At 40.0% G+C, this 57,671-nt stretch carries 54 protein-coding genes and 2 pseudogenes (2 of these 56 running past the window's edge); 16 read left to right on the forward strand and 40 right to left on the reverse strand.

The genetic code is table 11. From position 1 onward, the window contains the following. The 6 genes from PHAL_RS0109760 to PHAL_RS24540 form a co-directional block, all read left to right on the forward strand. Positions 1 to 1,281, forward strand: partial view of a hypothetical protein gene (locus PHAL_RS0109760; RefSeq protein WP_016708218.1) — the final stretch only. 1,491 nt of this gene lie to the left of the window's left edge; the window shows 1,281 of its 2,772 coding nt (coding positions 1,492–2,772); the start codon falls outside the window, past its left edge; its stop codon occupies positions 1,279 to 1,281. Then, positions 1,278 to 3,362, forward strand: a complete 2,085-nt coding sequence (locus tag PHAL_RS0109765) for a hypothetical protein (RefSeq protein WP_016708219.1) — start codon at positions 1,278 to 1,280, stop codon at positions 3,360 to 3,362. The genes PHAL_RS0109760 and PHAL_RS0109765 overlap by 4 nt, the downstream gene beginning before the upstream one ends. After that, positions 3,359 to 3,823 carry a hypothetical protein gene (locus PHAL_RS0109770; RefSeq protein ID WP_016708220.1) on the forward strand — a complete coding sequence of 155 codons (465 nt, stop codon included), beginning with the start codon at positions 3,359 to 3,361 and terminating at the stop codon, positions 3,821 to 3,823. Before PHAL_RS0109765 ends, PHAL_RS0109770 begins: the two co-directional genes overlap by 4 nt. 222 nt (positions 3,824 to 4,045) lie before the next feature. Continuing rightward, positions 4,046 to 4,423, forward strand: coding sequence for a MerR family transcriptional regulator (locus tag PHAL_RS0109775; RefSeq protein WP_016708221.1), 378 nt, complete (start codon positions 4,046 to 4,048; stop codon positions 4,421 to 4,423). A gap of 60 nt (positions 4,424 to 4,483) precedes the next feature. After that, positions 4,484 to 4,873, forward strand: a complete 390-nt coding sequence (merC, locus tag PHAL_RS0109780; RefSeq protein WP_016708222.1) for an organomercurial transporter MerC — start codon at positions 4,484 to 4,486, stop codon at positions 4,871 to 4,873. Then, the gene (locus tag PHAL_RS24540) at positions 4,861 to 5,079 is read left to right on the forward strand and encodes a GDCCVxC domain-containing (seleno)protein (protein WP_062566147.1); all 219 of its coding nucleotides are present in this window, start codon (positions 4,861 to 4,863) and stop codon (positions 5,077 to 5,079) included. The genes merC and PHAL_RS24540 overlap by 13 nt, the downstream gene beginning before the upstream one ends. Before the next feature lies 1 nt (position 5,080). On the opposite strand, the pseudogene PHAL_RS22925 reads toward PHAL_RS24540, so the two are convergent. The 7 genes and pseudogenes from PHAL_RS22925 to cadR form a co-directional block, all read right to left on the reverse strand. Next, positions 5,081 to 5,642 (reverse strand): annotated as a pseudogene (locus PHAL_RS22925) (manganese efflux pump MntP). Positions 5,643 to 5,693: 51 nt separating this feature from the next. Continuing rightward, on the reverse strand, positions 5,694 to 6,425 hold the full coding sequence (qatD, locus tag PHAL_RS0109790) for a Qat anti-phage system TatD family nuclease QatD (RefSeq protein ID WP_016708224.1): 732 nt from the start codon (positions 6,423 to 6,425) through the stop codon (positions 5,694 to 5,696). After that, positions 6,422 to 7,756 carry a Qat anti-phage system QueC-like protein QatC gene (gene qatC, locus PHAL_RS0109795; protein WP_016708225.1) on the reverse strand — a complete coding sequence of 445 codons (1,335 nt, stop codon included), beginning with the start codon at positions 7,754 to 7,756 and terminating at the stop codon, positions 6,422 to 6,424. Before qatC ends, qatD begins: the two co-directional genes overlap by 4 nt. After that, positions 7,749 to 8,636, reverse strand: a complete 888-nt coding sequence (locus PHAL_RS0109800; RefSeq protein ID WP_016708226.1) for a hypothetical protein — start codon at positions 8,634 to 8,636, stop codon at positions 7,749 to 7,751. The genes qatC and PHAL_RS0109800 overlap by 8 nt, the downstream gene beginning before the upstream one ends. A 1-nt stretch (position 8,637) precedes the next feature. After that, a complete protein-coding gene (locus tag PHAL_RS22930; protein ID WP_016708227.1) occupies positions 8,638 to 10,398 on the reverse strand; it encodes a KAP family P-loop NTPase fold protein in 1,761 nt (586 codons plus the stop codon). Next, positions 10,362 to 10,985, reverse strand: coding sequence for a recombinase family protein (locus tag PHAL_RS0109810; RefSeq protein ID WP_016708228.1), 624 nt, complete (start codon positions 10,983 to 10,985; stop codon positions 10,362 to 10,364). Before PHAL_RS0109810 ends, PHAL_RS22930 begins: the two co-directional genes overlap by 37 nt. A 131-nt stretch (positions 10,986 to 11,116) precedes the next feature. Next, complete coding sequence (gene cadR / locus PHAL_RS0109815; protein WP_016708229.1) at positions 11,117 to 11,506, reverse strand: Cd(II)/Pb(II)-responsive transcriptional regulator; 390 nt, start codon at positions 11,504 to 11,506, stop codon at positions 11,117 to 11,119. An 82-nt stretch (positions 11,507 to 11,588) separates the two neighbouring features. On the opposite strand from cadR, the gene PHAL_RS0109820 reads away from it, so the two are divergent. The 7 genes from PHAL_RS0109820 (at position 11,589) to PHAL_RS0109850 (ending at position 19,763) form a co-directional block, all read left to right on the forward strand. Next, positions 11,589 to 12,242 (forward strand): cation transporter, encoded by a 654-nt coding sequence (locus tag PHAL_RS0109820; protein WP_016708230.1) that lies wholly within the window; start codon positions 11,589 to 11,591, stop codon positions 12,240 to 12,242. A 12-nt stretch (positions 12,243 to 12,254) separates the two neighbouring features. Beyond that, entirely contained in the window at positions 12,255 to 12,983 is a 729-nt protein-coding gene (locus PHAL_RS0109825) for a transglutaminase-like domain-containing protein (RefSeq protein ID WP_016708231.1), read from the forward strand. After that, complete coding sequence (locus PHAL_RS0109830; protein WP_016708232.1) at positions 12,976 to 13,875, forward strand: cation diffusion facilitator family transporter; 900 nt, start codon at positions 12,976 to 12,978, stop codon at positions 13,873 to 13,875. The genes PHAL_RS0109825 and PHAL_RS0109830 overlap by 8 nt, the downstream gene beginning before the upstream one ends. A gap of 45 nt (positions 13,876 to 13,920) precedes the next feature. Further along, on the forward strand, positions 13,921 to 14,283 hold the full coding sequence (locus PHAL_RS0109835) for a hypothetical protein (protein ID WP_016708233.1): 363 nt from the start codon (positions 13,921 to 13,923) through the stop codon (positions 14,281 to 14,283). A gap of 69 nt (positions 14,284 to 14,352) precedes the next feature. Continuing rightward, positions 14,353 to 15,681, forward strand: a complete 1,329-nt coding sequence (locus PHAL_RS0109840; protein ID WP_029216105.1) for a TolC family protein — start codon at positions 14,353 to 14,355, stop codon at positions 15,679 to 15,681. Between the two features lie 2 nt (positions 15,682 to 15,683). Beyond that, positions 15,684 to 16,598: an efflux RND transporter periplasmic adaptor subunit gene (locus PHAL_RS0109845; protein WP_016708235.1), complete on the forward strand. Its 915-nt coding sequence runs from the start codon at positions 15,684 to 15,686 to the stop codon at positions 16,596 to 16,598. Between the two features lie 54 nt (positions 16,599 to 16,652). Beyond that, on the forward strand, positions 16,653 to 19,763 hold the full coding sequence (locus PHAL_RS0109850; RefSeq protein WP_016708236.1) for an efflux RND transporter permease subunit: 3,111 nt from the start codon (positions 16,653 to 16,655) through the stop codon (positions 19,761 to 19,763). 91 nt (positions 19,764 to 19,854) lie between these two features. On the opposite strand, the gene PHAL_RS23845 is transcribed toward PHAL_RS0109850, so the two are convergent. Next, positions 19,855 to 20,046, reverse strand: coding sequence for a cupredoxin domain-containing protein (locus tag PHAL_RS23845; protein ID WP_227006812.1), 192 nt, complete (start codon positions 20,044 to 20,046; stop codon positions 19,855 to 19,857). Positions 20,047 to 20,051: 5 nt separating this feature from the next. Then, a complete protein-coding gene (locus PHAL_RS24765; RefSeq protein WP_353956868.1) occupies positions 20,052 to 20,213 on the reverse strand; it encodes a hypothetical protein in 162 nt (53 codons plus the stop codon). A gap of 656 nt (positions 20,214 to 20,869) precedes the next feature. On the opposite strand from PHAL_RS24765, the gene PHAL_RS0109855 reads away from it, so the two are divergent. Together PHAL_RS0109855 and PHAL_RS0109860 are read left to right on the forward strand one after the other, a co-directional pair. After that, positions 20,870 to 21,391 carry a DUF305 domain-containing protein gene (locus PHAL_RS0109855; RefSeq protein WP_016708237.1) on the forward strand — a complete coding sequence of 174 codons (522 nt, stop codon included), beginning with the start codon at positions 20,870 to 20,872 and terminating at the stop codon, positions 21,389 to 21,391. Between the two features lies 1 nt (position 21,392). Continuing rightward, entirely contained in the window at positions 21,393 to 22,124 is a 732-nt protein-coding gene (locus PHAL_RS0109860) for a MauE/DoxX family redox-associated membrane protein (protein WP_016708238.1), read from the forward strand. A gap of 217 nt (positions 22,125 to 22,341) precedes the next feature. Here the strand turns inward: PHAL_RS0109860 and PHAL_RS0109865 are convergent, their stop codons facing one another. The 27 genes and pseudogenes from PHAL_RS0109865 to PHAL_RS0109995 all read right to left on the reverse strand — a co-directional run bounded on the left by PHAL_RS0109865 (position 22,342) and on the right by PHAL_RS0109995 (position 48,688). Next, a complete protein-coding gene (locus PHAL_RS0109865) occupies positions 22,342 to 22,692 on the reverse strand; it encodes a hypothetical protein (protein WP_004589646.1) in 351 nt (116 codons plus the stop codon). Between the two features lie 50 nt (positions 22,693 to 22,742). After that, the gene (locus tag PHAL_RS0109870) at positions 22,743 to 23,114 is read right to left on the reverse strand and encodes a hypothetical protein (protein WP_016708239.1); all 372 of its coding nucleotides are present in this window, start codon (positions 23,112 to 23,114) and stop codon (positions 22,743 to 22,745) included. Positions 23,115 to 23,124: 10 nt separating this feature from the next. After that, entirely contained in the window at positions 23,125 to 23,547 is a 423-nt protein-coding gene (locus PHAL_RS0109875; protein WP_016708240.1) for a hypothetical protein, read from the reverse strand. Beyond that, the gene (locus tag PHAL_RS0109880; protein ID WP_016708241.1) at positions 23,531 to 24,196 is read right to left on the reverse strand and encodes a methyltransferase family protein; all 666 of its coding nucleotides are present in this window, start codon (positions 24,194 to 24,196) and stop codon (positions 23,531 to 23,533) included. Before PHAL_RS0109880 ends, PHAL_RS0109875 begins: the two co-directional genes overlap by 17 nt. Then, positions 24,189 to 24,524, reverse strand: coding sequence for a DUF2933 domain-containing protein (locus PHAL_RS0109885; protein WP_016708242.1), 336 nt, complete (start codon positions 24,522 to 24,524; stop codon positions 24,189 to 24,191). The genes PHAL_RS0109880 and PHAL_RS0109885 overlap by 8 nt, the downstream gene beginning before the upstream one ends. A gap of 9 nt (positions 24,525 to 24,533) precedes the next feature. Continuing rightward, a pseudogene (locus tag PHAL_RS22935) lies at positions 24,534 to 24,889 on the reverse strand (cupredoxin domain-containing protein). 11 nt (positions 24,890 to 24,900) lie between these two features. Next, positions 24,901 to 27,144 carry a heavy metal translocating P-type ATPase gene (locus PHAL_RS0109895; RefSeq protein WP_016708243.1) on the reverse strand — a complete coding sequence of 748 codons (2,244 nt, stop codon included), beginning with the start codon at positions 27,142 to 27,144 and terminating at the stop codon, positions 24,901 to 24,903. Positions 27,145 to 27,245: 101 nt separating this feature from the next. Then, a complete protein-coding gene (locus PHAL_RS0109900) occupies positions 27,246 to 27,659 on the reverse strand; it encodes a MerR family transcriptional regulator (RefSeq protein ID WP_016708244.1) in 414 nt (137 codons plus the stop codon). A gap of 296 nt (positions 27,660 to 27,955) precedes the next feature. Then, positions 27,956 to 28,348 (reverse strand): hypothetical protein, encoded by a 393-nt coding sequence (locus tag PHAL_RS0109905; RefSeq protein ID WP_235381757.1) that lies wholly within the window; start codon positions 28,346 to 28,348, stop codon positions 27,956 to 27,958. A gap of 639 nt (positions 28,349 to 28,987) precedes the next feature. Beyond that, a complete protein-coding gene (locus PHAL_RS0109910) occupies positions 28,988 to 29,848 on the reverse strand; it encodes a copper resistance protein B (protein ID WP_016708246.1) in 861 nt (286 codons plus the stop codon). Next, positions 29,845 to 31,668, reverse strand: a complete 1,824-nt coding sequence (locus tag PHAL_RS0109915) for a copper resistance system multicopper oxidase (RefSeq protein ID WP_016708247.1) — start codon at positions 31,666 to 31,668, stop codon at positions 29,845 to 29,847. The genes PHAL_RS0109910 and PHAL_RS0109915 overlap by 4 nt, the downstream gene beginning before the upstream one ends. 27 nt (positions 31,669 to 31,695) lie before the next feature. Further along, positions 31,696 to 32,166, reverse strand: a complete 471-nt coding sequence (locus tag PHAL_RS0109920) for a YybH family protein (RefSeq protein ID WP_016708248.1) — start codon at positions 32,164 to 32,166, stop codon at positions 31,696 to 31,698. A 15-nt stretch (positions 32,167 to 32,181) separates the two neighbouring features. Further along, the gene (locus PHAL_RS0109925; protein ID WP_016708249.1) at positions 32,182 to 33,069 is read right to left on the reverse strand and encodes a copper resistance D family protein; all 888 of its coding nucleotides are present in this window, start codon (positions 33,067 to 33,069) and stop codon (positions 32,182 to 32,184) included. Between the two features lie 18 nt (positions 33,070 to 33,087). Further along, on the reverse strand, positions 33,088 to 33,435 hold the full coding sequence (locus PHAL_RS0109930) for a copper resistance CopC family protein (RefSeq protein WP_016708251.1): 348 nt from the start codon (positions 33,433 to 33,435) through the stop codon (positions 33,088 to 33,090). Between the two features lie 24 nt (positions 33,436 to 33,459). Then, positions 33,460 to 35,292: a 2Fe-2S iron-sulfur cluster-binding protein gene (locus tag PHAL_RS0109935; RefSeq protein WP_016708252.1), complete on the reverse strand. Its 1,833-nt coding sequence runs from the start codon at positions 35,290 to 35,292 to the stop codon at positions 33,460 to 33,462. Next, positions 35,292 to 35,999, reverse strand: coding sequence for a hypothetical protein (locus PHAL_RS0109940; RefSeq protein WP_008109638.1), 708 nt, complete (start codon positions 35,997 to 35,999; stop codon positions 35,292 to 35,294). Before PHAL_RS0109940 ends, PHAL_RS0109935 begins: the two co-directional genes overlap by 1 nt. After that, complete coding sequence (locus PHAL_RS0109945) at positions 35,992 to 39,156, reverse strand: efflux RND transporter permease subunit (protein WP_016708253.1); 3,165 nt, start codon at positions 39,154 to 39,156, stop codon at positions 35,992 to 35,994. Before PHAL_RS0109945 ends, PHAL_RS0109940 begins: the two co-directional genes overlap by 8 nt. Positions 39,157 to 39,171: 15 nt before the next feature. After that, the gene (locus PHAL_RS0109950; protein WP_016708254.1) at positions 39,172 to 40,929 is read right to left on the reverse strand and encodes an efflux RND transporter periplasmic adaptor subunit; all 1,758 of its coding nucleotides are present in this window, start codon (positions 40,927 to 40,929) and stop codon (positions 39,172 to 39,174) included. Beyond that, complete coding sequence (locus tag PHAL_RS0109955) at positions 40,929 to 42,356, reverse strand: TolC family protein (RefSeq protein ID WP_016708255.1); 1,428 nt, start codon at positions 42,354 to 42,356, stop codon at positions 40,929 to 40,931. Before PHAL_RS0109955 ends, PHAL_RS0109950 begins: the two co-directional genes overlap by 1 nt. Further along, positions 42,356 to 42,853, reverse strand: coding sequence for a DUF411 domain-containing protein (locus tag PHAL_RS0109960; RefSeq protein WP_016708256.1), 498 nt, complete (start codon positions 42,851 to 42,853; stop codon positions 42,356 to 42,358). The genes PHAL_RS0109955 and PHAL_RS0109960 overlap by 1 nt, the downstream gene beginning before the upstream one ends. A 107-nt stretch (positions 42,854 to 42,960) precedes the next feature. Next, positions 42,961 to 43,308 (reverse strand): hypothetical protein, encoded by a 348-nt coding sequence (locus PHAL_RS0109965; protein WP_016708257.1) that lies wholly within the window; start codon positions 43,306 to 43,308, stop codon positions 42,961 to 42,963. A 156-nt stretch (positions 43,309 to 43,464) separates the two neighbouring features. Then, positions 43,465 to 43,728: a hypothetical protein gene (locus tag PHAL_RS22940; RefSeq protein ID WP_016708258.1), complete on the reverse strand. Its 264-nt coding sequence runs from the start codon at positions 43,726 to 43,728 to the stop codon at positions 43,465 to 43,467. Positions 43,729 to 43,824: 96 nt separating this feature from the next. Then, positions 43,825 to 44,142 (reverse strand): hypothetical protein, encoded by a 318-nt coding sequence (locus PHAL_RS0109975; protein ID WP_016708259.1) that lies wholly within the window; start codon positions 44,140 to 44,142, stop codon positions 43,825 to 43,827. Continuing rightward, positions 44,139 to 45,176, reverse strand: a complete 1,038-nt coding sequence (locus tag PHAL_RS0109980; RefSeq protein WP_016708260.1) for a hypothetical protein — start codon at positions 45,174 to 45,176, stop codon at positions 44,139 to 44,141. The genes PHAL_RS0109975 and PHAL_RS0109980 overlap by 4 nt, the downstream gene beginning before the upstream one ends. A 208-nt stretch (positions 45,177 to 45,384) precedes the next feature. Then, positions 45,385 to 45,747, reverse strand: coding sequence for a hypothetical protein (locus tag PHAL_RS0109985; RefSeq protein WP_016708261.1), 363 nt, complete (start codon positions 45,745 to 45,747; stop codon positions 45,385 to 45,387). 194 nt (positions 45,748 to 45,941) lie between these two features. Beyond that, positions 45,942 to 47,324 carry a PhoH family protein gene (locus PHAL_RS0109990; RefSeq protein WP_016708262.1) on the reverse strand — a complete coding sequence of 461 codons (1,383 nt, stop codon included), beginning with the start codon at positions 47,322 to 47,324 and terminating at the stop codon, positions 45,942 to 45,944. Next, a complete protein-coding gene (locus PHAL_RS0109995) occupies positions 47,324 to 48,688 on the reverse strand; it encodes a PhoH family protein (RefSeq protein ID WP_029216106.1) in 1,365 nt (454 codons plus the stop codon). The genes PHAL_RS0109990 and PHAL_RS0109995 overlap by 1 nt, the downstream gene beginning before the upstream one ends. 297 nt (positions 48,689 to 48,985) lie before the next feature. On the opposite strand from PHAL_RS0109995, the gene rapA reads away from it, so the two are divergent. Further along, on the forward strand, positions 48,986 to 51,880 hold the full coding sequence (gene rapA / locus PHAL_RS0110000; protein WP_016708263.1) for an RNA polymerase-associated protein RapA: 2,895 nt from the start codon (positions 48,986 to 48,988) through the stop codon (positions 51,878 to 51,880). A 333-nt stretch (positions 51,881 to 52,213) separates the two neighbouring features. Here rapA and PHAL_RS0110005 read toward each other — a convergent pair whose 3' ends face one another. The 4 genes from PHAL_RS0110005 to aceE form a co-directional block, all read right to left on the reverse strand. After that, entirely contained in the window at positions 52,214 to 52,903 is a 690-nt protein-coding gene (locus PHAL_RS0110005) for a tRNA-uridine aminocarboxypropyltransferase (protein ID WP_016708264.1), read from the reverse strand. A gap of 281 nt (positions 52,904 to 53,184) precedes the next feature. Next, positions 53,185 to 54,612, reverse strand: coding sequence for a dihydrolipoyl dehydrogenase (lpdA, locus tag PHAL_RS0110010; RefSeq protein ID WP_016708265.1), 1,428 nt, complete (start codon positions 54,610 to 54,612; stop codon positions 53,185 to 53,187). Between the two features lie 196 nt (positions 54,613 to 54,808). After that, positions 54,809 to 56,716: a pyruvate dehydrogenase complex dihydrolipoyllysine-residue acetyltransferase gene (aceF, locus tag PHAL_RS0110015; RefSeq protein WP_016708266.1), complete on the reverse strand. Its 1,908-nt coding sequence runs from the start codon at positions 56,714 to 56,716 to the stop codon at positions 54,809 to 54,811. A gap of 11 nt (positions 56,717 to 56,727) precedes the next feature. Beyond that, a protein-coding gene (aceE, locus tag PHAL_RS0110020; protein WP_016708267.1) for a pyruvate dehydrogenase (acetyl-transferring), homodimeric type crosses the window boundary here: on the reverse strand, positions 56,728 to 57,671 show its 3' end. It continues 1,723 nt past the right edge of the window; 944 of the gene's 2,667 nt are visible here — the last part of the coding sequence; the start codon falls outside the window, past its right edge; its stop codon occupies positions 56,728 to 56,730.

A 57,671-nucleotide genomic window follows, 5' to 3' on the forward strand; every position in this document is an offset into this window, starting at 1 on the left:
CAATATCAGAGCGCTATCGACAAATTACTATCGTTTTATGGTCTAGATACTATTAAAAGCTTTCCGGTCAACACCGAATTAACTGCACAACATCAAGAGCAACTATCTCAGAATCAAGATAAACTCTACTCATATAGAGAAGTAGTAGAATTAGCATATTACATAGAAAAAGGGCTTTCTGAGACCTTACTCACAATTAAAGACAAAGTTACACTTTATGCAGCAAAAGTCATATTGAAAACTGGTTGGAATTCAACTCCTACGCTAGAGCTTGATACTGACGACTTATTTTTCTTTAACACGCCATTACATTCAAGTAAAACTCCTGCTCTTCGTTTATTTAAACGCCGAGCTAATTATCAAACTCAATGGCATAAATTTGAAATTAAAGCCGAAGATCTAGAAAAAGAAGGCGTCTTATTCGGCGACGTTGTCGAACCAGTAATATTTGATATTAAGGCTGCGACTAGACTTACGTCTATTTACCGCCCTTCTATTGAGAACCTATCAAAAAGAATTTTTGTTTTTCCCAAAGTAAATAGTATTGGAGAAGTAAAGATTCAATTATTAACAGCATCACGTTTCAAGACCTCTATAGATAGGATATTGACTGAGCTTGGGTGTGATATCGTATTTAATTCGCAAAAGATCAGAAAATCAGGGCTTAACTACATTTACCGAAAAGTTGCCAAAGAATTTAAGTGGTATCAAAAAGCTGGCAAGCACTCTTATGAAACGTTCTTGCGTCATTATTTAATGCAAGATAACAAAGATGTTGCAATGACAATCAACAGAGCGACAAAAACAATGGCAGACTATTTTGTTCGCGATGTTACCGACAAAGTAATCATTTTGCAGACTCCACCAGAAGACGGTAAAAAAGTCCCGAATGGCACATGCATTAACTCAAAAGATAAATCCGCAGTAGTGGCATTCGAATCTCAAAACAGGAAATTATTAGACCAGCGAGATACAAACGAGCATGCATGTGCCGACTTTAACGCATGCTTGTGGTGTCCGTTCTATCGCTGTGTTGCTGACGCATTGCATGTTTGGAAACTTTTGTCATACCGGGATTTTGTTGTTGCTGATATGGAAAACTCAGCCGCAACATTTGACTCTGTAACAGAGCAACTGGAAAACATAGAGCAGTTGAAAAATAGAGTTAACGAAATATTAACTGATATTGCCAAGCTTAATGCTCAAGCTGTGATTGATGGAAAAGAATTATTGAGAACAGAGGGTATTCATCCTCATTGGAAAAACACAGGTTTGCTATGACCAAAGAGATAACTAAAACAAAACTACTTGATATCGCTGTTGTAAAAACACATACAGGTCAAATCACTATAAAACCTTTGGTTCAGGTGTTAGAAGATTTTAAAGTTGATGATACTAGCGCTTTTAATTCGATTGCTTTGTGGGAAAACAGAGCATTGAATATTGCTAAACATGGCACTATTCACTTTGGCGATGACACTTGGATAAGCTATGAAGAAACGCAAAGAAATGTGAATTTTAAAGGTGTTGATGAATTAGCATATCAAATTCGAATTTATTCACTAATTAAACTCACACATGGTGATGTTGTAGGCGGTAAACCTCTAAAAATCTCTACACTTCAAAATGATGTAACGTATCTAAATTTAATTGCAGCCTTCTTAAGACAAAGAGGTTATCACTCATTTCATGAGTTGGAGTTCAAATCTGACTTAGTTATTAGGAATCTCATAAAAGACTATTTATATGAAGTCGGGAAAATAGCTATTTACAGACAATCACACTCATTTACTAAACTATTTGACGTGCAACGAAGCTTTCGTCTTTTTGGCCCTAAGGTGTGTAGTGTTTTTATTGATGTGCTTAACCAACTAAACGAGTTACACCATCCGAGACCAGTCACTTATTCGCACCCTGTCATTCCTACTAAAGTAATGAAAAAAATTCTGAAGTTTGCAGAAAAAATAGTTGAAAACTCTAAGGATAAGATAGAACGATGGCTAGAATTAAATGCACGCTTAATAGATAGTTTACATGAAGGCTCCATTGAACCACCGCCCAAAATGAATACAGGTGAGCTAATAGCAAAACATGTAAGAAACTTACCCAATGAAGAGGAATTCATTCAATTATCCGAAGAATTAGAAGATTTAAAATTAGCCACATACATTAATATCTTGGCCTATACAGGTATGAGATATAACGAAGTACTTACATGCAAGGTTGGCTGTGCCAATTACAAAGATGATATTTATTACATTACGGCAATTATGACCAAAACCGACAACAGTAAGGTTGAGATGGAATGGTTTTCAAACGCTGAAGTACATGAGTGTGTTGGTATTTACGAAAAATATGTGATCGGTATGCAAGAAAGGGCAAAAGCTGTACTTTCTTCATGCAGAGCCAATATAACAAGTAGTCAAGCACACAATTTGAAAGAAGGGTTAGAAAGAAACCGTCTTTTCGGGGTTTCACATAGTAGCTGTAGTGTTAGTTTTAGCGATACTGGGCGATTCACAAAATTTGAGGTTAAAAACAGTGAAAACATTGAGCTTTTTGACTTAACTCTAGACGATGATGATATAGCAGAGCTTGAACGCCTTGAATCTAACTACAAAGAAGTTAGAGGAGAGAATAGAGGTGTCCCATACGAAGAAGGCGATACGTTTAGATTAACCGCTCACATGTTTCGACATACGTTGGCCTACTTTGTCATTGCCAATAAATTAGGTGAGCTTGATGATATTAGATATCAATTTAAACATTTAACTAGCCTAATGACGTTTGTTTATACTCGAAGAGCATTTTTGGCCTCAACAACTTTAATTAAAACTACTGAAGAGTTTAATGAGATTTTAATTGACCGTGTTGCAGAAGAGTTAATAGATGAAGCCGAGTCACAATCACTTAAAGGTGGTGCTGGTGAGCAAATTAATAAAACATCTAAAGATCTGATAATAGGTATTACTGATAGTCAAAGTAAAGATTCGACTGTGATTAAGCAGATCCATTTCAGTTCAATTGAAGAACTGAAAAAATTTCTCGTCAAAAATATTAAAAACATACGTGGCTTACCTACGGGGTACTGCACTGCGGGAGAAGCTTGCAAGATAAAAGGAGCAGGAATCCCTAGTGGCTGTGTGTATTGTGGTAGTAAAATCATTACCAAACGCCACAAGGTCAATTGGCAAATAATAAAAAAAGAAGCAACGCAGAAACTAGAGGCATATGCGGCATTAACCAAAGAAGAGCAAGAAGATTACGAGCTATTTGCTATTCACTGGAAAAATAATATAGCAGCAGCTGACTATGTATTAGATGAAGGCAAAGCGCATACAAACCAAGGAGAACAAGCATGAGTAGCGCATACGATGATATAAAACGTGCTTTTGAAGAGATGAAATCTGATGGCAGCAAGATAACCAAAAATGCAGTAGCAACGAGAGCTAAAAGAAATATTGCAAATCTATCTAAAGAAGAAGAAAAATGGGTAAAGTTACGAGAAAATATTGAAAAAGCTCAATTAACTTGGGAAGAAAAAAATAAAGATAATTTAATAAAACAACTCAGAACAAAGGTAGCCGAACTAAAAAGCAAGCTTGCTAAAGAAAAGCAAAAAAACGAGATTGACCCTAAGGAAATCGATAAGGATTTTGAAAAGCTACTGGTGCGATTACAAGAAATGTACGCTGAAATAGATAAGCTCAAACTGATTAATGCTGATTTAAAAAATCAACTTCAGCACTCAGGGCAACATACAGAAATAAGAGTGGATACGTCTACTGGTGAAATTATTGAATTAGTTTCAACGAAACAATAGATTAGATGTAGTAGCTCATATCTCATCTTACAGTTTTGTTGATTAGGTTTAGACTTCACCTGACAGGCAGCAAGAGCGAACAAGAGACGGTCAGAGTGATCTGGATATGTGAACTTAATTCTACAAAGCGGACGCTTAGCGACCCCGTTCATGCAATAAAATTGAGTTTAGGCAATCCGCATTAATTGTATAATGATGTCTCTGCTTCTAAAGAGTATGTTTATGAGAACCATTGGAAAACTGGCAAAAGATTTAGATATCAATGTTGAAACGATCCGCTTTTATGAGCGCCAAGGTTTAATAGAGCAGCCTCCAAAACCCGAATCAGGTTATCGAAAGTATGACGAGACACACGCTAATCAACTCAAATTTATTCTGAAAGCTAAAGCATTAGGGTTTACGCTGAAAGAAATTGAATCACTGATGTCACTAAGTAGCAGTTGCGCTGATATAGAATCGATGGGATTGCAAAAACTTAATCTCATCCGTAATAAAATTGCTGATTTACAGCGGTTAGAGAAAGTAATTCAAGATATGACAGATTCTTGCAAGGCCAATCAAGACCCTCAATCCTGCCCGGTAATAAATTCACTTAAATAGCTATTGACCCCGTACTTATGTACGGAGTTTATACTACCTTAAAAATTGAGGTAGATAGTTATGATCAATAAAATTCTAGATAAAGTAGGTTCTGGTGGCGTTTGGCTAGCCGCCCTTAGTTGCACAGCATGTTTTCCTGCGCTCGGCTCATTGGCATCTGCGCTTGGGTTAGGTTTTCTTTCACATTTTGAAGGGATAGCGGTGAACACCTTATTGCCATTATTTGCTTCACTAGCGTTGTTAGTTAATTTCTATAATTGGTATCAACATCGAGAGTCATTAAGAGGCATTTTAAGTGTCATTGGCCCAATTGCAGTATTGCTGACCCTTTATCCTTTATGGCAATACGACTGGAGCACTTACTTATTTTACTTTGGGATCATTTGGATGGTCGTAATGTCTATTTTAGATATTGTTAAGCCCATTAAGGAACCAGTATGCAAGGTATAGAATTAAAATCTAAGATAACTTGCCCTGAATGTGGATTTAGCAAAGTTGAAACCATGCCTACAAACGCTTGCCAATGGTATTACGAATGCGAAAGCTGTAAAGCACTACTTAAACCGTTCAAAGGTGATTGTTGCGTTTACTGCTCTTATGGAACAGTTAAGTGTCCTCCTATTCAAGAAGGCAATGCATGTTGCTCAGGTAAGTAGCCTAGTATTCGGTGGTTCTGTGCCAACCAAGTAATATCTTAAATGCGATTGCGATTAACACTAAACCACCAAATAGTTCAGCTTTAGACTCCAGCCATACGCCACTTCTTTCGCCGATATTCACACCAATCTAGCTAAAGGCAAACGTCGTGACGCCTATTATCAAGCAAGCTACGGCTATGTCTACCTCAAGCAATGTGATTGCATAACCTGCCGCCATTGCATCAATACTGGCGGCAATAGCAAGAACAAATAGCACACGATGAGTAACATTAGCAATATCTTCTTCAATTCCTTCAGATTGGGACTCATAAATCATTTTTGCCACCGATAAATAATAGCAAAATAAAAGCTATCCAAGGTGCATAATCTTCAATCCAAGATGATCATCCTTTACCGCTGTAATAGCCTAAAAGAGGTATAAAGCCTTGGAAAAATCCAAAATAAGCAACGGCTTTAATAAAGAGTTTTTCAGCATTTGCTACTTTTTTAGAACCTAAGCCTATGGATACTGCAAACACGTCCATACTGAGTGCTATAGCTAATACAAATACTTCAAACAAATCGATTAAACCTGAATAAAATTGTTATAAGATTACGTGACGTATAATTAGTTACTTGACTGATGTTAAACACCTAAGGTTTGCTGACAGTTGCTCAATTATCGAAGCCTTATTTTTACACCAAATTTCAGCCAGATATTCAGTAACAGTGCCAACACTTGAAGGAAACAGAATATTCCCCGCCACTTTGGCGAAAGGGCCATCAGTTTCGAGTAAAATCCTATCTTGAGGTATCCACGATATTACTTTTTTAGCTCTGGCTGAAGTAAGCATGGCTGGCCCAATAGAAAAGAAACAGCCTAGCTCGACGGCTTCTAGAACTTGCTTCTTAGTACCTAAAAACCAATGAAGAATAGAAGTACCAGCATTGGGGTATAACTTAAGTTGTTCAAGTACTTCACCTGTCGCATTAAGACTATGGATAGTTAGTATTTTGTTATCAAAGTCTTCACATTTTTTCAAAATATGCGTGAAAACCTCTAATTGATCATCAAAGTAATCAGCATAACCTTTTGAGCCATCCAGCCCAATTTCTCCAATATATCTAGTTCTATCAACTAGCTTATCGAATAGAGGTAGTTCATTTTTCCTTAAATGAGCAAGTTGAGGGTGAAGCCCCAAAGCCGTTTTACAGTGTTTTATGCCACTTGTTAACTGAACAGTACCTTCAAAAGCTGAAGGCACCGTAGTTACTGATAGCACGTAATAATTACTGCTTTTTATGTCGTTCAATACCTCTTTATGATCTGGATATAAATCAACATGGCAATGAAGATCCATCATGATGATTTATCCGCTTGGAGAAATAATTCAACCTCTGCTAATCCTCGCTTAATAGTTGATTCTAGTTTTTCTCGTATATCTTTATCTTGTGGTATTGGTCCTGACTTTCGAAGCCAAGAACGATAATTGTCAGTCTGTTTCAACCGGATAATGGCAGTTTGAACCGCTTGGAGATCATCGCGAGTATCTTTTTCTTTAATAAGACCTCTCAACCGCTTTGTCTTGTATGGCGCATCTTGTGTAAAACCAGCATGAAAAACTGACGCTCTTCGAATAAGGCAAGGTACACAATGCCCACACTGTTTATGCTCTCTGTGCCAATGACTACAAGAAACACTCAGAGGAACTGCTTTTCTAATTGCGTCTTGATCAACACATTCCGCTAACATTTCACCTTTAGTTTTGAATTGATAGGGGTTTACAAATTTGACATGAAACCCAGTGTCTCTAAGCAAAGATTCAAGCCTGCTTAGAAAATTAGGATGAGTAGTTCTAGTACTATGGCTACCAATCCGTCTTCTGGTAAGCGGTGGATTTATAGAAATATAGCCATTCTCAGGGACGACAATAGTTTCAATACTGCTATCGCAATTAGCATTTCTTAAGGCTGATATACCAAGTACCGCCATAGCTAGGAAGTTGAAGCTTCTTCCCCTCATGCTAATGTCAGTTTTACCTTCTAAATGCTTGATAATATGAGGAGACATTGAATAGGACAATTCGCCGAATGGCGGGGATAATAAATGCTTAATATCTTCCTGTTTTGCGCCATCACCACGATAAGCGTGACTAACCAAAAGCGGTTTTAAGGCTGACTCTCCGTTTAAAATGTCAATTGCACCAACTGCGCTGTCAAGACCTCCTGAAAAAAGGCAGACTGAGTTGAGTCCAATTAATGATTTTGCTTTTGCTTTCGCTTGCTCACTTGTTTTAGGAGTCGGCATCGGCATAGTTGTTTTTTCAAAAGTAAACTGCCATTGATCGCCCGTTAGAAAGTTGAGCAAAGAACTTAGTTCAGGCTCAACAGTATTCCACATATCCTCATCGGTAACAGGAACATGTAAATGCATTTTTCTAGCCCATGCATTTTCTGCATTATCCCTCAATTCAAATGTATCAGCGGCGGTAACGGCGGTTGCAATTGTTATCAGATCTATTGCATCAGCATCTACATGCAATCCTAAATCACGAACTGTTTGTAGTAGTTGTTTTGACACCAAGCTGTGCTTAGTGATGTCATTTTGATGCGTGTGAAACATTTGGACAGGATGACAGTCTTCAGAAAAATCAGGCAAGTTAGCTGGGTCATGGTTAAAATAAAAATTAGTCATCAAAACTCTCCCATTCATCCACTGTCATTGCAATTGCATCAGCTTGAATTTTAGTAATATTTTCCTTGCTAATAGTACTAGGGTTGCCATTAGTTACTTTGTCTAACTGCTCTTGTGTGATCACTTTTATTAATTCCCTTAATTCTACTTCCATTTGATGATGCTTACTTGCAGGCTCAACATGAAACCAAGCTCTGCCCATGCCTTCAACCACATCCTGAAAAATAAGATCTGTTAAATAACAGCCTATGGCTTCTTGAATAACTTCGTCAGTAAAACTGTTTGGGTCAAATTCTTCTGTATCGGGGAGTGCTTCTTCTAGTGCGTAATCCAACGCAACTCTTACAGCATCCGAATCGGCATTATCAGGTGCCAAATGACTAGCAATTTTGTCAATTGCTTGGTCAGTCGATAACCCAGTTAGATCACCTAATGATAAGCTTTGATTATTAACCGTTACGGTGTCGCCACGCATGACACCAAGCAATCCAGAACCAGCCGTTATACCGCTTGCTAGTCTCCGGCTTGTGCTTTTACCTCCGCCAGAGCCTTTTCTAGAGTAACTTTTTAATGAACGCCTTAGATCTGAGGTTGAGCCACCTGTTTGTGCATATTTACCAAATGCTCTTCTGGCGCTGGCAAACCTATTTGGAGGTGGCGTTGCTGTTGGCGAACCACCGATTTCTTGTTGAACCTTGTCATTGTCAATATCGTTGGTATGGTCATTCTGATCATCAGATTGATTGTTATCAGAACCAGTTTGATCATCCCCATCAGTACCTGATGCAGGCTCTATTGTGACGGGATCTCCTTGCTCTGCCCAAGATGGAATTAGCGGACTCTTGTTATTCGGTCCTGTAGACGATGCGGACGTACCCATATTACTTAATTCCCTCTAGTTCTTTTAAGATTGGATTGAGCCACCTTTGACGAGGCAAGCTTTTTAAGAATGTAAGAAGACTTAAGCAACATTTATCATCCTGCTTGGCAAGTAACACGGCTCCATAGATGCCTGTTGGTTTTTCGGTCCAATCACCAATCAACTTAAAGTTTTCAATCAAACCATCCATGACTGACATGTACTCTTCCTTCGGAGTTGTGGTAATCGCAGTAGAGTTAACGCCACTGACCCTTACCTTTTGCTTCATTAATTCTTCTACAAGTTTTTGAGCAGCTCCCGACATTACCGCATTAACAGCACCCATTGGAATGCTTTCTCGGCTAAGGTATGCCGCTGGGGTCAAATCCATCTCAGTAAACATTGGAGGTAATTTTGACCATTTATCAATAAAAGCTAGGTCGAGTTTCCACTCTTCAGGTAACTTTATTTCATCAAATTCAACTTCTGAATTTTCGAGATCCGCTAAAACTTTTGGATATCCGTTTTCCTTATCAATTAATTCATAAAGCTTGTTAGTAGCCTGAGTGCCTAAGCACCTCTCAAAAATTACCAGCTTAGTGATAGTTTTCTCGTCAAGCTGCATTCCTCGACGGTGAGCCGTTTTCTTTCTCATCTTAACTTGATTGAGTAATCGCTTAACTATGCGAGGGTTACCGTTAATGTTTGTGGATTCAGCTAATAGTGGAGCTAACTGTTCAGCAACTACAAATTTGCTTCTGAGTCCTGAATGCTTTTCGATATCGTGATCCTGAAGAAGCTCATCAACGGTAATTTGTGGTTGTTTCCAAGAAAGCCTTAATGATTCTTCAAGGGCACATCTTATCGCTTCTAACTGAGCATCTGTCACTCCGTGGTCTTGAGCGGTGAGCATCATTAAATATGCCCTTATCTCAAGAACACCGGGCCTTGGTACATGCACAGGAATTTGAATAAGCTTGTCTAAATAATCAGTTTGATGTCGTTGAGATGCACCTTTGTGATATTCAGGTACTGCCAAACGGATCATGTCTTCATCGGCGGCAATGACAAATGCGGTATTTGGTAAAAATAGAAATAATCTGATCGCCTCAAGTGTTGAAATGGCATTAAATGGAGAGCAGCGATCTAAATTATCGACATAGACAATAAGTGGCTTATCAAACTCCTTTAACAGATCAGAATATGCTTTTCGGAATTCTTTAATTTCTTTAGGAGGTGAGAATGATTTCTTATCTTTGATCAAACCTTTGTTTTTCTTCGCAACATCCTTAGCGCCATCGACAGCACCTTTTACATCATCAACATCAAGTTCACCATCGTCACCACCACTGAATAGTCCCATGATCTTCTGTATACCACCCATAGTCGGTATACCAGCTAATGCTGCACCACCATTCATTAGCAGTCCCATCAGTCTGATCTTATCTATTCGTCCAGCAAACTCTATTGCTTTTGCACTTAGATTTTTATCGTCTGCTGCTTTTTTTACTAAAGTAGATGCAATTGTTTCTAATAGCGCTGCTTTAGCGTCATCGTATCCTTGGAAAGTCCATGCATCGAAATGCACTTGGATATATTCTTGTTCATCAGTTTCCAAAGATGCTTTGGTAAGTTCAAGAATCGTGGATTTTCCAGCGCCCCAATCACCAAAGACACCTATACTAATAGGCATTAATTCCTTTTCAGTGATAAGATCTTTAATCGACTCAGCCGTTTCATTAAAGTTTAAGAAGTCAATTTTTGACTCTTTATCAGACCACATAACATCTCCTTTTGTTTATTATTTTTTTGTTCCATTCTTTCAATAGTTCGATGAACCGTCGGGCGGCTAACAGAATATTTCTTCGCTAATGCAGAGATCGATTCACCATTTAATTTATCTTTATATAATTCTTTCGCTTGTTTGTCTGATAAAGCAGGCAACCTACCCATATGTTTGCCTTTAGCCTTCGCTTCTTCGCGACCTTCTGCGGTTCTGGCTTTTATAAGATCCCGCTCAAGTTGAGCGAATACTCCACATAGGTTGATCATGGCGGTGGCAAACGGATTATCATTTTTAGTATTGAGAGAGCCGTCGATAATATTTAAACAAGCCCCCTTTTTGTGGATACTTTCAATAGCCTCAAGAATAGACTTTAATGATCGGCCTAGCCGATCAAGGCGAGTAACAATTACCTCATCACCCTCCCTGATAAAATCGATGAGTTCCTTTAGCTTTTCTTCATTTCTAATGGAAGCACCTGACTGTTTTCCTTGAAATATTTTTTCACAGCCATGAGCGTCCAACTTGGACAGTTGAATATTTAAATCTTGCTCTTTAGTTGAGACTCTTGCAAAACCAACTTTCATATGTACGAAACCTGTAACTTTCGTACATCTTAACAATCAAGTGAACGAAAGTACATTAAATAAATTTCGTACATGAACGTAATAAAATATAGTTATTCGTACACAACACGGATAGAAAATGAATGACAATTCTAACTATCAAGTGACTTAATTATTCCACACGCTTCAATGGTGTTTTCAGTTGTACACAAACTTGCCATTTGTTGAAGCTCAGCTTTTAGTGCTTTGAGTTCTCTCATTCGATTGTTAACTAAGGCCAATTGTTGAGCAATGAGCTTATTAACACTTGCACAGCTTTCTTCTGGCTTATTTTTCAGTTCCATAAGGCGTTTAACATCTGTTAGAGGGATATCCAAACTTCGGCAATGCTTTATAAACTCTAATTCTTTTAAAGCCCGTTCACCGTATAACCTGTAATTCCCTTCAGTACGTTCAGGAGTTGAAAGCAACCCTTCTTTCTCGTAATACCGAATTGTTTGTATCGAACACCCTGTCGTTTTTGAAAGTTCACCTATCTTCATAAAACTTTAGTCCTAAATCTTGACTCTATAGTCACTATAGACTTTATAGTTAAGTTATCAAGCAAATAACTAAGGCCGTGCAATGAGTGGTTGTGGTTGCGAAGTCGAACTAAAAGATGCGAAACAAAAACATGTGCTGTATTGGTTGCTAGGTATTAATGCGGTTATGTTCTGCGTTGAGATTACTGTGGGCCTATATGCAAACTCAACGGCTTTGATAGCAGATTCAATGGATATGCTGGCTGACGCAATTGTCTATGGTATTGCTCTATATGCCGTGAGCCGATCTTTAAAGCATAAAGCCAATGCAGCCCTTATCAGCGGTTACTTTCAGCTGACACTCGGAATACTGGTAATCTTTGACATAGTAAGAAGACTCGGAGAAGGTGAGCCTCACTCTTGGTTCATGATCGGCTTTGGTTTTGTAGCATTAATAGCAAACGTCATTTGTTTAGTTTTAATCAGAATGCAAAGCAATGGTGAAGTCCATATGCGTGCAAGCTGGATATTTTCAGCCAACGATGTGATCGCAAACTTGGGGGTCATTGCTGCTGGTGTTTTAGTGATGCTACTTGATTCTCGCTGGCCTGACATTGTGATTGGTAGTGTGATTGCAACCCTAATTTTAAGAGGGGCTTACCTGATTATTACTGATGCGAAGAAAGAGCTGAGCAACGCAGAGTTAACAAGCGAAAACAATAGCTGTAGTGGAAGTAAATCAAAATCATGTTCTTAAAGGAGATGGATAATGAGTGCTAATTATTTAGAGAAAACACAAATATTAGACTTAGATGATCACAGCATCCAATCTCTAATAGCAGATCGGAATTGGAATACAATGGATGAATACAACACAATAGGAGCTGCTTACACCTTTGTTAAAGATGAGATTCAGTTTGGTTACAACCGCAGCGATGATATATCTGCGAGTGAAGTTTTAGCGGATGGCTATGGACAGTGCAATACCAAGGGAAACTTGTTAATGGCTCTATTCCGAGCGCTTGGTATTCAGTGCCGATTTCATGGTTTCACGATTGACCAACAGCTTCAGAAAGGCGCTATTCCTTCTTATGTATTTTGGCTTGCCCCAAAATCCATTATCCATAGCTGGGTAGAAGTGCTCTATGAAGGTAAGTGGATCAATTTAGAAGGCTTCATTCTCGACGAAGCTTACCTAAGTTCAATTCAATCCAAATTCAGTCAAGCTAAAGATAATTTTTGTGGTTATGGAATAGCTACTACCTGCATAAGTAACCCAGAGACGAACTGGGTTGGTAAAGATACTTATATTCAAAAAGAAGGCATACACGACGACTTTGGCTTTTATGACTCACCCGATGAATTCTATGCTGAGCAGGGAACCAATCTAACGGGTATTAAACGTTGGGCGTACCAAAACTTTATCCGTCATATCATTAATTGGAATGTACAAAGGCTTAGAAGAAAAAATGTAACCGCCGAGGCTCAACATGCATAACCACTCTCACGGTCATGATCACCCTCACAATGATGAGGACGCTTCGAGACGCATTGGCTGGGCTTTTTTTCTAAACCTCACGTTTACCATCATCGAATTTATCGGAGGTTGGTTAACCAATAGTACGGCAATCATGGCAGATGCTATCCATGATTTAGGAGATAGCATCTCCATAGGCACCGCATGGGGATTAAATAAGCTCAGTAACAAGCCTGCCTCTAGCCAGTTTTCATATGGTTACAAGCGCTTTTCATTGCTTGGCGCATTGATTAACGGTTTGGTATTAACTGTTGGTTCTGTTTTTATACTAATTGAGGCCATACCAAGATTAGCTAACCCCGAAATGCCTCAAGTCGAAGGAATGCTTTTATTAGCTATTTTTGGCATGGTGGTAAACGGTTACGCTGCCTATAAGCTAAGTCATGGAAAGACCTTAAATGAACGAGTTTTAAACTGGCACTTGCTTGAAGACGTTTTAGGTTGGATAGCTATATTTATTGTATCAATCGTATTGATGTTTGTTGAATGGCCCATACTCGATCCTATTTTATCAATTGGGTTTACCCTTTTTATTTTATTTAATGTTGTAAGAACACTGAAAACGACACTTATGCTCTTCTTGCAAGCGACACCAGATATTGATCTTATTGAAAATATTAAATCGAAAATAGTTTCTAAAGCCATTGTGGGTGAAGTACATCACTTACACATCTGGTCACTTGATGGTGAACACAACGTTTTAACCGCCCATATTGTTTTAAACACTGAAATATCTAACGAAGAGCTGAAATCGTACAAGCTAGAGTTGCGACAGGAGCTTAAAGAGTTTGATTTTGCTCATACAACAATTGAAATAGAGTTCATAGACGAGCAATGTCGTGACGCAAGCTAAACGATAGTGTTAACATTGGCATAACTAAGAGATAGTTGAAACGAAATGAATATTAAACAATTCCCTGCATACATCATGATAGTGCTGATATTACTTCAGTCATTTTCTGCTGTGGCAAAAGTTGCTGATGTTCATATTGTTGATTCCGAGCATATAAAAACCGAGCATGTTCATGCTTTAGATGACCACATTTCTTCTGAAAAATTAATACAATCATCAGCAGATAATGACCAACACAACCCCGCTGATTGTCATCATTGCGGACACTGCAATGGCTCGCATGTACAGTTTGCTACGCATGTTTACATCAGTAGAGACATTGATTTCAAATCAAGTCAGGTATTTGATTATTTAAAAGTAGTCATTGAAGCTCCCCCTTCCAGATTACTTCGACCTCCCAAAAGTTAGTCCTTTTATTTAATTGGCGCGTTAGGCGGTGAAGCCAACGCTCGTTTCATAAAATAAACAGGACAAAATATGAATATGTCTTATTTTAAGGCCCCCGTACTTGCTTGGAAGAAAGTAAAACGGTTGCTTCTGTTGTCGTTTTTAGTGACAACTAATAATGTATTTGCAAATGACTTAACTGTTGATTCAGTTTCATTGTCAGAGGCAATACAACGAACACTTGCAAACAACCCACAGCTAACAGCTTTTAAATACAAACAAAAGCGTTTAGACGGCGAGTTAGCTACCGCAGGGTTAAAACCTGAATATAACGTCAGCGCTGAATTGGAAAACTTTGCAGGTACAGGTGATGTATCTGGATTCAGCGACGCTGAACTTACCTTATCAATATCTTCCGTGGTGGAATTGGGAGATAAGGTAAATAGCAGAAAGCTTTATGTTAATGCCCAACAGCAAGCAATAGCTGTTGAAAAAAGAATACAAACACTCGATATTTTGGGTGAAGTAGCAGCTCGCTATATCGATGTTTTGACGTTACAGCAAATCATGCTCGTCAATGAAAATGCAGAAAAGCTAGCACGAGAAACCTATCAAACTGTCTCCAAAAAAGTTCGTGTTGGTTCGGCACCGTCATCAGAGCAAAAACGAGCTGATGCAGCTTTAGCAACAGCTCGACTAAAGACGCTAACCATTTCCAAGCAGTTAGAGGCCAGTGTTCGTAAGTTAGCTATTATGTGGGGAGAACAATCACCGCAATTCTCTCGTGTATCAGGCGATTTATTTGCACTTCCCAAAACAATATCACTCGAATACATCATGGCTCAACTTTCTCAAAGTCCTCATATATTAGCTTATGCAGAGCAATCGAGAATTCAGCAAGCTCAATTACAATCAATCAACGCACAAAGCCACGCTAATATAACGTGGAGCGCAGGTGTGAAAAGACTTGAAGGTAGCAATGAGACTGCGTTGGTTGCAGGAATTAGCGTCCCTCTGTTTACGAGTGATAGAAATAGAGGCAGCTATCAATCTCAAAAAGCAAAACTCGATGAAGTTGAGCAGCAACGGAAAGCCAGTGAGCGAGCAATTTACAGCCAATTAGCGACATTTTATGCGGCTCAGGAAGAGGCTCGCCTTACGGTTGAAACCTTACAAACCAGTATTATTCCGCCTCAAGAAAGTGCTTTGTCATTAGTGCAAAAAGCCTATTCGGACGGGCGCTTTAGTTATTTAGAGCTAGTTTCAGTTCAAAAAGAGCTTATTGAGATGCAATATGCGCTTATTTTTGCCGCAAGTGAGGTTCACAAACAAAGCGCCTCCATTGAGTCCTTATCAGGCATTCCATTAATTTCTTCCGGCAATACAGAAAGCCAACTTTCAAGCTTTATTGAGAATTAATCATGAAAAAGAAAAATATATTAAATTCACCAATCAGCCTTTTCAAATTAATGCTTGTTGCTGTAATTGGTTTCACCTCCATCACGACCTCAGCCAGTGAAGAACACAAAGATGAAATAGTCTCTATGTCTGTTGAGATGGCTAAACAAAACAGCATTGAAACAGTAGCAGCAACTAGCGGTGTTATTCATAACGAAGAAGTTGTATATGGAAAAATCGTTGCCGATCCTGCCTCACTTGCGCACGTTAACGCTAGATTCGATGGTGTTATTAAGGAAGTAAAAGTCAATCTCGGCGAAGAGGTCAAAAAAGGTGAAACGTTGGTAGTGATTGAATCCAATGAGAGCTTAAATCAATATTCGATAAAAGCACCAATGTCTGGGCGTATAGTCGCTAGGCAAGCCAATATTGGCGAGCTTACAAATGGTGAAAACTTGCTGACAATAGCCAATTTTGACGTGGTTTGGGCACAACTATCAGTGTTTCCTACTCAGCTAAGTAAGGTTAACGCTAACCAGCAGGTGCTAATTCATAGCACTGAATTTAATCAAAGTGCGCAAATTAGCTATTTAACACCATCACTAAACGACAAGCCATACTCATTGGCATTTGTAAAATTGGATAACAAAACCAACAAGTGGCCGCTTGGCACTGTAATTAAAGGTGCGGTTACGACCAGTCAACACTCTGCTCCAGTTGTTGTGCCAAAAGGAGCCATTCAAGAGTTTGAAGGCAAAGATGTTGTTTTTATTAAAGAAGGCAATGAATACCACCCTAGCGCCGTAAAAACTGGCGCTTCAGACGCTATCAATATTGCTATCATCGACGGTTTGAACGTCGGCGAAAGTGTGGTTGTAAAGAACAGTTATCTGCTAGTTGCTGATCTAAAAAAATCGGAGGCTGGACATGAACACTAATCTCCGACCTTTTTGTCCTCTACATATTGGCTTCAGTATTATCGAGGTGAAAATATGATCGCTTGGATACTAGAATTATCTATCCGTAGACGTGGTACTATGTTGCTTATGGCCTTGTTTATCATCGCTTTAGGAATATGGAACTATCAGAAGCTACCTATTGACGCTGTGCCAGATATAACCAATGTACAGGTACAAATAAACACGCAGGCTCAAGGTTATTCACCTTTGGAAACAGAGCAACGGATTACGTTTATCGTCGAAACGGGCTTGGCGGGTTTACCTAAGCTGGATTATACCCGTTCACTTTCTCGATATGGCCTGTCGCAAGTGACTGTTGTGTTTGAAGAAGGCACAGATTTGTATTTTGCCAGAAACCTAATCAATGAGCGACTTAGCGCAATTAAGGAGCAACTACCGTTTGGCATTGAACCAGAAATGGGACCAATTGCTACGGGCCTCGGTGAAATATACATGTACAGTATAACTGCCGACGAAAGTGCAAAGCAGAATAATGGCTTACCCTATGATGCGATGGCGTTAAGGGAGATCCATGACTGGGTAGTGAAACCACAACTTGCATTGGTTAAAGGGATTACGGAAATCAATGCAATTGGTGGCTATAAAAAGCAATACCATATCAATCCCGATCCGTTAAGGATGTTGCACTTCGGTATTACCAGTGAAGCACTATCAAATGCAATAATGCGAAATAATGCAAATCAAGGGGCTGGATTCATCGAAAGAAGCGGACAGCAAATTCTTGTTCGTTCACAAGCTCAGTTGCAATCTATTCAAGACATCCAAAACGTCATTATAAAAAGCGACGACGGCACACTTGTAAAAGTTAAAGATGTCGCCGAAGTTGCGATAGGAAAAGAGCTAAGGACAGGAGCTGCATCACTGGAAGGCAAGGAAAGTGTGATTGGCACCGCAATGATGCTGGTAGGAGAAAATTCACGCTCGGTGGCATTGGCTGTTGGTGACAAGCTTAGTGAAATCCAAAACAGTTTACCTCAAGGCGTGTCCATAGTTCCCTTATATGACAGGACAACTCTGGTTGATAAAGCAATTAGCACCGTACAGAAAAATCTTATTGAAGGTGCATTACTGGTTATCTTCGTATTGTTCCTATTACTGGGTAACATACGCGCCGCTTTGATTACCGCCGCAGTAATTCCTTTGGCAATGTTGGCAACAATCACGGGCATGGTTCAAAGCAAAGTCTCTGCGAATTTAATGAGTCTGGGAGCCTTAGATTTTGGATTGATTGTCGATGGCGCGGTAATAATCGTTGAGAACTGCATTAGGCGGTTAGCAGAAAGCCAAAAACGAAATAGTTCTGTCATTTCCCTGAAAGAACGCCTAGACATTGTTTATTCTGCTACCAATGAGGTTATACGACCTAGTGTTTTTGGCGTATTGATCATAACGATTGTCTATTTACCTTTGTTTACCTTATCGGGTGTCGAGGGCAAAATGTTTCATCCGATGGCCGCAACGGTGATAATCGCTCTATTGTCTGCAATGGTATTTACCTTCACGCTAGTCCCCGCTGCGGTTGCTTTATTCTTGAAAGGCAAAATCAGCGAAAAAGAAAGTCCAGTAATTGTCGGCGCTAAGTCAGTTTATAGTCCTGTTTTGAAGTGGGCTTTAAAACTACGTTGGCTAGTTGTTTGCGGCGCTGCTTTACTTGTGACATTTAGCATATTACTTGGTAGTAAATTAGGATCTGAATTTGTTCCTCAACTTAATGAAGGTGACATTGCACTGCACGCGATGCGTATTCCGGGCACGGGTATTGACCAAGCTGTAGAAATGCAGAAGGTACTTGAACAACAAATTATGAAATATGATGAAGTTGTTACGGTGTTTTCAAAAACGGGCACAGCAGAAGTTGCGACAGACGCGATGCCGCCAAATGTGACTGATACTTTTCTGATATTAAAGCCGAGAGAGCAATGGCCCGACCCTAATTTAACGAAAGAGGATTTTGTTGAAAGGCTGGAAAAAGATCTCAGCTCTATTCCCGGCAATAATTATGAGTTTACTCAACCAATTCAGATGCGATTTAACGAATTAATTAGCGGAGTAAGAGCTGATTTAGGGATTAAGCTCTACGGTGATGATCTATCCCAACTTGTCATTTCTGCACAAGAAGTTTTGGCTACACTCAATACAATTTCAGGTGTTGCTGATGCGCGGCTCGAACAAGTTGATGACGTGCCTATCTTTACCGTTAACCCCAAGCCTGAAGCATTAGCGCTATACGGGTTGGATGCAAGCGACTTACAGTCTTGGTTAAAAACAGTCGTGTCAGGTGAAGGCGCAGGGTTAATATTCGAAGGTGATCGTCGATTTGAAATTGTAGTTAGATATCCTGAGCTGTTGAGAGCCAACCTTGATCAGCTAGGTAATTTGCCAATCGCGACAGAAAGTGGTGAGTTTGTACCTGTAAGCGAAGTTGCAGAGTTAAATTATACGACAGTTCCAAGTCAAATAAGCCGAGAAAATGGTAAGCGACGAATTGTAATTACAGCAAATGTTAGAAACCGAGATCTAGGCTCATTCGTACAAGAGGCACAGCAAAAAATTCAACAAAATGTTGAATTGCCTGCTGGTTATTGGCTTGAGTACGGCGGAACATTTGAGCAACTTGAGAGTGCAACGCAAAGATTATCCATCGTAGTACCTGCCACATTGTTTGTAATTTTGACACTGCTTGTCATAGCATTTAGTTCAATAAAAGATGCCCTGATCATATTTAGTGGTGTGCCTTTAGCACTTACAGGCGGCGTATTGGCTTTGTGGTTAAGAGACATGCCTCTTTCAATTTCTGCTGCTGTTGGATTTATCGCTCTTTCAGGGATAGCTGTATTAAATGGACTGGTGATGCTGTCATTCATTAAACAGCGATTACTTGAAACAGGAGAGCTAATAAACTCAATTATCGAAGGTGCAACTATCAGGCTTCGCCCTGTATTAATGACCGCTTTGGTTGCTAGCTTAGGTTTCATTCCTATGGCATTAAACGTCGGAACTGGGGCTGAAGTTCAGAGGCCATTAGCAACGGTGGTAATTGGAGGGATTATTTCCTCTACTTTACTTACTTTAGTTGTTTTGCCTGTTCTATATAGAATTGTTTACAGTAAATACAAATCTTAACTTTAATTTAGAGGCTTCTCGTAATGTTTTCGAGAAGCCTTTTGTTAAGTTACTTTTGCTCGTTCAGGTGTGTAAAAAGACCTATTTAAAACTAAATTACTTTTAAGACGCCGCGATACATTTGTATCTGACAATGAAACTCATGCTCTCCCTGTGACAAGTTTAATAAGGTAATTTGAGTAATTTCATTTAACTTAAGCTGTTCGCTTATATCCAATGAAGGAATAAGCATTATTTCAGCGCAGGGGGATTGCTCTTTATGACCGTTATGAACGCACGTCATTATTGCTAATTGCGCAGATTATGAATGAAACTGGTAAACGGATTATCATTTTTTGTACTGACAGAACCATTAATAATCTTTGAACAATCGCCCCGTTTGTGAGTACTTTCAATGTCCTCAAGAATAGACTTTAATGATCGGCCTAGCCGATCAAGGCGAGTAACTATTACCTCATCACCCTACCTGATGAAATCGATTAGCTTCTTTAACTTTTTTCATTTCTAACCGAAGTACCAGACACATTGCCTTATAATATTTTTTTACAACCATAATAGCCCAACTGAACAGTTGAGCATTCAAATCTTGTTCTCTAGTAGATACTCTTGCAAAACCACTTTCATGTGTAGGAAACTTTTAGCTTTCGAACATGAACGAGATAAAAGATCAATATTCGTTCATTTAAAAAGTGAAATAAATGACAACTCTAACTATCAAGATTAATTCTTCCACATGCTTTAACTGTGTCTTCACTTGTACACGAGCTTACATTTGTTGAAGCTCAGCTTGTAGTACTTTGAGTTCCCACATTAGATTGTTAACTAAAGCCAATTCCGCCTGTGTCTATCACAAGTTCAAAACTCAAACTCTAAATATAAGCTGATTTGATCTCCTTCAAAGAAGATTTTTTGCCCATAAACTCTTACACCGAAATGTGTAGATTAGTACTGATTCACAATAATTGCGCTGAAATTGAGTCAATCGTATTACAAATACTCTTATTGATACTGGCTCATTACTTGCAATTTTTCGAGAACATGACCACATGTAGAGAATAATAGGCTAACAGTGGGAAATATTTACACTATCAATGTAAGGATTACTTATGAAATACTCAAGATTTGCTGCAATGATCATCACCTCAACCATTGCTATGTTTGTCATGATGTATCTCAACACTTACGCAGTATCACATATATGGTTTAGTGAAACGCGTATCTATATGTCGTTGTATATGGGAGCAGGTATGGCAATGATCATGCTGGCCTTTATGCTTGGCATGTACAGTAACAAGAAGCTCAACATGGCTATTTTTCTATTGGCGACAATACTGTTCGCCATATGTCTTTATCTTGTTCGCTCTCAAAGCACAATTTCTGACACTGCCTACATGAAAGCGATGATTCCTCATCACTCCATTGCTATTCTTACTAGTGAGCATTCAACTTTGGAGGATGTACGCGTGCGTGAATTGGCAAATGGTATTATTAAAGCCCAACGAAAAGAAATAAAAGAAATGGAATGGCTGATTAAGGATATTTCTGAAAATGGAAAGGTCAGCTCACAAGCTCAGGCTGAGCAACGACCGCTCCCAAAGTTTGAAGGCACACTGAACAAAGGAGGCTAAGATGACTAAGACAGCTACCCTGTACAGAATGGTCACTGACGAACATATCTGCCCCTATGGTTTAAGGTCGAAAGATTTGCTGGAGAGGCAAGGGTATGATGTAGAAGATCATAAGCTCACGTCAAGACAACAAGCTGATGACTTCAAAGATAAGCATGATGTCAAAACTACGCCACAAACCTTTATTGAAGGAAAGCGTGTCGGAGGATACGATGACTTAAGAGAGTATTTTGGTAAAGATGAAGCAGGTCAAACTGGCACAACCTACACGCCAGTTGTAGCCATTTTCTCGATAGCTGCACTTCTTGCTGTCGCATCTCAACATTTTGCTTCCGGCTCATTTATCTCCATCAGAACACTGATGCTATTTATAGCTTTTTCAATGACGCTCTTAGCGGTGCAAAAACTGAAAGACCTATACAGTTTCACAAATTCGTTTATTACTTATGATTTACTAGCGATGAGATGGATAAGATATGGTTATATTTATCCCTTCATTGAAGCATATGCAGGTATTGGTATGGTTGCCCAACTACAGCCTCTCGCAGTGGCACCATTTTCATTGTTTATCGGCACAGTTGGAGCAATTTCAGTTTTCAAAGCCGTTTACATTGACAAACGCCAGTTAAAGTGTGCCTGTGTAGGCGGCGATAGCAGTGTGCCACTTGGATTTGTATCGCTATCTGAAAACTTATTTATGATCGCGGGAGCATTGATTATGCTGCTGATGTAAAGGTATAGCTCTATTCGGCGGCCCCTTAACTGTTAAGATTAGACCTAGGATGCCAGCCCACACCTTTCTAATCCATATGTAACATTTTTTTCTGTCGTACTGGCATCAAGATAACCAGAACTGAGCAAACAATCTCAAAGGTTGTACAAAATAACACTAAAGCTTTTTCATTAAGTTTTATTGTTATGCTCTTGTGGTGGCTTTCGCCACCACTTTATTAGTTTTCAAGTTCCACCATATCTTTCGCTGCAATGTCACCAGACACTAGCTTTACAGTTGCGAAATGATCATTCACAATTTTAGTAATTTGTACCGTTCCTACCTTTTCGATAGTGTAGGGATCTTCACCTTCACTCAATACTATTCTTTCATGGAATCTAATAACACTGTATTTTTGCCCAACCTCTGCGCCATGCTTAGCACCAATACAGATTAGAGTTCGATTATCAGAACTTTCTACTACCTGACCTCTCATCATGTATTTATGATAAAAAGTGGTATTGGAACAACCCACTAAATATAAACCGAATGTAAGCAATAAAAGAGCTTTTATATAGGGTGTTTTCATCACTGTTACCTCATTTGACTAACTAATTATCTATACACTTTTTTATGAATTCATTTGTTTTTCCGGCCAGCCCCCGAAGGTGCTTGATGACAACTCCAAGGCTTATGAACAGAGTTATCTTTGATGTTCTGATCAACAAATTTATAGTAACTTTCTTTAGTATGTGTCCACCAATCATCATGAACATCTGCGCCATACTTACGGATTACCTCCTCAATCCCATCAAGGCTTACGTTTGCGGCATCATAGGCAAGGTGTATTTCACCTTCTTTGATGTTGTAACTAACTTCATCTATACCAAAAAGCTGATCTATTTCTTTTACTAACTCGTCACAGCTTTCTTCTGTGACATGGCTAAGCTTTAGATTTCGAACAACTAAATTTTGCTCTCTAACGCCAACTCTATGATCTAAATCGCTCATAATTTTTCTCCTAATGTTTGTGTGAATGCTGTTGATTGCTATCTTTCATTTCTTCCATTTTCCGGTTCATCTGCGGCATCATGTTCTCCATCATTTCTAAATGATGTTCAGTCATCTTGATTTGTTGATGCATTGGCATTTCTTCCATGTTTTTGTGCATGGATTGCATCATCTTCATCATTGAACGGTGATGTTCAACCATCATCTGCTGTTGCTTGTCAGGATCTTTTTCAGTTTTAATGGCATGGACTTCCTTTTTCATTTCCATCATCTTTTTATGCATTTCTCCCATGTTCTCATGTGGTATTGTCATGCCTTGATGCATACCAGCTTTGTTCGCACCTTCATGTTTATGCTCATTGTTTTGGGCAAATAAGCTAGTGGTTATCAGTAGTGAACCAATAAATAAAATTGATTTAATTAACGTTTTCATGATTTTTACCTTCTACACTTTTATTAAAACTTGGGATCCAACTTGGTGTCGATTCCATATACCTGTGGTACTCCGAACCAAATTCAGCAATCGCCTGTGCTTCTTCGCGTTTCGCTAGCTTGACGTAAACAACGACTAAGATCGGAAACATCGCAAGTGTTGGGATTGTCGGCCACTGCAATAAAAAGCCGAACATGATTAGAATGAAAGCTACATACTGTGGGTGGCGACATCTTGCATACCATCCAGTTGTAGCCAATTGATGATGTTTTTGCGCGTGATGCAATACATTCCATGCTGAAGACAACATAAAGAAACCTGCAACAATAAACACCATACTCACTATATGAAATGGGTCCCAATGGGCATCACCTTGAAATCCAAAGAAAGTATGTAATAAATGCCCATTTTCATGCGCAAAGAAATTTACTTCTGGATAGGTCTCCGTCAGCCACCCCGACAGAAAATAGATAGTTAAAGGAAAGCCATACATTTCAGTAAATAGGGCAACAATAAAGGCAGAGAACGCGCTTAGACTTCTCCAATCAGTTGATGTTTTTGGTTTGACAAAACTAAAGGCAAAAAAGATAAAAATTGCTGAGTTCAGTATCACCATTGACCATAAGCCATAATCATATGTTTCATTCATCACTGCTCTCCTTTTTATGTGATTCCTTACGTGCCTTTTCTAAGCCTTGTATGTAGCCATCGCGATAGGCTGCATTTTTATCCGTGAGTTCTTGAAAGCTCTCTTCCTTTTTTTCATCAGGCGCATGTGAATGATCGTGACCATGTTTACCATGACTGCCATGCATAAATACGTGCATCAAGGGGCATAGCAATAAAATCAAGTAGGGAAGAAATTGCAGCGTATGTTGACCATGCTCAAGCACTAAGAAGTAGGTCACTGCGGCAATAAGTGCCAGTGCAGCCCAGCCTGTAGGTGTTGACCAAAAATTAGGGTGTTGATTTTTCATATTGCCCTCCTAAACGACTTTTAAGACACCGCGATACATTTGCATCTGACAGTGAAACTCATGCTCTCCCGGTGACAAGTTTAATAAGGTAATTTGAGTAATTTCATTTAACTTAAGCTGTTCGCTTATATCCAATGAAGGAAATAAGCATTTGTTTCAGCGCAGGGGGATTGATCTTTGCGTATAAACTTCAAGGTAACAGGTTGGCTAGCAGACACCTGAATTGAGGATGGGGAATACACGCCATCCCTCACTTCAATGAGTACTTCATTACCTTGAACGATTGTTTTATTGGGTTTATATAGCCAAAACCACCAAACAATCAGCGCGATTAACATTAAGCCTAATAAGTTAATTAACATCATCGCTCTTCTCCTTAATGCTCTTTTGCTTTAAAAAAGCGAAGTCGATTTGCATTTGACACCACAGTCAATGACGAAAACGCCATTGCAGCACCTGCAATTACAGGGCTAAGCAGAATGCCAAAGAAGGGATATAGAACCCCCGCAGCAAAAGGAATCCCGGCTACGTTATAGACAAACGCGCCAAACAAGTTTTGTTTGATATTTCGTAAAGTAGCTTTGCTTACCGCTATGGCATCGGCAAGGCCATGAAGTGAACCACGCATTAGGGTAATGTCAGCACTTTCGATAGCTACATCAGTCCCTGTGCCTATGGCGAATCCAACATCGGCTAACGCTAGCGCAGGAGCATCGTTGATGCCATCTCCTGTCATACCAACAATTTCGCCACTGCCTTGTAGCTCTTTCACCTTGTTGGCTTTATCTTCTGGCAGCACCTCAGCAAGAAATTCGCTAATACCTGCTTTTTTGGCAACAGCGGCAGCGGTTTCCTTGTTATCACCTGTTAACATGATGACGCGTATACCATTAGCCTGAAGCCGTTTGATAGCAGAGATTGAGTCTGACTTAATGGGATCTGCGACAGCAATGATTGCGGCAAGTTCACCATCTACAGCAAAGTACATAGGTGTTTTGGCTTCTTTGGCTAAAGACTGGGCTTTTCCAACAAAGCCTGTGAGGTCTATGCCTTTTAACTTCATTAGTTTATCGTTACCAAAAAGCAGGACTTTATTGTTACAGTTTGCTTCTACACCAAAACCCGTAATAGCATTAAACGATTCAATTTTTAGTAACTCAATATCCTTATCTAAAGCACTTTCAACAATCGCTTGCGCTAAAGGGTGCTCTGAGCCGCTTTCTAAACTTGCTGCAAGCTGTAGTACGTCTTTTTCGTCAGTAGCTTTTGCTAAAACAATATCGGTTACCTTAGGTGCCCCTTCAGTAATAGTGCCCGTTTTATCTAAAATCATGGCAGTGATTTTAGAGGCGGTTTGCAGTGCCTCACCGTTGCGAATAAGTACTCCGGCTTCTGCTGCTTTTCCTACTCCGACCATGACAGACATGGGTGTTGCCAAGCCTAAAGCACACGGGCAGGCAATAATAAGCACAGTAGTTGCTGATACGATAGCAAAAGCAATTGCTGGCTCAGGGCCAAAGTTAAGCCATGCTAACGCACTTAACACCGAGATGATCATGACTACAGGAACGAAATAGGCGGAAATAACATCGGCCAAGCGGCCAATCGGCGGTTTTGAATTTTGCGCTCGTTTCACCATATTGATGATCTGTGCAAGCGCCGTGTCTTTACCAACGCGTGTCGCTCTAAATAAAATCATGCCTGATTTGTTCAAAGTACCAGCGACAACCTCATCTTCTTCGGCTTTTTCAACAGGCATAGGTTCGCCTGTCAGCATGGACTCATCAATAGAGGTGTGTCCTTCCAATACAACGCCATCCACGGGAATTTTTTCACCCGGCTTTACTTTCACAACATCATGAAGCAAAACCTGTTCGATACCTATCTGAACCTCTTTATTATCACGAACTACAGTTGCCGTTTTGGCCTGCAAGCCGATAAGACGTTTAATGGCCTCAGAGGTTTTACCTCTGGCTTTTATTTCTAATGCTAGACCTAAATCAATTAAGCCAATGATCATGGCGGTAGCTTCAAAATAGACATGTCGTGCCATCAATGGAACGGCGTCAGGTGCAAACACGACAACCATCGAATACACCCAAGCTGTACCTGTTCCTAAAGCTATTAGAGTGTCCATATTAGCGGAGTGGTTTTTAAAGCTTTTCCATGCTCCTACATAGAAATGCTTACCTGAAAAATACATAACGCCAAAAGTTAAAATGCCTACAACTAGCCAAGACATGCGTTCAAGGTTTGTTTCAACCGTCATTTCTCCAACCACAATGCTGTAGATCATCAAAGGAACGCCGAGTGAAAGGGCAATAAACGTATCGCGCATTAGCTTTTTGTAATATGCCCAATCCGCCGCCTCTTTCTCATCAAGCGCATCTGTTGCTGAGCTATCATCAATTGGCTTCGCGTTATACCCCACTGACTCAACAGCTTTGATCAATTCTTCTGTTTTAGCTGTCCCATAAACTGTTACTGTCCTATCAGCAAAATTCATTTCCGCACTGACGACTCCAAGAGTTGCCTTCAACGCCCCTTCAATTTTGCCTACACAGCTAGCACACCCAGCGCCTTCAATGATAAGCTGTTGGTTATGTGATACTTTCTCCAACGTATTCTCCTTAGTTTTACACGAAGAGGATTGAGCTTTTGCCTGACAGCAACAGCCTGATTCAGTTTTTATATTTGTGTTAGTAGCCACCCTTTTTCCTCCTATGCTTTTTTAATTTGCTCAAAGTTTTCGATGAGATGACAAACCATGTTTGCAGTCGGTGCCTTGTCTTCCATTTCTTCCCACTGAGAAAGCGCAGAAGACATTTTTCCTCGAAGTGCCAACATTGCTTGAAACTGCTTTTCTGTTTCTTCAAGCCGCTCTTTGATCAGGCTTCTGACTAATGGGCACGCACTTTTACCATCTTCAGATTCATTAATAATTTCCTTGATATCTGCAACGGAAAAACCAAGGTTTCTGGCACTTAAAATGAATTTAAGTCTCGATACTTCTTTATTCGAGTATGACTTGTAGCCGTTCACTGACTTAGCAGGTTTTAACAATCCTAATCTGGTGTAATAGCGCACCGTATCAGCAGTCGTTCCAAGGCTTTTTGCCAGCTCCGCAACTTTCATATTCACTCCTCAGTTTTTAGCTAAGTTTGTACTCTCATCTTCAGCTTAGACCTGTGTCTAAGACACAGGTCAAGTACTAATTCTAGTGAATAAGCTAAAAACTAATTTTTTGGTAAAAGAGAAATCTCGGCCAAAATCGACAGCATTAAGTACTGTAAATGGCAATAGTTTGAGAATTTTCATAGTGCCTTCAAAATATCGTACTAATCGTTCAAAACAATTGATTATTTAAATCAATGAATAAGTCATTCTATTTTTGATGGGAGTGGCGAAAAAAAGACGCACTGATCCCGTGATTAGCCAATAATTGGTGGACGATAAAGTAAGAGATGGATACCAGATTTTGGTAGAGGTGTACGCTGTAGAAATAGCTCAGAGTAAATATTGCAAATACCTTCCTCTTGCGCTTGCACAAGATAGGCATTTAAATGAAAGCTTGAACAAAATCCCCCCTCACAACAAACACAATCACTAGCTTTGCATTTTTCACAGACTTCATCACCATGACGGTGTTTAGAGTCTTGCGAGTTTACAGTGTGATAGTGACTATTGTCATTCATTGATTGATGGTGAATATTTTTGCTTCGTTGCATAATATGCGTGTCGGAAGATCCATTTTGATGTTCTTCACAATTCATTGGCTTAGCTGTAGCAAAACTATGCTGCGTAAGCAACACAGTTATTATCACTATTTTAAACCACCTGAAAAGTCCAAACATTATCATTCCTTCTTTAGCTCCTACAATATTAGCCACTTTATAAAAATAATTTTATGATCTTGATCAACCTTTGAACTAAAACCTAAACTTTTTACTTTTTTAAACAGCTTAAACTTAACAAGTATAAAAGGGGTGTCTAATTTAGACTCATGAGATTGAAGCCAAGCATGAGCACCATTAAAAAAATAAAAACCCTACGCTCATAACTAGGTATTGAGTAAGGGATCATTTTTCCAATTGTTCAGCTTTAAGCACAGTACTTTGCAACAATCGGTTCTATCCCGAGCACACCCAATTCCCGTTCATCAAAAGTGATAAAATGGCCTATTGTACGTCTTTCAATGGCGATGTTTTTTGGCTTGACTCTTTAACCTTAAACATTCGCCAACTTTACTTCTTAGCTGATATTCCACCTTGATAGGTATACACCAGACTGGCACCGACTGAAAACAAGAAGTAGCTTACTATTACTGCTCTTAGTTCTTTCCAAAAAAACTATTAGCTAGGCCTTTTCTAACATAACTAAAATGGTTTAAATCCCAAAAAACGAAAGCTACCATCAATATAGTTGCGGTAGCTCTCATCAAGTCAATATAGTATTTCTTCACATCAGAGCCAGAACTTGATACCTGCAACAAAAGCAGTATCACGCGTACTTTGCCCATTTAACTTCGCAAAGTCGGCTGTATTACCAAATTTATTTGTCCACTCAACGCCAACATAGGGAGCAAACTGGCGGGTAAACTCATAACGAACCCGAAAACCAATAGCACTGCTAGATAAGCCACTACCAAGGTTATTTTGGACGTCATCCTTACCGTAAAGCGTCAACTCTGCTCGTGGTTGAACAATTAACTTTTGAGTAAGTAATAGCTCATACTCAGCTTCGATCGAAAATGCACTATTACCTTGCTCTCCTAAATACGCAGTCATATCAATTTCAAACCAGTAGGGGGCTAGACCTTGTAAACCAAAAGCTAGCCATTTGCGGTTTTCACCTTCGTTATTGTAATCAAGTCGAATACCGACTTGTGTATCCCAATAAGCAGATATTGCGTGGCCCCATAGAAAATCTGTTTGGTTCTCCTCTAAATTACCTTCGCTAAAATCTCCCTCAGTTTTGATGACTAATCTATCAAAAGTAGTGCCATACCATGCCTGAAAGTCAAAAACACCTGCGTTTGTTTGCTCATTATATTCAAGACGATCCCCTAGTAGCGCGTAAAATGAATGCTCATCTGCCAAAGTCAGTCGTTTGTCGCTATTGAGTGCATAAGGACCTTCAGTCAATGTTGTACCTGCGGCATAAGCATGAGGGTCTCTAGCATCTTTAGGTGCATCTCCACCTTGTGCTTGCATTTTAGAATCACCCATCTCAGTCATCTCATCTTTTGCAGATACAGATACACTTATAAGGGGCAAACCTATTAATAATAGTTTTAACGTATTGGTTAGTATTAATTTTCTCATGATACAACTACCTCTCTAAACATACCTGCATCCATGTGGAATAATAAATGGCAATGCCATGCCCAGCGACCTACGTCATGAGGTGTTGTTAAAAAACTAATTCTTTGCGCTGGTTGTACAGGGATAGTATGGCGACGAACCTGTACATCACCTTTTTCATTCTCCAAATCGCTCCACATACCATGCAGGTGCATTGGATGTGTCATCATTGTATCGTTTTGTAAAATAACTCTTAAACGTTGATTATGCTTCATGTGAACTGGCGTGCTTTTTCCAAATTCCAAACCATCAAATGACCAGCTATAACGCTCCATGTTTCCAGTTAAATGTAATTCAATTTCAGCCTCTGGCTCTTGCTGGTTTGTAATTCCCTCAAGAGAATGTAAATCTGCAAGTGTTAAAACACGGCGTCCATTTTTACGTAAACCTATACCGGGATCATCAAGGTTTGTTCTAGGCATATCAACACGCATATCAACAGAAGCTCCATACTCTGTTTTTGCATGACGCACTTTAGTGCTAGCAACAGCTAATGGGTTTTTAGTCATTCCATGTTTACTATGATCCATTGCCATCGCTCCATGACCCATTGCACTATGATCCATTTTATTAGAATTCATGCCCGACATACCTGCCGTATCAGCCATTGTAGAATGCACACTATCATGGGTCATATTGCCCATCATATCTGTCATCGTTAACCACTCAACGGGGTCTAAAGAAGGTACTGGTGCATCAACGTTAGGTGCCATTGATAAAGTACCTTTAGCATAACCTGAGCGATCCATGCTTTGTGCAAAAATCGTATATGCATCATTTTTTGGCTCGACAAGTACATCATAAGTTTCACCGGGACCAAATCTAAATTCATCTACTGTCACAGGTTCAACATTTTGTCCATCAGCTTGTACAACTGTTAACTTCAGCTCAGGTATTCTTACATCAAAAAACGTATTGCTAGAACCGTTAATAAATCTAAGCCTAACCTTTTCGCCAGCTTTAAACATTCCACGCCAATTTGTCAAAGGCGCACAACCATTCATTAAAAAAGTCATTGCAGATGCTGATAAGTCTGCAAGATCTGTAGGGTTCATTCTCATTTTATTCCACATTTCCCGGCGTTGTAGCGCATTTGAAACGCTGCTATTTGAAATGTCATCAAAAAACTCTGGAACAGTAGGTTGATTAAAGTTAAATACATCGCTCTGTACTTTTAACTTGCGAAACAAATCCATTGGGTCATCATCAGTCCAATCAGACAATTGAATGACATGCTCATTGTCAGCACTAATAATATCCTTTTCTCTTGGCTCAATAATTAATGCGCCGTACATACCTGTCATTTCTTGAAAGCCACTGTGTGAGTGATACCAATATGTGCCGCTTTGTTGCAGCTTAAATTTATAAACAAAGGTTTCACCCGGCATTATACCTTTAAAGCTAATACCCGGTACGCCATCCATTTGATACGGAAGAATGATCCCATGCCAATGAATTGAACTCGGCACTGATAATTTATTAGTTACCCTGATAGTAACGTCATCACCTTCTCTGAGGCGCAAGGTAGGAGCTGGTATTGAGCCATTGATTGTTGTAGCCATTCTTACAACACCTGTGAAGTTTACGGGTGACTCATCTATCACTAAATCTATTACTTCTCCACTTAGTTCGGGCGCAGTACCTGTTGAAGTTCCAGCAATCAAAGATGAAGCTGCATGAAGAACACTTGGAAAAGCAGCTAATACACCGCCAGCAGCTAATCCTTGTACAAAGCGTCTACGTGGCGTAGAAACTTGATGTAATGGATTGTTGTTTCTCATTTTACTCTCCGTTGTTTGACCAATAAATTAATGTGACCAATGAATGTGCTTAATCTTCCATTCACCATTTTGTTTTTCCAGCACCATCGTTTCCATGCCTTGATAATCGCGTTCAACACCTTTATGAGTACCTGTAGTTTGACTGCGCGACGCAGAGATAGCGGTATTTCCAAGTATCGTCACTTGATGTTCAAGTGTGTCGCTCTTCATCGCTGCTAAATACTTCATATCCGACAACATATGATGATGAGCATATTCATCAGCGCTCCTTTCAACGCGGCCTCCCTCGAAAATGGTGACATCATCCGCTAACTGCGCTCTAGCCTGTTTTTGATTGCCAGTTTCAAGTGCTTGATGAAATGCCAAAACAACTTTTGCGGCAGGGGTATCTATACCTTTAAACAAACCTTTGTCTTTGTTCTTATCACCATGAGCGTTTGTTGCGAAACTAAACGTCATTAATAAAACGAGTAATATATTTATTGTTTTCATTTTCATTCTCTCTTTTAGGTTTTAATTTGCAGGGCCAACAACACTAGTAAGCCCAGCCGTTACAGATAAAATGGCAAAAGCTACTACCATTTCTATCGAGATAGATTTAGATAAAGCCTCTCTGCCTTGACTATTTTTAAGTTGTGGAACGAGTATTAGTTTATGTTTAGCAGCAAGTGCCAAAATAGACACTACAAGAGCCAATTTAAACAACAGTGTTTGTCCGTAACTTGAGCTTATTAGTGCATCAAGACTTCCGACCAATTGAATCACGAGCCAGAGGCCTGCTACCAACAATAGGCTCAATGTAAAACTTGCTTGTTTGCCAAAGCTTTCCATCAGCAAATGAAGTTCTGCATAACTTAGCTGATGGCAAGCCTGTTTTAGTGGCAATAACGCCCCAAACCACCATGCCATAACGAGCACATGCAAAATAAGCAAGCCTTTTTCAATTGTGCCTAACTCAGAAATATGACCCAGTAACGTGAATGAGTATGCAAGGATTAATAAACTCAACATTAAAGCGCTTTGTTTTAAGTACGAGTTCACAGCGAATTTGAACCTTAAAGCTAAAGCGATTATTGCGGTAACTAGCCCAAGCGCTCGAAGCAAAGCTCCAGTGCCGACAGAGGAGTCCCACATAATAGCCAATATATCAGCGTCTATCGCCCCCTGAATTCCCTCTTCTGCCATTGCACCAGTACTGGCAAAGAACCAAGTAATATTAGCTATCAAAGCCATAACTATATAAGTTCTTGTCCACGTTAAATTCGCTATTACAGCATTACTATGAGATTCATTATGCTCAAAAATTTGTCTGAAAAATGTATAGCCGGCAATACAGGCAAAGCCGACGTAAAATACAATTTTTGACAGTACAATGACTGTATTCCAGATATACATTTCCATATCAATCACACAGCCTTACTAATGAACCATAAAGCCGAAGCTATCTTTCATTTTATGTCCATCTTTACCTAAATAGGTCACATCAACGATATAGTTTGTTGGAGCTAATTTAGGTAGTTCCCATGAAAACTCTCTGGAAGCTTCTTTTGATGGTTTAAAGTCAAATTTAATATTTTCACCTTTTTTATTTTTCAACGTAACTTTAACTACACGTACCTCTTTGCTAAATCCCAATGTCAATTTTTCTGGAGTATTCATTAGCATTGCATTATCAGCAGGCACGCTTTTTTCAAGATGCACATGTGCAAATACTGCACTACTAAAAACAACACTGATTATGGTTAAAAGTTTAATTAATGTTTTCATATATACCTCTATTTATTTAATGGATTAACGACTAAATTTATCTTTGAAAATTTGATTACTTGGAATCCCAGCATCTATAATTATTTTTTCCACTTCACTCATCATTGCTTCTGGACCGCATAAGTAAAACTCAGCCAAATGTAGTTCTGATTTTTGGTTCATATACGGCAGAAGTACTTTTTGAACATAGCCTGAGTGCCCTTGCCATTCTTCTGAAGGATTAGAAAGAGTAGGAATATAAGAGAAGTTTTTATGCTTCTCACTCAGTGACTTCAATTCATTATGGTATAGCAAGTCATCTTCAGTTCGCGCACCATAGATAAGAGTCAAACCACTTTTATCTTTATGCTTTTTCAACTGTTCAAAAATAATAGACCTCAGTGGTGCAAGTCCTGAACCCGCACCTATAAACACGCGACTAACTTTTTTATTTGAAGTGGCATAAAAATCAGAAAAAGGGCCTCTTGCAGTTATCGTTTCACCTACTTGGAGTGAACCTAAATAACTTGAACCTATTCCTGCTTTAAAACCATTCTTTGCGGTCTGCCAACGGATATTAAACATTAACTCATCAGACTCCTCGTCAAAGTTAACTAATGAGTAGTGGCGAGTTACACCGTTATGAGAAAATTTTCCATGATAGTAGCTATCCCAGTATTTTTCATAGCACTCTGGCATATCATCTGGACGTAAGCTATTCATCCCTGCTGGCACATCAAATTGCATATATGCACCAGCTTTAAATGCCAACTGTTTGCCTGATTTCAGCTTAAATTTCACTTCCTTGATAAAAGGAGTAATGAAATTAGTCGCAACCACAACTAGCTCATGATTTTCAATATTGCGATCAGTATTAACTTCAATCGAACTAATTTCAGAAAACCTATGCTGACATCCAAGCCGATAACCTTCCTTAAGTTGCTCCTGAGATAAATGTTCCTGTTCAGATAGTGTGATAGGTAATTTAGTTGAACTTAAGAACACGCATTTGCCACAAGTACCGCCACCACCGCAACCTGAAGGAAGGTATACATGTGAACTAGCTAGCCCTTCTAATACAGTTGAGCGACCAACTGCTGAGATGTCAGTAATAGTATTTTCATTGGAAAACGTCACTGCCACTTTTTGCCTGTTAGTGCCCCAACCTAGCTTCAGTAAACCACTTCGATACTGTTGTATCAGCCAAGTAACACCAGTAATTGAAAGGAATAGCGTTGCAAAAGCAAATGCAATGATCAACCAATGGTTAAATCCTCCAGAATTGCCATAGTCCATAAAGTGAAGCTTCATCATCAGATCTTTCAATCTGAAATCATCATTGGCATGGCGAAGTACTTGACCTGTAATACTATCTAAATAAATAGTTGTATTGTTCTCATCCTCAACGGCAACTTGCCACATAGGATTTTGCTGCCTTACGTGATCAGAAAACGGAGGTTGAGATAACACTGGAGTAGTTAACTTACCCTGTCCTGAGTAGGAGTTTTTTGCCAAAGTTAGTACTTGTTCTTCAGACAAATTAAATGGCTTTCCTGTTACAGCATCAAATAGCTTTGAGTGGCGTTCTTGATAGCTATGCTGCCCCTTATCGAACACAAAATGATAGTAAGGCTGATGTAAAACCCATATAAGGTTTACTTCCTGCGGAGCATTACTAGTAATGTCTTTAATAGGGAATAGGTCAAAGCCTGTAATGCTACCTTCATGATGAGAATGAACTCTAAGTTCATTACCACTGGCTTTACTGTGATCCATCAAATTGAAGTAAAGGCCCGTTCCCAACCAAATAAGCAGTTGTAAACCAACAAATAAAGAAAGCCACTTGTGTATCGTTGTATTTAACTTAAATAGTCGCATCAAATGACTCTCTTTTTATTTGGGGAAAGCACTCGGTAATAAGTCAATACTGCGCCAGTAATTGCTCCCATTAGACCTAGAGTTGCGACCAAGAACAAAAACCAGTTAGATACGTTTTCTCCATCATAGTAATCCATAATGTGGAACCGCCACATCCAATCAAACAATCGCCAGTAATCATGACGCTTGGCAACAAGTGATCCTGTTTGTTGACTTATATAAAATGTCGGTGTGGAGAATTGCTCAAACGTCACTCTCCAAACAGGTAAATGCCTTGGGGACAACTCAGCAGGCAAGTTTGTCGCTGACTTAATCAACCTTATGCTGTCGATTTGATGATTCAGCACATAATGGTATTGTGCGATTTCTTTAGCCTTGGTTTCATCTACAAGGGCCTGAACAGCTCCAGTTTTAGCATCTATTGCTACTTTTCCATTTTCTCCATTAATAAAAGAATACAAAGGACGGCCCATACTTTGAGTAAGTGTAACTTGGCTAGCTTTAGGATAATCCGCAGCTAGCTTTACAATGGAGTAATCCATACTTGCTAAATCTATTTTGGCTTCCTCACTCTTAGCCAAGGTTTCGCCGTGTATATAGTGAATATCCATAGTCACCATATACACACCAGTAATCGACCAGAAAAGGAATTGTATCCCTACAAATGCCATTAGCCATTTATGGTACTTCCTAGCTTTTCTAAGCATTGTTTTTTAGCTCCGAGTTAGAAAGTTCCTTGTTAAAGGCGTTTACTTCGGGCTTTTTAACGATTGAATAAATCGCGGGTAAAACAATTAGAGTTAGCAGGACTGCACTTGTCATCCCACCTACCATTGGTGCAGCAATACGACTCATTACCTCAGAGCCTGTTCCTGTACCATATAAAATAGGCATTAGGCCGATAATGATTGTCGCTACTGTCATCATTACAGGACGAACACGTAATCCAGCACCGTGCAATAAGGCATCTTGATATTCATCTTCTGAGATGAGTTCTGCTCGCTCTTTCGCTTTTTCCTTAAGTTCAGCGAGCGCCTGATTGAGATATACCAACATTATTACGCCAATCTCAACAGCTACTCCAGCCAGAGCAATAAAGCCTACACCAACTGCTACAGAGAAGTTGAACCCTTCTAAATACATCAACCATAACCCACCGATCATTGCCATCGGTAAAGTCACAATGATGATCGCAACTTCGCTAAACGCTCTGAAGTTCAAATAAAGCAAAATAACAATAATGGCGAGCGTCAATGGAACAACGTAAGTAAGCTTGGCTTTGGCTCTTTCCATATATTCGTATTGACCAGCCCAAGTAATCGAATAACCTGCTGGTAATATAAGATTTTTAGCTAAATGCTCTTTTGCACTTTCAACATAAGTACCTACGTCAACGCCCTCTATATCAATGAACGTCCAACCATTAATACGTGCATTTTCACTCTTGATCCCCGGAGGGCCTACTTCTACTTTTATTTCAGCTACGTCACCTAGTGCGATGCGTTGTCCATTTGGAGTGACAACAGGCAAGCGCGACAACTGCTCTGGAGAGTCACGATAATCTTGTGGGTATCGCAAGTTGACAGGATAACGCTCTTGACCTTCTATTGTTTGAGTGACATTCATCCCACCAATAGCAGTTGAAACTACTTGTTGTACGTCATCGATGTTTAATCCAAAACGACTTGCTTTCTCACGAGAAATATCAACTTTGATATATCGTCCACCTGCAACTCGTTCAGAATAAACTGAAGCGGTTCCTGTCACCTCTGGTAACAATTGCTCTATTTGTTGCCCTATCTCTTGAATCGTATTTAAATCAGCTCCTGCTACTTTAATACCTACTGGCGTTTTAATACCTGTTGCCAACATATCAATACGAGTTTTGATTGGCATAACCCAAGCATTCGTCAAGCCCGGAAACTTAACCAACTTATCAAACTCAGCTTTTAGAGATTCTGTTGTAACTCCCTCACGCCACTCTTCTTGAGGCTTCAACTGAATGAAGGTCTCAATCATAGTTAGAGGCGCGGGATCAGTTGCAGTTTCAGCTCTTCCTACTTTACCAAATACTGTTTCAACTTCTGGCACTGTTTTAATTAGCTTGTCTGTCTGCTGTAGAATTTCTCTTGCCTTACCAATGGAAATTCCCGGATAGGTAGTCGGCATATACATAAGATCGCCTTCGTCTAAAGGAGGAATAAATTCACTACCAATTTTATCGACAGGCCAAAAACCAACAATCGTCACTAATATTGCTGCTACTATTGTCGATTTAGGAAACTTCATAACTTGCTTTAAAACAGGCATGTAGATAGCAATAAGCAGTCTGTTTAAAGGGTTTTTCTTTTCTGAAACAATTTTTCCTCGAATAAAATACCCCATTAAAACAGGAACTAATGTTATCGCTAAGCCTGCTGATGCGGCCATTGCATATGTTTTTGTGTAAGCAAGTGGAGAAAACATTCTTCCTTCTTGCGCTTCCAAAATAAATACTGGCAAGAATGAGACTGTAATGATGAGCAAACTAAAAAATAGTGCTGGACCGACTTCACTTGCAGCTTTCGAGACTATTTGCCAACGATTTTCATCCGTTAGCGGTGTCTTTTCCATATGCTTATGCATATTTTCAATCATCACTATTGCGCCATCTGTCATCGCACCAATTGCAATAGCGATACCACCTAATGACATAATATTCGCATTGATACCTTGCATATGCATGATGATAAATGAAGCTAAGATGCCAATAGGTAGAGTGACAACTGCAACAATCGAAGATCGCAAATGAAACAGAAATGCAACACATACAATCGCGACGACAGCAAGCTCTTCGAGCAATTTACTCCATAGGTTTTCTACCGCCTCTCCTATTAAGCCAGAGCGATCATAAACCGTAACTATTTCAACTCCTTCGGGTAAACCTTTTTTTAACTCTTCTAATTTGGCTTTTACTCCATCAATAGTTTTTTGTGCGTTTTCACCAAAGCGCATAACAACAACACCACCAACGACTTCTCCTTCACCATTTAGTTCAGCAATGCCTCGTCTCATTTGTGGACCTAGGTTGACTTCCGCCACATCGCCAATGGTAAGCGGGGTTCCTTGTGCGTTAACACCAAGAGGGATCAACTCTATGTCGGAAATACTTTTGATATAGCCAGTTGCGGTAACCATGTACTCTGCTTCCGCCATTTCAACAACTGAGGCACCTGTTTCTTGGTTACCACGTTTAAGTGCCATTTGAATGTGACTAAGTGGTATACCGTAGGCTCTTAATTTATCGGGATCGACTTGTATTTGATATTGTTTAACCATGCCACCAACAGCAGCAACCTCAGAAACTCCCGGTACAGTTTGCAATTCATATTTTAAGAACCAATCTTGAATACTACGCAATTGGCTAATATCTAAGCTGCCCGTTTTGTCTACAAGGGAATATAAATAAACCCAGCCAACGCCTGTGGCGTCAGGTCCTAGTTGTGGGCGTGCGGTAGCAGGTAGCGAAGGGGCTACTTGACTTAAATATTCAAGTACTCTGCTCCTTGCCCAATATAAATCGGTGTCTTCATCAAAGATGACATAAACAAAGGAGTCTCCAAAAAATGAATACCCCCGAACTGTAATAGCCCCCGGAACTGACAGCATTGCTGTTGTTAAAGGGTAAGTAACTTGATCTTGCACTACTTGTGGTGCCTGACCGGGATAATTCGTTTTAATTATCACTTGAACATCAGAAAGATCTGGTAATGCATCAACTGGTGTATTTTTAATTGAGAATAACCCACCACCAATCAAAATTAAGGTAGCTAAGATGACAAAAAAGCGATTACCTATCGACCACCTAATAATTGATTCAATCATTATTTATCTCCTAACTTAATGATTTGAATGGTCAACAGCACTTTTAGGTTCATGCTTTAGTTGCTCATTTGATTCAAGATAGATTTCAGTGATAACCAAATTATTTCTCACCTCAAAAGTGAAAGTGACGTTATCACCAACATTGAAATCAACTATTTCTATATTGTCCGCGACTATAAAATCCATCGTCGCAGCAGGTCTATCCCATTTCTCTATTGGGCCTCGGCTAATATTTAGAATACGCGTATCAACATTAATCGCATTGATTAGACCTGATACTGTTGCAAAAGATACTTCTTCACTCATATCAGCAGACTCACTCATGATATGAATTCCAGTAATTTCATATCCACCATCTTCGGTTTTACTCACCTCAAAGTGCAAAGATTGACCAGACTTTAATGAGTCAATATCAACTTTTTCAGCCACAGTAAAATCCATAACCATCTCAGGCCAATCCCAAGCTTCAGCGGGGCCGTGACTGATATTAACCATGCGATGCCCAGTCATAACACTATTAACATCTCCTTGCATCCAAACAGAGTTGGGCACTTCATCGTGAGTCATTCGTTTAAAGTCAGAGCTTTTACTTGATTCAGAATCAATCAAGAATTGAGCTGATGTCACCACAACATCATCTTCATTAAGGCCCTCTAAGATTTCGATACTATCGATATCAACACGGCCAATAGTCACTTCAATAGATTTAAACTGGCCATCCCCTAACGCAAGTACAACTCTGTCTTGTTTACCTGTTCGAATAACAGCTTCTTTAGGCACAAGTATGGTGCTATCAGCTTGATTAGCGTGAATAGAGACTTGTGCGAACATGTTTGGTTTTAATTGATAGTCAGGGTTGTCAAACTTCAACCTCACTCTGAGTGTGCGTGTTTTACTGTTCAAGGTTGGATAGACATAATCAACGACACCAGCCCAGTCCTCACCGGGTAAATAGTCAAGTGTCATTGATACAGGAAGTCCCTCTTTAATTAAGGCTGCGTCACGTTCAAACACTTCTGCTTCAACCCAAACTTGATCTAGCTGACCAATGCTTAATATGGTGTTTCCCGGCTTTACATAAAAACCCTCTCTAATCTTCAAACCATCAACAACACCTGCCTGAGGGGAGTAAAAGGTGATGTTTTGCTGAACCTTTCGTGTCTTTTCTAGCTTTTGAATAAAGTCTGCTGAAAGCTGTAACGCTTTAAGCCGATCTTTGGCCGCCGCAATTAAGGAACTATTATTGCGCTTTATAGCTATTAATAGTTCTTCTTGCGCGTTAACTAGCTGAGGAGAATATAGTGTATATAGAGGCTGCCCTTTCTCAACAGGATTACCTGCGGCTTTGACGTAGAGCTTTTCTATCCAACCATCTACACGTGGATGGATGTGAATTAGCTTATCTTCATCATATTGAACGTAACCTACGGTTGATATTTCAGTATGCATATTTTTAAGCTCAACAGGAGCAGTGCGAACCCCAAGATTATTCACTACATGAGGCGCGATTTTTACGGCTCCGGGGCCAAAGTCATCACCAGATGATCCTTCTTCATACACAGGAATTAAATCCATACCCATAGGCGACTTACCGGGCTTGTCACGACGGTAATTAGAATCCATCGGTGCAACCCAATACAGCGGTTTTTTCTCTCCTGATGTAGCTTCATTGCCATTACCGCTTGAACCTGTACCTTGATATAAACTTAATGCTCCAGCACCTAGTGCAGCACCAATGATGATGGCAATAATTGTTTTAGTATTCGTTGACATTATTTTTCTCCAAATTGCTGATTGGATAAGTGCTGATTAGTTTTGTGTGAAGTTTGCATCGACTTATGTTCAGCATTTGAATTAGATTGAGAATGCGCAAAGAAATAGTTGATACGAGCAACTGTTTTAAGTGCGTCAACATCAATTCTTAAGGCTGATATTCTGGCATTTAATTCTGCGATTCTTGCTCGAACAACTTCGGCAAAATCGCCATCATCATTTGTGTAAGCTGTCAATGACGCTTCTGCTTGGTCATGAGTTTGTTTAAGGAGTTGTTCTTGATAGATAGATTGCCTATCAGATAAACGCTTAAGCTGTCTAAGCTCCTTTTCCACCATACTGATCATTTGCTTTGTCAGTAATAGTTTCTCGGTTTTAATAGTCTCTGAATCTGCAATAGAAGCTGCAACTTGCTTATCTTGTCTGTTCTCGGTGAACAAGGGTAAATCAAACGTTACTCCAACAGAAAATAAATCAGCTCGGCTATCACCAGAGGGCATATTGTCACGATAGGCATAACTAGCATTAACACCCCATTGCGGCTCATATTGCTGTTTAGCTAACTCAACTGCTTTTTCTGAAGCTTTGCGTTTTATATCAATTGCAAGTATGGCTGGGTGATTCGAAAGCTCCTGAGCCAATAGATTTCTTGAGTAATTAGATGCTTTTAGGACTGTTGAATTGTTCAAATGAATTGTAGGCAACTTTTTAGAAACCCTAAACTCTAATGGTTGCGTATCAAAGTTGAATGATTCATTCAAGCCAGCAGCATCGTAGATATGAAGCCACTCATTAAGGCGAGCGATTGTTGTTTCTAGTTTCTGCTTTTGCGAAGTTAATCGGTCATCTAACTGCACGATTTCCAATTGAGCACGAATAACATCTTGTTGTCTGGTTTTACCAACAACATTTGAGTAGCTAGCTTTAGTAACTTCCGCCATCTGCTCAAAGAGCGCCCAATCCGCTTCAATCAATTTAATGGTTTGTTGGGCTAAGTAAGCATCTAACCATAACTGTGATACTTGGCTTATCAGTTTAGCCTTACGATCCTCTCGTAGCAGTGGAAATTTCGTTGACTCAATTTTTAATTGCTCTTGTTTAATCTTTAAACTATCACCTCTAGGAAACATTTGAGAAACACCAACCTTTAGTTGAGTCATTCCTTCCTGATCTAAGTCCCAAGTATCTGTTGGTAAATTCATTATCCCTAGTGATACTTTGGGGTCAGGCAAAGTACCTGAAGCGATACTTCTATTTTCAACCGCGCTTTGTTTTAACCGACTCCCATGAAGCCAAGGATCATTTTGCTGAGCCAAGGTGATAGCTTGTTCAAGTGACACTACTTTCTCAGCTTGAGCTGAGAATACAGACAAGCCGAGCATTAGCGAAGTTGAAAGTAGAGTAAGGCTTGAAACATTTAATCTCATTAGAATTGCTCCTCATAAGCCTTAACTTCTGCATATACTTTACTCGTTCCATCTTTAAATAAAATTAATACGTTATATGACATAAAGCGGTCGCCGACTTCCATACCCGGAGAGCCAACAGGCATTGCTGGGACAGATAATCCAATCGCATTGGGGTGCTCTTCTGACAAGAACTGCTGAATAAACTTAGCCGGTACATGACCTTCAAAGGCAAACCCATTTCTACTCACTGCCGTGTGGCATGAACGGTAATTAGGTTTGATACCATACTTAGTTTTGATGTTGCCGATGTTTCGGAAATCTTTGGAATGCGCAACGATCCCTTTGTCTTCAATATGAGTTATCCATTTTTTACAACACCCACAAGTTGGGGTTTTATAAACGATTAACTCCAAAGGTGTTACGTCGTTATTGTGTGCATGCTTATGTTCATTAGCGTTTGCAAACGCAGGTGAAAGCAGCATTACAACTGCTATTTTTAAATACTTATTGATCATTTTTGCCCCCAGACGTCGCTGGAAAATAGCTATAGCGCTACGACGCTATATTGACTAACAGAAAAATTAATTACATGTGTGCGAAATTTGGACGCACTAATCCTGTATTAGGCAAAAATTGGTGGACGATAAAGGGAAGTGGAAATTGAATGAGGTTGTTTAGATTGCATAGCAGCTACAGATTCACTCAATATTTGAATATCTGTCGAGTCAACACTGGAATTTAGGACTGTCGTAGATGAGCAAGCATTTGCAGGACAAATACATTCAACGTCACAACAATCTTCTGATTGACCATTACTGCTTTTATTCATATCACCATGATCCATGTTCATGTGTGATTCATGAGAACCTGATGACATTTCGCAAGGCATAGCAGAATACGCAAATGCTTGCCCTACAAAGGCAAACAGCATAAGCGTTATCACTAAGACTTTTGAAAATGCTTTAGACATAAAATTCTCATAAAAATATACATGTCTATGCTAATACAAATTTTCGAATAAGTAAATTGATGTCATGTAAACATTTATGAATATTTGACTAACGTCAACTTTTTCAAAGAGGTAAGTGACAAATAATAATCTCATCAGACTTCTTATCTTCGTTATTCAATGGCTTTTATTTTGAGACTTAAGTTGCTCTCTCATTTCTAAAACTCGATCTACCGAATAAGCTCCCGCCCTCATAACAACCAGTTCAACAAACGAAATATCAATTAACTTATGGTCAGCATCAATCACATAACAACTCTCACTATGTGTGTATATTTCTAACTTATCCTCATCAGCAGATTTGCTAACAATCTTTGAAGTTACCATTTGCTCAAATGGCCGAAATCTGAATGTTTCATCGTCAATAACAACCCCTGACAAAAACTCCCCAAGAAATGATTTTCAAAGTCTTTATAGTCATAGACCGAGAGTATGTAAGCATCCTTTAAATATGTTTTGTCCATTTGTTACTCCCTACTAATAGCCAGCAGGGAGCATTTCTCGCAACTCTAATAGCTCATTTGGAGAGTACATACACTCATGCATTAAATTGAACTCAAATACATCTACATCAAACTTTTGGGGTTCTGCATCTAAGATATAAAAGTCAGCACCAAAAGTTCTATATTCAGGACCGTTTACTTCCATGACTTTCGTGGAAAACAAAGCCTCACCTTTTTTACCGTTCTTACTATCCTCAGCAAAAGTAGCGTAAAGCACCTGTTCAACCTTATCTTCTAAGTCAGATTTAATTGAGATAAGTGTTGCGTTAGTTAGTTTTACTCTTGGTCTCATGCTTTTGCTTCCTTCTTATCTTCTAGGCAAAACGGGCGGAAAAAACTAAGGTACTTAACTCCATTAACTTTTAGTAAATTGTTGTCAGCATCAAAATGTGACAGAACGCTAGACTGATACAACGAAATATATTTTTCATAATCGATGGTGTTAAAAAAATTGGTATCGACACGTCGTGCATGGAAAACAAGAGCTTGCTGATCGATACGAACAATGAACTTTTGATCACCATCTAGATTTTTAACCTGTAGACATAAATCAGGTTTGTGCCAATCAGATACAAAGGAAGGAATCAGTGGGAAGCCATATACCAAATAGCGCATACCTTCGATTTTGAAGGTTGTTGGATTGAACTGAGCCTTATTTACTTTGCCGCTACGGAATAATTCAAGTGTCAACACCAGCCAGTGCTCATGCTTAGAAAATGTATTTCCTTCAGAAATACAGCCTTCGAACTCACTATCATGGTTTACATGATTGATGTACATGTATTTTTTAATGTCATTCAAGGAAAGCTTTTCAACCGGAAACTTTGAAGCTATGAGCCTGAAATAACAACCATGAACTTTTAAATCTGCATATTGAACTATCAACGGATCATCAAAAGCATCGAAATATGGTCGCCACTCCAGCCTAAAGTCAGCACCAGTGTTTACAATAAACTTGGCATCTTCTGGCAACCCTAATACTTGGTATATCACTGAAACTAACTCTAATGTTTCGATATCTACCAGCATCAGGCTTTCAATACGGTTTGCCATTGACTCAATTTCTTTATGAAGCGATTCAATAATTTCTTGATCATCGTATTCATTGATCATTAAGTATTTCAGGGAATCGTGCTTTAGAATTGAATCCAGTTTTTTCTGTTCAAATGCTTCAGTGAGGCTATTATGGGTATCAGAAAAATGAGGGCAGTTATAAACACCTCTAGCCCACAGGCCTTGGGCGTAAAGATCAGGAAACTCTAATAACTCAGCAAACTCTTTTGCTTGTTTATTGAGTTTATTCTTTAATTGATAAAGTGAGATCATTTAGTTCTCCAAACAACTTTCTAATAAACAATGGCCTACCAACACATTGCTTTATTTATTGTTCAAATAACCAAATTTTTACGGATGCTCCGCTTCACTGTTCACGTTTTTCAAGGCGAAAAACATGTGTAGGCGTAGGCTGTCCGTTCAGCCTTCTTATTATAATATCGCCAAAAAACAAAATGACAACTTACGTATTTGTACAACTTTAGGTAGATATTTTGAGTTTGAACTCTGAAAAGCTAAGCCCAAACAAGGATACGACCATCTCTTCATTTATATTGGAGCCGGGAAATTTTTTTTCAAAATTTCCAATAATGCTATCTAGGTGGCTAGCTAATATTTTTACTAAAAATATTTCCGAGTTTGGTGAGAGTGCAGACAGTGCTATCAATGGGTTGTCAAAGGATTCAGCTTTTATTTTTACTAGTAAATCGCTGTAACTGTCACAGCCATATAGACAAATAGCTGCCCCTTCTTGGGCTTGTCCAAGGGGAATAGTTAATAATTTAGATAATCGTTTTGCCTGCCTTTTTATATTTACTAGCAGGTCTTCTTTTTTAAAAGACATCAATACACCAAAAAACGGCAACGCTAGGCCACGCACCTATGTCACTCAGTTTTTATGTGAATATTTAATCTTTTAGTTCAGAGTAAATCCATTTCGTCCTGTTTTCGTGGGAACGGGCTTCTCTGAAAAGCCACTGCAAAAAGCAGTGGCCATTGTCGCAATATTATAAGGAAATGTGAATGGTAGTTTGATGCCTACATATTCTTTTCAGTGAATTCAGCCAAGCTACTACGCTCTACTTCATCAAAAATCAGCACTGATCCTTTTTCATAATGACGAAACACATTAACAGCCGCACTTGCACCAGAAGAAGCAGGTGTTACAAACTTATCGTCAATCTGGGCTAGGTTGCCCAATACGATTGTCCGACAATTTTTGCCACCGCGACTAAGCATTCCTTTAATTTGAGCACGGGTCATATTTTGTGCTTCATCAATTATTAAAACAGCATCGTCTATTGAACGGCCACGAAAATAAGCCATACTGGTAAATTCTATATTAGCTCTTTCGATCACATGTTCAACTGTAGCGTGAATATTTCCTTCATGATTATCATCCGAGTGCATCGAAATTAATGCGTCAGTAATACCTGCCAGAAGAGGCATTGATTTTTCAGTTAAATCCCCCGGTAAGAATCCCGGATCGTCGTCCATAAAGTCTCTGGAGCGCACCACAACGATTTTTTTGTACTTTTTCAACTCCAATACTTGATGCAGCGCCGAAGCAACTGCCAAAAAAGTTTTTCCGGAGCCAGCAGGACCAAGGATGATATTTAAATCATAGTAAGTGTCTGTTAATTGGCTTAAAGCTACCGCCTGACGCTGGTTTTTAGGCAATATGCCCCATATCTTTTCTTGCTTACGCGGCAATAATTTTGTGTATACCTCAGTATCTGTTACTTCTGAAATCCGGCCAATGTGTCCGGCTTCATCGTACCAATACATGTTTGGCTGAACTTCATCGTTGAACAAGCTTATTGGGAATGTATAAACCTCTCCTGAGACTTTGAAATCTTTATCTGATTCAATTCGATCAAAAAGATCGCCTTCAAAAGCCTGTACTCCTGTGTATAAAAGATCAATATCTGATATTTGATTATCTACGGCAACGTCCTCAGCCCTAACCCCAACTGTTCGAGCTTTCAATCGCATATTAATATCACGGCTAACAATTGTTACGTCTTTATTGAGTTCTTTTTGAAGATATAAAGCATAATTAATTATTCTGTTATCAGCATCACTTCCTATCCCGTGCTTTAACTCCTTAGCCAGATCCAATTGAGTGTCAATTCCAATGAAAAGCTTTCCTCTCTGGGCTGTTTCGGTAGATGGTAAAGGAATACCTATTTCCATTTCCTCGGCTGTATGTCCATTTATAATGTCTTCAAGCATTCTAATGCACATACGGGCATCGGCACTTACCGATTTATTAGTTCTTTCTTTCAGGTTATCAAGCTCTTCAAGGACAGTTAGACAGATGTAAATATCATCTTTGTAGCTAAAAATAGATTTTGGATCATGTACTAATGCAGATGTGTCTAGTACACGAGGATTTCGATTATCAATAGAGCTTTTCATTACGCAGCCTCCCAAAAGATTGAATCGTTGCTAGGCTTTGTGTTGTACTTTTCTTGTAAATTACAAATTTTGAGTAAAGGTTTATTGTTGAGAGACTGCTCAGAGTAGCTAAGGTAATCAATTTTTTTGGAAATTCTTTTTACTTTTTCTACAGGCCAATAAAAACAAGGGGGTAAAAACTTTAAAATACCCCCAATTCGGGGTTGTAAAATTACCACTGCGTTTTGAATACTACGACCACGCATAAAGTTTACTGACTTAAACTGTACGTTGGCTTTTTCCATAATGTAATTACGACTCGAAACGGGGTTTTCATCCCCCTTGTGTAGCACTTCTAATGTATCGGTAATGGCCGCAAGCCAAGGCGCCATTTTCTCTTCTTCCGTGCCGGGTAAAAAGCCTATTGATTCAGCGATTTCAGGAGTATTACGAGTAACGATAACTTTATCGTAAATGCCTTTTTCAATCACCATTTCCAAAGCACAAGCAAGCGCAAGTAAGGTTTTTCCACAGCCTGCGGGGCCAGTTAAAATAACCAATTCAATACCCGTATCGAGTAACGCGTCCATCGCCATACCTTGGTAAATATTTTTTGGTTTTACTCCCCATGCTGATTGATGCATCAACCGCTCAATGCCGATGTCTTTGAGCATAATATGTTGATCATCGTAGGATTTGACCCTTGCCGCAAAATGGCCACTGTCATCCAATAAATATTCATTGCAAAAGACATCAGGGATCAAGCTTTTTGCTACTTTATGAAATGCATCGCGCCCGTGCTGCTGTGTTTCACATTCCCCCACATGTTGCCAAAAATCCCCGGTAATTTTTTTATAGCCGCTAGAGAGTAATGCAATGTCGTCAATCAATTGGTCGGTGCGGTAATCTTCAACAAATTTAAGTCCTGCACCTTTTGCTTTTAAGCGCATATTAATATCTTTGGTTACTAATACGACTTTACATTGAGCGTGTTGCTTTTGTAGGTGTACGGCACAGTTAATTATCCGATGGTCATTCTCATTGCCAGGTAAGCCAGAAATAGAATCCGCAAATAAATGATCATTAACAATAATTAGCGTGCCTGCTGAAGACGCTTTCGCTTTTTTATTACTAGGTAACGCGACGCCTTTAAGCATTTGCTCTGGGGTGGCGTCTTTAAGCACTTCATCCAAACCACGAATGGCCACACGGGCATCGCGGCTCACATCGTGTTTACGGTCTTTAATATGATCCAGTTCCTCTAAAACTGTCATAGGAATTACAACGTCGTGTTCTTGGAAAGATAAATAAGCGAGGGGCTCGTGGAGTAATACATTGGTATCTAGCACATACATTTTACTATCAAGGTTCGAAGCTTTTTCCATAGCACTTTCCTTACGTTTTATGATTTTTATGCTATACCCAACTAATTAAAATAAAACGGGTGCATGCTCCACCCTGAAAAACTTAATTGTTAAGGTATAATCTAAGTTTAGCTTAGATGTCATAAAAGTCTGTTTTATGACAAACCTTTTTTTGTTTTGAATTAATCCTTAATACTTCAACTTAAATAGGAATAATTCACAGTTGATAAATTAATTAAAAGTGAGCTAGTTCGCACCTTGCAGTGGTGTTAGCTAACAGGTAACATAGCCGCCTTTTTCTTCATAGACGAGACATATATGAATTTTTCCTTAGGTCAGCGTTGGATCAGTGATACAGAGTCAGATTTAGGATTAGGCACAGTCGTTGCCCTAGAAGGCCGTCAGGTCAGCATTTTATTTCCCGCCAGTGGCGAAAACCGTGTTTATTCAATGCTAGAAGCACCGGTAACCCGCGTGGCATTTAATCCTGGTGATGTGATCAAAAGCGTTGAAGAATGGGAACTTACAGTCGAGTCAATTGAAACAATAGGTGATCTGCTTTGTTATCACGGCACCCGTGTTGACAACGGCGAGCCTGCACAATTAAAAGAAACCTTTTTAGATCACTTTATTAAATTTAATAAGCCGCAAGACCGGTTATTTGCTGGCCAAGTCGACCGCTTTGATCGATACACATTGCGTTATCAAACCTGGCAACACCAGTTTGAACGCCAGCAATCGCCAATTAAAGGCTTAATTGGTCAGCGCGCAAGCCTTATTCCTCATCAGCTTTACATTGCCCAAGAAGTTGGCAAACGCTTTGCGCCACGCGTATTACTCTCTGATGAAGTCGGCTTAGGTAAAACCATTGAAGCAGGGATGATTTTACATCAACAAATTATCAGTGGTCGCGCCAGTCGCGTACTGATTGTAGTACCTGAAAACCTCCAGCATCAGTGGCTAGTGGAAATGCTACGCCGTTTTAATTTGCACTTTTCTATTTTTGATGAAGAACGTTGTGATGAAGCATTTGCTGACTCACCGAATGTTTTCGATACTGAGCAATTAGTACTTACCAGTCTTGAATTTTTAGCTAAGAAAAAACGCTGGTTTGAACAAGCGACCATGGCTGATTGGGATTTATTAATAGTTGATGAAGCGCATCACTTAAGTATTAATAATGGTAAGCCTAGCACTGAATACCTGCGCATGGCAGAACTTAGCCAAGATATTCCAGGCCTGATATTACTGACCGCAACACCTGATCAACTTGGTCACCGCAGCCACTTTGCACGCTTGCAATTACTCGACCCAGATCGTTTTTATGATTACGATGCCTTCGTTGCAGAAGAAAGTAACTATAAGCATGTTGCCGAAGCTGCCAATCAATTGCTGCAAGAGCAGGCCCTTGATGACAGTGCAAAAGCCACATTAATTGCGCTATTAAAAGAAACTGACATCACAACACTTCTTGAACAAGCACAAAATGGCGATACTGCGGCCCGTAAAGAAATTTTAGCCATGTTATTAGATCGTCATGGCACAGGTCGTATTTTATTTAGAAATAGCCGTAGCGGCATTGATGGCTACCCAAGCCGTAAACTGCACGCATATCCAATGGCCATGCCAAAACAATATAAAACCGCCATTTCGGTATTAGGCAATATGGGCGGCATTCAAAATGCTGAACTTAGCGCGCAACGTGCCCTTTTCCCAGAAAAGATTTTTCAAGAATTTGAAGGTGAAAGCGCCAGCTGGGGACAATTTGACCCTCGTGTAGATTGGTTAATCAACACGCTAAAAACCCTAAAACGCGAAAAAGTGCTGCTGATCTGTGCTAAAGCAGAAACAGCCATTAGTCTTGAGCAAATATTACGTGAGCGCGAAGCAATCAAAGCATCCGTGTTCCATGAAGGCATGACGATTATTGAACGTGACCGTGCAGCGGCGTTTTTTGCTGACGAGTACGACAATGCGCAAATACTGTTATGTTCTGAGATTGGCTCTGAGGGTCGTAACTTCCAGTTTGCCCATCATTTAGTGTTATTTGATTTACCACTAAACCCTGATTTACTTGAGCAACGTATTGGTCGTCTAGACCGTATTGGTCAAACTCAAGATATCAACATTCATGTGCCATACTTCGAAAATACTGCGCAAGAAGTATTACTGCGTTGGTATAACGAAGGCTTAGATGCCTTTGAAACCACCTCAAGCACTGGGCAATTATTATACAAAGAGTTCAAAGATGATCTGCTTGATTTTATTGCAGCGCATAACTGTGATGAAGACGAGCTAGAGCCATTACTCGAGCAGGTTGCCAGCCAAAACGCCGTGCTGCGTAAACAAATGGAAAGTGGTCGTGACCGCTTGCTAGAGCTACATTCTTCAGGGCAAGGCGCTGCAGATTCGCTGGTTGTCGATATTGAGAAACTAGACAATCAGTTTGAGCTTCCTAGTTATATGATCAATGTATTTGATACCTTTGGTGTTAGCCAAGAAGATAAAGGTGAAAATACCATTATCTTAAAACCGACTGAGCACATGTTAAATCCATCATTCCCAAGTTTAAAAGACGACGGAATGACAGTGACCTTCGACCGCGACACTGCATTAGCGCAAGAAGACGTGCATTTCATCAGTTGGGATCACCCTATGGTACAAGGTACCTTAGATATGATCTGCGATGATGACTTTGGAACCGCCTCAGTAGCACTGCTTAAAAATAAAAAATTACCCCCTGGTACTTTTTTTGTTGAGCTCATTTATGTTGCTACCGCTATGGCACCAAAAGCACTGCAAGTAGGTCGTTTTTTACCGCCAACGCCAATTCGTATTTTGTTAGATAAAGCCAGCAACAACCTAGCTGATAATGTCGGCTTTGATGGTTTTAATCAGCAACTTTCAGCGGTAGGTCGCCAAACTGCGAGCAAACTAGCTGGCGCATTACAAAGTGCGATTCACCCAATGCTTAAAACTGCACAAGAGATGGCACAAACTAAGTTAGAGGACATTCGCACAGCAGCTCTTGAGCAGATGCAGCAATCACTCAGTGAAGAGCAAGCTCGTTTAGCGGCACTTAAACAGATCAACCCTAATATTCGTGAAGAAGAACTGACCTTCTACGATAAGCAACGCACAGAGCTGGAAAACTATATCGGCAAAGCACAGTTACAATTAGATGCCATTCGTTTGATCGTGGTATCGCATTGATTTGGGAGCTGAGCTTTAAGTTATAAGCGGTAAGTTTTAAGTTCAAAAAAGCGCGATGTATTAAATACAACGCGCTTTTTTATTGCATTTGCACTGGGTAAACCCGCGCCTACGAGGTATTACAAATTCGTAGCAGCGATTTTATATCGCGACAGGAGCTGTTTCGTGGCTGAATCTTATCCCGTGCTTATATTTTATATTTGCGCGGGGTAAACCCGCGCCTACGAGATATTACAAATTCGTAGCAGCGATTTTATATCGCGACAGGAGCTGTGCCGTGGCTGAGTTTTATCCCGTGCTTATATTTTATATTTGCGCGGAGTAAACCCACACCTACGCAGGTCTGCCTTTGTTGCGTTTACCCAATAAATACGCATCGCGGAATTTCATAAAATGCTGCTCGAGTTTAGTTGCAGCATCAGCCTCACCAGCTAACGCTAACACCATAATTGCCACTTCCGCGGTGCCAAGTTGATGGGCATGCGGCGCTATACGCAGGCGATAATCAGACAGCTTCTCAGCGGTGATCGACAGCACAGGTAAATTATCAAGATACGGGCTTTTGCGGATCATTTTTTTCGCTTCACGCCATGTGCCATCTAAAAAGATAAACAATGGGCGTTTATTTGGCAGATGCTCTACATCTGTAATAACACGCGTGGCATCTTCAACATCCGTGGCAGGAAAAATCACCATAGGCTGATACTGCGGATCGTTCAATAACGCTAACAGCTTTGCATCAGGCTCGGTTCTGTCCCAGCGAAAAGCGTAATTGTCAGGGACTATTTCAGCAATCAAACGACCGGTATTAGAAGGTTTAAAGCTTTCATTATGATACATCAGCATGCAAACAGCGGCATTGCACTGCGCCTGCTCTACGCCGTCACAAATGCAATAATGCTTTGCAATTAAGCATTGCTCACAACGATCCATTTTGCCGCCACGGGCATTAAACTCACGGCGAGATTCACTTATTTGCTGGGCACGCAAGACAAGTACTGAATTAGAAGAGCGGTTAGTCACAAACTTTAATACCTAAAAATTGATCGGCGCGTATTGTAGCCAAAAACAGCGGGAATAGATATCAGCTATCAGCTATCAGCTATCAACTATCAGCTATCAGCTATCAGCTATCAGCTATCAGCTATCAGCTACAAAATTTTGCTCATATTAACTTAGGTGTCAATGTCAAGACGAATTTGTCTTACAACTGACGGCTGACGGCTGACGGCTGACGGCTGACGGCTATAAAAACAAAAAACCCAAGCCGAGGCTTGGGTTTTTAAACAATTAACTAAAAGAACTTACTTCTTCTTTTTAACTGCTTTTTTATTTGGTAAATCAGTGATTGAACCTTCAAAGATTTCAGCAGCAAGGCCGATTGACTCGTTCAATGTTGGGTGAGCGTGAATAGTCAGCGCTAAGTCTTCGCCATCTGCGCCCATTTCAACTGCTAGGCCGATTTCGCCAAGCATTTCGCCTGCGTTGATACCAACCATAGCGCCACCGATAATACGGCCACTGTCTTTATCAAAGATAAGTTTAGTTTGACCTTCTGTACGAGCAGATGCAATTGCACGACCTGAAGCAGCCCACGGGAATACCGCAGTTTCGATGCTTAAGCCTTGCTCTTTTGCTTCTTTCTCAGTTACACCAACCCAAGCGATTTCTGGATCAGTATACGCGATTGAAGGAATACATTTAGGGTCAAAGAAATGTTTTTGACCTGAGATAACTTCAGCAGCAACGTGTGCTTCATGAACCGCTTTGTGCGCAAGCATAGGTTGACCAACAATGTCACCAATCGCGAAGATGTGATCAACATTTGTTTTAAGCTGTTTATCAACATTGATAAAGCCACGCTCATCAACGTTAACACCTGCTTTGTCTGCATCAAGTAGTTTGCCGTTTGGTGTACGACCAACAGCAACAAGTACTTTGTCATAACGTACTGGCTCTGCCGGTGCATTCTTACCTTCAAACGTTACATATAAACCGTCGTCTTTTGCTTCAACACCAGTTACTTTAGTAGAAAGCATTACGTTGAACTTTTTGCTCACGTATTTTTGATAAATCTTGATCACGTCTTTATCAGCAGCTGGTACTAGTTGATCAGCAAATTCTACTACGTCGATGTCAGAACCAAGCGCACGGTACACAGTACCCATCTCAAGACCGATGATACCACCACCTAATACAAGTAGTTTTTCTGGTACATCTTTAAGTTCAAGCGCGCCAGTTGAATCGATTACACGGTCATCTTCAGGGATGAAAGGTAAGTTAACTGGTTGCGAACCTGCTGCGATAATAGCATTATCAAAGGTAATTGTCGTTTTGCCGTCTGCGCCTTCAACATCAAGGGTGTTGCTGCCAGTGAATTTACCGTAACCGTAAACCACTTTAACTTTACGCATTTTAGCCATGCCGTCTAGGCCACCAGTTAATTGACCAATTACAGACTCTTTCCAAGAACGGATTTTGTCTAAATCAATTTGTGGTGCGCCAAAAGTAACACCATGAGATGACATTTCAGCAGCGTCATCAATTACTTTAGCTACGTGTAAAAGTGCTTTTGAAGGGATACAACCCACATTAAGACATACACCGCCTAATGTGTCGCGAGATTCTACTAATGTAACTTCTAAGCCCAAGTCAGCAGCACGGAAAGCCGCAGAATAACCACCAGGACCACCGCCTAGTACAACAACTTGAGTTTTTAATTCGTTGCTCATGCTATTACCTTAATTGTTTGAACGGGACACTGCCCTAAAGTTTAACTGCCATGTTTCTGCATGGGCAGAAAGGGAGAGCAGATCAAAAATTTATGCAAGATAGATAAATATTGTATCATTGCAAATGGTAAAAATCCCAGCAAAAAACAACTGGCTGGGATTTGATTCTATTTATTTCGCTACATGCACCAATTGCTTACATTACTAGTTGGCGAATATCGCTCATGTAACTTGCTAAAGTCACAGTAAAGCGTGCCGCAAGTGCACCGTCAATCACCCTATGGTCGTATGACATTGAAAGTGGAACCATTAATTTTGGCTCAAACTCTTTGCCGTTCCATTTCGGTTTCATTTCAGATTTAGATACACCTAAAATTGCCACCTCTGGTGCGTTAACGATTGGTGTAAATGCTGTACCACCGATACCGCCTAAGCTTGAAATAGTAAAACAGCCGCCTTGCATGTCAGATGCAGTTAACTTGCCATCACGTGCTTTTACAGACACTTCCATCAATTCACGTGATAATTCAATGATGCCTTTCTTATCAACATCTTTAAATACAGGTACCACGAGTCCATTTGGTGTATCAACGGCAACCCCGATATTGATGTACTTTTTAAGAATTAAGCTTTCACCGTCTTCAGACAATGACGAGTTAAATGTAGGGAACTCAGCAAGCGCTTTGGCCGCTGCTTTCATTACAAATACCAACGGGGTGATTTTAACGCCAAGCTTTTTCTTCTCGCTAAGGGCATTTTGCTCTTTACGGAACTCTTCAAGGGTGGTGATATCAGCTTCATCAAACTGTGTAACGTGAGGGATTTGCACCCAGTTACGATGTAAGTTTTTACCCGATAGCTTTTGAATGCGAGACAGTTTCTTCTCTTCGATTTCACCAAACTTAGCAAAATCAACTTTTGGCCATGGAATTAAACCAAGCTCACCGCCGCCCGCATTACCATTACCCGCAGATAACTGACCAGACTCAACTTGCTTAACTAGGTTCTTCACATAGTTTTGCACGTCTTCTTTAACAACACGGTTTTTACGACCAGAGCCTTTTACGTTCGCAAGGTTGATACCAAACTCACGAGCTAAACGGCGAACAACTGGCGATGCATGCGCATACGCGCTGTTATCTGCAAAGCTCTCGTTGCTTGCTTTTGCAGGTGCTGCTTGTGGTGCTGGCGCTGACTCTGTTTTAGCCGCAGGTGCTGATGCCGGCGCTGACTTTTCTGCAGGAGCTGCTGGTGCACTACCTTCAACTTCAAATACAAAGATAAGTGAACCGGTCGATACTTTATCGCCCGCAGCTACTTTAATCTCTTTAACAGTTCCTGCAAACGGCGCAGGTACTTCCATGGCCGCTTTATCACCTTCAACGTTTAGGATTGATTGATCTTCAGTAACCTTATCGCCTACTGCAACCATCACCTCAGTGACTTCCACTTCGTCACCGCCAATATCAGGCACGTTGACTTCTTTGCTGCTTGGCGCTGCGCTTTGTGCAGGTGCTGACTCTTGCGCTGGCGCTGCTTCGGCTTGCGCAGGGGCAGACTCACCACCGGCAACTTCAAAAACAAACACTAACGAGCCTGTTTTTACTTTATCGCCAGTGGCAACTTTAATTTCTTTAACGGTACCGGCAAACGGTGCTGGTACTTCCATCGCCGCTTTGTCGCCTTCAACGTTTAAGATAGATTGCTCTTCTGAAACCTCGTCGCCAACTGCAACCATGACTTCGGTTACTTCAACTTCATCATCGCCGATATCTGGTACGGTAACTTCTTTCGTGGTTGAGCCAGAAGAAGCAGCTGGTGCTGCATCTTCAGATTTAGCCGGCGCTTCTGGCGCTTTTTCTTCGCCAGCACTTTCGCCTTCAAAGATCATAATTAAAGAGCCAGTGGTAACCGTATCACCTTCGCTAACTTTAATTTCTTTTACTGTACCGGCTTGTGCAGCTGGTACTTCCATTGATGCTTTGTCGCCTTCAACGGTTAGTAGCGATTGGTCAACTTCAACTTTGTCACCAACGCTTACTAAGATTTCGGTTACTTCAACTTCATCGCCACCGATATCTGGTACATTAATTTCAATACTCATTGCAAAACCTCTTATGCGTACAGTGGGTTAACTTTGGTCGTGTCGATGTTGAACTTCTTAAGTGCCTCAACAACCACTGACTTCTCAACCTCACCACGTTTAGCAAGTTCAGATAATGTAGCAACCACAACATAACCTGCATTAACTTCAAAGTGACGGCGTAAGTTTTCACGGCTATCAGAGCGGCCATAACCGTCTGTGCCTAACACTTTATAGTTGCTAGTTGGAATGAATGAACGCGCTTGCTCAGCGTAGTTTTTCATGTAATCCGTTGCGGCAACAGTTACTGAGTCGTTTAATACACTGGTGATGTAAGCTGTTTTTTGCTCGCCTTCAGGGTTAAGCATGTTGAAACGCTCAACATCTTGACCATCACGGGTAAGCTCATTAAATGACGTTACTGAGTAAACATCTGACGCAATACCGTAATCTTCACTTAAGATAGCCGCTGCTTTACGTACTTCAGTCATGATAGTACCTGAGCTTAATAGTTGTACGTTGGCTTTTTTGCCTGCGTAGCTTTCAAGCTTATAGATACCTTTACGAATACCTTCTTCAGCACCTTCTGGCATTGCAGGTTGTGCATAGTTTTCGTTCATCAGTGTTAGGTAGTAGTAAATGTTTTCTTGGTTTTCACCGTACATACGACGAATACCATCTTGCATGATTACCGCTACTTCATACGCATAAGTTGGATCATAAGAGATACAGTTAGGTACAGTGTTAGCAAGAATATGGCTGTGGCCATCTTCGTGTTGTAGGCCTTCACCATTTAGCGTTGTACGACCTGCCGTAGCACCTAGTAGGAAGCCACGAGCTTGTTGGTCACCGGCCATCCATGCCATGTCGCCAACACGTTGGAAACCAAACATTGAATAGTAGATGTAGAATGGGATCATTGGTAAATCGTTCGTGCTGTATGATGTTGCCGCAGCAACCCATGAAGACATAGCAC

Origin of the sequence: Pseudoalteromonas haloplanktis ATCC 14393 (genome assembly GCF_000238355.1) — a bacterium.
GTDB lineage: Bacteria > Pseudomonadota > Gammaproteobacteria > Enterobacterales > Alteromonadaceae > Pseudoalteromonas > Pseudoalteromonas haloplanktis.

What these genes read in the sequence shown, in the direction of transcription:
- PHAL_RS0109765 (WP_016708219.1), top strand. Translation starts at nt 1,278, where the DNA reads ATGACCAAAGAGATAACTAAAACAAAACTACTTGATATCGCTGTTGTA.
- PHAL_RS0109770 (WP_016708220.1), top strand. Translation starts at nt 3,359, where the DNA reads ATGAGTAGCGCATACGATGATATAAAACGTGCTTTTGAAGAGATGAAA.
- PHAL_RS0109775 (WP_016708221.1), top strand. Translation starts at nt 4,046, where the DNA reads ATGAGAACCATTGGAAAACTGGCAAAAGATTTAGATATCAATGTTGAA.
- merC (WP_016708222.1), top strand. Translation starts at nt 4,484, where the DNA reads ATGATCAATAAAATTCTAGATAAAGTAGGTTCTGGTGGCGTTTGGCTA.
- PHAL_RS24540 (WP_062566147.1), top strand. Translation starts at nt 4,861, where the DNA reads ATGCAAGGTATAGAATTAAAATCTAAGATAACTTGCCCTGAATGTGGA.
- qatD (WP_016708224.1), bottom strand. Translation starts at nt 6,425, where the DNA reads ATGATGGATCTTCATTGCCATGTTGATTTATATCCAGATCATAAAGAG.
- qatC (WP_016708225.1), bottom strand. Translation starts at nt 7,756, where the DNA reads ATGACTAATTTTTATTTTAACCATGACCCAGCTAACTTGCCTGATTTT.
- PHAL_RS0109800 (WP_016708226.1), bottom strand. Translation starts at nt 8,636, where the DNA reads ATGGGTACGTCCGCATCGTCTACAGGACCGAATAACAAGAGTCCGCTA.
- PHAL_RS22930 (WP_016708227.1), bottom strand. Translation starts at nt 10,398, where the DNA reads ATGTGGTCTGATAAAGAGTCAAAAATTGACTTCTTAAACTTTAATGAA.
- PHAL_RS0109810 (WP_016708228.1), bottom strand. Translation starts at nt 10,985, where the DNA reads ATGAAAGTTGGTTTTGCAAGAGTCTCAACTAAAGAGCAAGATTTAAAT.
- cadR (WP_016708229.1), bottom strand. Translation starts at nt 11,506, where the DNA reads ATGAAGATAGGTGAACTTTCAAAAACGACAGGGTGTTCGATACAAACA.
- PHAL_RS0109820 (WP_016708230.1), top strand. Translation starts at nt 11,589, where the DNA reads ATGAGTGGTTGTGGTTGCGAAGTCGAACTAAAAGATGCGAAACAAAAA.
- PHAL_RS0109825 (WP_016708231.1), top strand. Translation starts at nt 12,255, where the DNA reads ATGAGTGCTAATTATTTAGAGAAAACACAAATATTAGACTTAGATGAT.
- PHAL_RS0109830 (WP_016708232.1), top strand. Translation starts at nt 12,976, where the DNA reads ATGCATAACCACTCTCACGGTCATGATCACCCTCACAATGATGAGGAC.
- PHAL_RS0109835 (WP_016708233.1), top strand. Translation starts at nt 13,921, where the DNA reads ATGAATATTAAACAATTCCCTGCATACATCATGATAGTGCTGATATTA.
- PHAL_RS0109840 (WP_029216105.1), top strand. Translation starts at nt 14,353, where the DNA reads ATGAATATGTCTTATTTTAAGGCCCCCGTACTTGCTTGGAAGAAAGTA.
- PHAL_RS0109845 (WP_016708235.1), top strand. Translation starts at nt 15,684, where the DNA reads ATGAAAAAGAAAAATATATTAAATTCACCAATCAGCCTTTTCAAATTA.
- PHAL_RS0109850 (WP_016708236.1), top strand. Translation starts at nt 16,653, where the DNA reads ATGATCGCTTGGATACTAGAATTATCTATCCGTAGACGTGGTACTATG.
- PHAL_RS23845 (WP_227006812.1), bottom strand. Translation starts at nt 20,046, where the DNA reads ATGACGTGCGTTCATAACGGTCATAAAGAGCAATCCCCCTGCGCTGAA.
- PHAL_RS0109855 (WP_016708237.1), top strand. Translation starts at nt 20,870, where the DNA reads ATGAAATACTCAAGATTTGCTGCAATGATCATCACCTCAACCATTGCT.
- PHAL_RS0109860 (WP_016708238.1), top strand. Translation starts at nt 21,393, where the DNA reads ATGACTAAGACAGCTACCCTGTACAGAATGGTCACTGACGAACATATC.
- PHAL_RS0109865 (WP_004589646.1), bottom strand. Translation starts at nt 22,692, where the DNA reads ATGAAAACACCCTATATAAAAGCTCTTTTATTGCTTACATTCGGTTTA.
- PHAL_RS0109870 (WP_016708239.1), bottom strand. Translation starts at nt 23,114, where the DNA reads ATGAGCGATTTAGATCATAGAGTTGGCGTTAGAGAGCAAAATTTAGTT.
- PHAL_RS0109875 (WP_016708240.1), bottom strand. Translation starts at nt 23,547, where the DNA reads ATGAAAACGTTAATTAAATCAATTTTATTTATTGGTTCACTACTGATA.
- PHAL_RS0109880 (WP_016708241.1), bottom strand. Translation starts at nt 24,196, where the DNA reads ATGAATGAAACATATGATTATGGCTTATGGTCAATGGTGATACTGAAC.
- PHAL_RS0109885 (WP_016708242.1), bottom strand. Translation starts at nt 24,524, where the DNA reads ATGAAAAATCAACACCCTAATTTTTGGTCAACACCTACAGGCTGGGCT.
- PHAL_RS0109900 (WP_016708244.1), bottom strand. Translation starts at nt 27,659, where the DNA reads ATGAAAGTTGCGGAGCTGGCAAAAAGCCTTGGAACGACTGCTGATACG.
- PHAL_RS0109910 (WP_016708246.1), bottom strand. Translation starts at nt 29,848, where the DNA reads ATGAGAAAATTAATACTAACCAATACGTTAAAACTATTATTAATAGGT.
- PHAL_RS0109915 (WP_016708247.1), bottom strand. Translation starts at nt 31,668, where the DNA reads ATGAGAAACAACAATCCATTACATCAAGTTTCTACGCCACGTAGACGC.
- PHAL_RS0109920 (WP_016708248.1), bottom strand. Translation starts at nt 32,166, where the DNA reads ATGAAAATGAAAACAATAAATATATTACTCGTTTTATTAATGACGTTT.
- PHAL_RS0109925 (WP_016708249.1), bottom strand. Translation starts at nt 33,069, where the DNA reads ATGGAAATGTATATCTGGAATACAGTCATTGTACTGTCAAAAATTGTA.
- PHAL_RS0109930 (WP_016708251.1), bottom strand. Translation starts at nt 33,435, where the DNA reads ATGAAAACATTAATTAAACTTTTAACCATAATCAGTGTTGTTTTTAGT.
- PHAL_RS0109935 (WP_016708252.1), bottom strand. Translation starts at nt 35,292, where the DNA reads ATGCGACTATTTAAGTTAAATACAACGATACACAAGTGGCTTTCTTTA.
- PHAL_RS0109940 (WP_008109638.1), bottom strand. Translation starts at nt 35,999, where the DNA reads ATGCTTAGAAAAGCTAGGAAGTACCATAAATGGCTAATGGCATTTGTA.
- PHAL_RS0109945 (WP_016708253.1), bottom strand. Translation starts at nt 39,156, where the DNA reads ATGATTGAATCAATTATTAGGTGGTCGATAGGTAATCGCTTTTTTGTC.
- PHAL_RS0109950 (WP_016708254.1), bottom strand. Translation starts at nt 40,929, where the DNA reads ATGTCAACGAATACTAAAACAATTATTGCCATCATCATTGGTGCTGCA.
- PHAL_RS0109955 (WP_016708255.1), bottom strand. Translation starts at nt 42,356, where the DNA reads ATGAGATTAAATGTTTCAAGCCTTACTCTACTTTCAACTTCGCTAATG.
- PHAL_RS0109960 (WP_016708256.1), bottom strand. Translation starts at nt 42,853, where the DNA reads ATGATCAATAAGTATTTAAAAATAGCAGTTGTAATGCTGCTTTCACCT.
- PHAL_RS0109965 (WP_016708257.1), bottom strand. Translation starts at nt 43,308, where the DNA reads ATGTCTAAAGCATTTTCAAAAGTCTTAGTGATAACGCTTATGCTGTTT.
- PHAL_RS0109975 (WP_016708259.1), bottom strand. Translation starts at nt 44,142, where the DNA reads ATGAGACCAAGAGTAAAACTAACTAACGCAACACTTATCTCAATTAAA.
- PHAL_RS0109980 (WP_016708260.1), bottom strand. Translation starts at nt 45,176, where the DNA reads ATGATCTCACTTTATCAATTAAAGAATAAACTCAATAAACAAGCAAAA.
- PHAL_RS0109985 (WP_016708261.1), bottom strand. Translation starts at nt 45,747, where the DNA reads ATGTCTTTTAAAAAAGAAGACCTGCTAGTAAATATAAAAAGGCAGGCA.
- PHAL_RS0109990 (WP_016708262.1), bottom strand. Translation starts at nt 47,324, where the DNA reads ATGAAAAGCTCTATTGATAATCGAAATCCTCGTGTACTAGACACATCT.
- PHAL_RS0109995 (WP_029216106.1), bottom strand. Translation starts at nt 48,688, where the DNA reads ATGGAAAAAGCTTCGAACCTTGATAGTAAAATGTATGTGCTAGATACC.
- rapA (WP_016708263.1), top strand. Translation starts at nt 48,986, where the DNA reads ATGAATTTTTCCTTAGGTCAGCGTTGGATCAGTGATACAGAGTCAGAT.
- lpdA (WP_016708265.1), bottom strand. Translation starts at nt 54,612, where the DNA reads ATGAGCAACGAATTAAAAACTCAAGTTGTTGTACTAGGCGGTGGTCCT.
- aceF (WP_016708266.1), bottom strand. Translation starts at nt 56,716, where the DNA reads ATGAGTATTGAAATTAATGTACCAGATATCGGTGGCGATGAAGTTGAA.